Annotated in this window: 53 protein-coding genes and 3 tRNA genes (1 of these 56 running past the window's edge); 18 read left to right on the top strand and 38 right to left on the bottom strand. The window is 67.7% G+C overall.

Features of this window, described 5'->3' with window-relative positions; genetic code table 11:
* A protein-coding gene (locus tag ACLIVD_RS00280) for an SDR family NAD(P)-dependent oxidoreductase (protein WP_491931715.1) crosses the window boundary here: on the top strand, positions 1-97 show its 3' portion. 812 nt of this gene lie to the left of the window's left edge; only the last 97 of its 909 coding nucleotides appear in the window; its start codon lies off the left edge, out of view; its stop codon occupies positions 95-97.
* 9 nt (positions 98-106) lie between these two features.
* Here ACLIVD_RS00280 and ACLIVD_RS00275 read toward each other — a convergent pair whose 3' ends face one another.
* Positions 107-946 (bottom strand): SDR family oxidoreductase, encoded by an 840-nt coding sequence (locus tag ACLIVD_RS00275; RefSeq protein WP_491931714.1) that lies wholly within the window; start codon positions 944-946, stop codon positions 107-109.
* Position 947: 1 nt separating this feature from the next.
* Positions 948-1,391, bottom strand: a complete 444-nt coding sequence (locus ACLIVD_RS00270; protein ID WP_491931713.1) for an SRPBCC family protein — start codon at positions 1,389-1,391, stop codon at positions 948-950.
* Between the two features lie 116 nt (positions 1,392-1,507).
* Between ACLIVD_RS00270 and ACLIVD_RS00265 the strand changes: the two genes are divergently transcribed.
* Positions 1,508-2,173 (top strand): TetR/AcrR family transcriptional regulator, encoded by a 666-nt coding sequence (locus ACLIVD_RS00265; RefSeq protein ID WP_283354727.1) that lies wholly within the window; start codon positions 1,508-1,510, stop codon positions 2,171-2,173.
* Between the two features lie 32 nt (positions 2,174-2,205).
* Here ACLIVD_RS00265 and ACLIVD_RS00260 read toward each other — a convergent pair whose 3' ends face one another.
* The 5 genes from ACLIVD_RS00260 to ACLIVD_RS00240 all read right to left on the bottom strand — a co-directional run bounded on the left by ACLIVD_RS00260 (position 2,206) and on the right by ACLIVD_RS00240 (position 10,670).
* A complete protein-coding gene (locus tag ACLIVD_RS00260; RefSeq protein WP_491931712.1) occupies positions 2,206-2,643 on the bottom strand; it encodes an acyl-CoA thioesterase in 438 nt (145 codons plus the stop codon).
* Between the two features lie 33 nt (positions 2,644-2,676).
* The gene (locus ACLIVD_RS00255; RefSeq protein WP_491932970.1) at positions 2,677-3,591 is read right to left on the bottom strand and encodes a cutinase family protein; all 915 of its coding nucleotides are present in this window, start codon (positions 3,589-3,591) and stop codon (positions 2,677-2,679) included.
* Between the two features lie 181 nt (positions 3,592-3,772).
* Positions 3,773-5,224 carry a glutamate synthase subunit beta gene (locus tag ACLIVD_RS00250; protein WP_491931711.1) on the bottom strand — a complete coding sequence of 484 codons (1,452 nt, stop codon included), beginning with the start codon at positions 5,222-5,224 and terminating at the stop codon, positions 3,773-3,775.
* Positions 5,217-9,815, bottom strand: a complete 4,599-nt coding sequence (gene gltB, locus ACLIVD_RS00245; protein WP_280783112.1) for a glutamate synthase large subunit — start codon at positions 9,813-9,815, stop codon at positions 5,217-5,219. The genes ACLIVD_RS00250 and gltB overlap by 8 nt, the downstream gene beginning before the upstream one ends.
* 306 nt (positions 9,816-10,121) lie before the next feature.
* Positions 10,122-10,670 (bottom strand): TetR/AcrR family transcriptional regulator, encoded by a 549-nt coding sequence (locus tag ACLIVD_RS00240; RefSeq protein ID WP_317570501.1) that lies wholly within the window; start codon positions 10,668-10,670, stop codon positions 10,122-10,124.
* A gap of 54 nt (positions 10,671-10,724) precedes the next feature.
* On the opposite strand from ACLIVD_RS00240, the gene ACLIVD_RS00235 reads away from it, so the two are divergent.
* The 4 genes from ACLIVD_RS00235 to ACLIVD_RS00220 all read left to right on the top strand — a co-directional run bounded on the left by ACLIVD_RS00235 (position 10,725) and on the right by ACLIVD_RS00220 (position 14,397).
* Positions 10,725-11,747, top strand: a complete 1,023-nt coding sequence (locus ACLIVD_RS00235) for an FAD-dependent oxidoreductase (protein WP_317570502.1) — start codon at positions 10,725-10,727, stop codon at positions 11,745-11,747.
* A gap of 300 nt (positions 11,748-12,047) precedes the next feature.
* Positions 12,048-12,893 carry a glycoprotein gene (locus ACLIVD_RS00230; RefSeq protein WP_491931710.1) on the top strand — a complete coding sequence of 282 codons (846 nt, stop codon included), beginning with the start codon at positions 12,048-12,050 and terminating at the stop codon, positions 12,891-12,893.
* 71 nt (positions 12,894-12,964) lie between these two features.
* A complete protein-coding gene (locus tag ACLIVD_RS00225; protein ID WP_317570504.1) occupies positions 12,965-13,633 on the top strand; it encodes a DUF8176 domain-containing protein in 669 nt (222 codons plus the stop codon).
* Positions 13,630-14,397, top strand: coding sequence for a hypothetical protein (locus ACLIVD_RS00220; protein WP_283334712.1), 768 nt, complete (start codon positions 13,630-13,632; stop codon positions 14,395-14,397). Before ACLIVD_RS00225 ends, ACLIVD_RS00220 begins: the two co-directional genes overlap by 4 nt.
* A 100-nt stretch (positions 14,398-14,497) precedes the next feature.
* On the opposite strand, the gene ACLIVD_RS00215 is transcribed toward ACLIVD_RS00220, so the two are convergent.
* Complete coding sequence (locus tag ACLIVD_RS00215; RefSeq protein ID WP_198602106.1) at positions 14,498-14,893, bottom strand: SRPBCC family protein; 396 nt, start codon at positions 14,891-14,893, stop codon at positions 14,498-14,500.
* 111 nt (positions 14,894-15,004) lie between these two features.
* Between ACLIVD_RS00215 and ACLIVD_RS00210 the strand changes: the two genes are divergently transcribed.
* Positions 15,005-15,400, top strand: a complete 396-nt coding sequence (locus ACLIVD_RS00210; RefSeq protein WP_283354760.1) for a VOC family protein — start codon at positions 15,005-15,007, stop codon at positions 15,398-15,400.
* On the opposite strand, the gene ACLIVD_RS00205 is transcribed toward ACLIVD_RS00210, so the two are convergent.
* The 5 genes from ACLIVD_RS00205 to ACLIVD_RS00185 all read right to left on the bottom strand — a co-directional run bounded on the left by ACLIVD_RS00205 (position 15,390) and on the right by ACLIVD_RS00185 (position 18,021).
* Entirely contained in the window at positions 15,390-16,073 is a 684-nt protein-coding gene (locus tag ACLIVD_RS00205; protein WP_491931709.1) for an AraC family transcriptional regulator, read from the bottom strand. The genes ACLIVD_RS00210 and ACLIVD_RS00205 overlap by 11 nt on opposite strands.
* A 20-nt stretch (positions 16,074-16,093) precedes the next feature.
* Positions 16,094-16,555, bottom strand: coding sequence for an RDD family protein (locus ACLIVD_RS00200; protein ID WP_491931708.1), 462 nt, complete (start codon positions 16,553-16,555; stop codon positions 16,094-16,096).
* Entirely contained in the window at positions 16,552-17,205 is a 654-nt protein-coding gene (locus ACLIVD_RS00195; protein ID WP_491931707.1) for a hypothetical protein, read from the bottom strand. The genes ACLIVD_RS00200 and ACLIVD_RS00195 overlap by 4 nt, the downstream gene beginning before the upstream one ends.
* Positions 17,206-17,259: 54 nt before the next feature.
* A complete protein-coding gene (locus ACLIVD_RS00190; RefSeq protein ID WP_280783102.1) occupies positions 17,260-17,655 on the bottom strand; it encodes a DUF6292 family protein in 396 nt (131 codons plus the stop codon).
* Positions 17,656-17,935: 280 nt separating this feature from the next.
* Positions 17,936-18,021 (bottom strand) — tRNA-Leu (locus tag ACLIVD_RS00185).
* Between the two features lie 253 nt (positions 18,022-18,274).
* Between ACLIVD_RS00185 and ACLIVD_RS00180 the strand changes: the two genes are divergently transcribed.
* From ACLIVD_RS00180 to pknB, 7 genes are all read left to right on the top strand, one after another.
* Positions 18,275-19,579: an FHA domain-containing protein gene (locus ACLIVD_RS00180; RefSeq protein WP_283334706.1), complete on the top strand. Its 1,305-nt coding sequence runs from the start codon at positions 18,275-18,277 to the stop codon at positions 19,577-19,579.
* Between the two features lie 256 nt (positions 19,580-19,835).
* The gene (locus ACLIVD_RS00175) at positions 19,836-20,300 is read left to right on the top strand and encodes an FHA domain-containing protein FhaB/FipA (RefSeq protein WP_005249074.1); all 465 of its coding nucleotides are present in this window, start codon (positions 19,836-19,838) and stop codon (positions 20,298-20,300) included.
* Positions 20,297-21,763: a PP2C family protein-serine/threonine phosphatase gene (locus tag ACLIVD_RS00170; RefSeq protein WP_280783100.1), complete on the top strand. Its 1,467-nt coding sequence runs from the start codon at positions 20,297-20,299 to the stop codon at positions 21,761-21,763. The genes ACLIVD_RS00175 and ACLIVD_RS00170 overlap by 4 nt, the downstream gene beginning before the upstream one ends.
* Entirely contained in the window at positions 21,763-23,217 is a 1,455-nt protein-coding gene (locus tag ACLIVD_RS00165) for an FtsW/RodA/SpoVE family cell cycle protein (RefSeq protein WP_009476773.1), read from the top strand. The genes ACLIVD_RS00170 and ACLIVD_RS00165 overlap by 1 nt, the downstream gene beginning before the upstream one ends.
* Positions 23,214-24,701 carry a penicillin-binding transpeptidase domain-containing protein gene (locus ACLIVD_RS00160; RefSeq protein WP_283334705.1) on the top strand — a complete coding sequence of 496 codons (1,488 nt, stop codon included), beginning with the start codon at positions 23,214-23,216 and terminating at the stop codon, positions 24,699-24,701. Before ACLIVD_RS00165 ends, ACLIVD_RS00160 begins: the two co-directional genes overlap by 4 nt.
* 2 nt (positions 24,702-24,703) lie before the next feature.
* Positions 24,704-26,092, top strand: a complete 1,389-nt coding sequence (locus ACLIVD_RS00155; RefSeq protein ID WP_280783098.1) for a protein kinase domain-containing protein — start codon at positions 24,704-24,706, stop codon at positions 26,090-26,092.
* Positions 26,089-28,008: a Stk1 family PASTA domain-containing Ser/Thr kinase gene (pknB, locus tag ACLIVD_RS00150; protein ID WP_280783097.1), complete on the top strand. Its 1,920-nt coding sequence runs from the start codon at positions 26,089-26,091 to the stop codon at positions 28,006-28,008. The genes ACLIVD_RS00155 and pknB overlap by 4 nt, the downstream gene beginning before the upstream one ends.
* A 60-nt stretch (positions 28,009-28,068) precedes the next feature.
* On the opposite strand, the gene ACLIVD_RS00145 is transcribed toward pknB, so the two are convergent.
* The gene (locus ACLIVD_RS00145; protein WP_491931706.1) at positions 28,069-28,722 is read right to left on the bottom strand and encodes an aminodeoxychorismate/anthranilate synthase component II; all 654 of its coding nucleotides are present in this window, start codon (positions 28,720-28,722) and stop codon (positions 28,069-28,071) included.
* 55 nt (positions 28,723-28,777) lie between these two features.
* Positions 28,778-29,479, bottom strand: coding sequence for a DUF881 domain-containing protein (locus ACLIVD_RS00140; protein ID WP_280783095.1), 702 nt, complete (start codon positions 29,477-29,479; stop codon positions 28,778-28,780).
* Between the two features lie 119 nt (positions 29,480-29,598).
* Between ACLIVD_RS00140 and crgA the strand changes: the two genes are divergently transcribed.
* Both crgA and ACLIVD_RS00130 read left to right on the top strand, forming a co-directional pair.
* Entirely contained in the window at positions 29,599-29,862 is a 264-nt protein-coding gene (crgA, locus tag ACLIVD_RS00135) for a cell division protein CrgA (RefSeq protein ID WP_005249082.1), read from the top strand.
* A gap of 67 nt (positions 29,863-29,929) precedes the next feature.
* Positions 29,930-30,388, top strand: a complete 459-nt coding sequence (locus ACLIVD_RS00130; RefSeq protein WP_317570511.1) for a PH domain-containing protein — start codon at positions 29,930-29,932, stop codon at positions 30,386-30,388.
* Here the strand turns inward: ACLIVD_RS00130 and ACLIVD_RS00125 are convergent.
* Both ACLIVD_RS00125 and ACLIVD_RS00120 read right to left on the bottom strand, forming a co-directional pair.
* Entirely contained in the window at positions 30,382-31,299 is a 918-nt protein-coding gene (locus tag ACLIVD_RS00125) for a rhomboid family intramembrane serine protease (protein WP_491931705.1), read from the bottom strand. The two genes, ACLIVD_RS00130 and ACLIVD_RS00125, sit on opposite strands and share 7 nt — an antisense overlap.
* A 13-nt stretch (positions 31,300-31,312) precedes the next feature.
* The gene (locus ACLIVD_RS00120) at positions 31,313-31,840 is read right to left on the bottom strand and encodes a peptidylprolyl isomerase (protein ID WP_025431550.1); all 528 of its coding nucleotides are present in this window, start codon (positions 31,838-31,840) and stop codon (positions 31,313-31,315) included.
* A 100-nt stretch (positions 31,841-31,940) separates the two neighbouring features.
* Here ACLIVD_RS00120 and ACLIVD_RS00115 point away from each other — a divergent pair, with 100 nt between their 5' ends.
* Both ACLIVD_RS00115 and ACLIVD_RS00110 read left to right on the top strand, forming a co-directional pair.
* A complete protein-coding gene (locus tag ACLIVD_RS00115; RefSeq protein ID WP_491931704.1) occupies positions 31,941-32,501 on the top strand; it encodes a hypothetical protein in 561 nt (186 codons plus the stop codon).
* A gap of 157 nt (positions 32,502-32,658) precedes the next feature.
* On the top strand, positions 32,659-33,123 hold the full coding sequence (locus tag ACLIVD_RS00110; RefSeq protein ID WP_283334698.1) for a hypothetical protein: 465 nt from the start codon (positions 32,659-32,661) through the stop codon (positions 33,121-33,123).
* Here the strand turns inward: ACLIVD_RS00110 and ACLIVD_RS00105 are convergent.
* The 21 genes from ACLIVD_RS00105 to dnaA form a co-directional block, all read right to left on the bottom strand.
* A complete protein-coding gene (locus tag ACLIVD_RS00105) occupies positions 33,113-34,084 on the bottom strand; it encodes a helix-turn-helix domain-containing protein (protein WP_491931703.1) in 972 nt (323 codons plus the stop codon). The genes ACLIVD_RS00110 and ACLIVD_RS00105 overlap by 11 nt on opposite strands.
* A gap of 51 nt (positions 34,085-34,135) precedes the next feature.
* The gene (locus ACLIVD_RS00100) at positions 34,136-34,726 is read right to left on the bottom strand and encodes a chorismate mutase (RefSeq protein WP_491931702.1); all 591 of its coding nucleotides are present in this window, start codon (positions 34,724-34,726) and stop codon (positions 34,136-34,138) included.
* Between the two features lie 19 nt (positions 34,727-34,745).
* Complete coding sequence (locus tag ACLIVD_RS00095) at positions 34,746-35,579, bottom strand: siderophore-interacting protein (RefSeq protein WP_283334695.1); 834 nt, start codon at positions 35,577-35,579, stop codon at positions 34,746-34,748.
* 94 nt (positions 35,580-35,673) lie between these two features.
* Positions 35,674-35,746, bottom strand: a tRNA-Ala gene (locus tag ACLIVD_RS00090).
* Positions 35,747-35,866: 120 nt separating this feature from the next.
* Positions 35,867-35,940 (bottom strand) — tRNA-Ile (locus tag ACLIVD_RS00085).
* 131 nt (positions 35,941-36,071) lie between these two features.
* The gene (locus tag ACLIVD_RS00080) at positions 36,072-37,484 is read right to left on the bottom strand and encodes a DUF3566 domain-containing protein (protein ID WP_283334694.1); all 1,413 of its coding nucleotides are present in this window, start codon (positions 37,482-37,484) and stop codon (positions 36,072-36,074) included.
* Positions 37,484-40,006: a DNA gyrase subunit A gene (gene gyrA, locus ACLIVD_RS00075; RefSeq protein WP_280783070.1), complete on the bottom strand. Its 2,523-nt coding sequence runs from the start codon at positions 40,004-40,006 to the stop codon at positions 37,484-37,486. Before gyrA ends, ACLIVD_RS00080 begins: the two co-directional genes overlap by 1 nt.
* A gap of 151 nt (positions 40,007-40,157) precedes the next feature.
* Positions 40,158-41,000 (bottom strand): MHYT domain-containing protein, encoded by an 843-nt coding sequence (locus ACLIVD_RS00070; protein WP_009476756.1) that lies wholly within the window; start codon positions 40,998-41,000, stop codon positions 40,158-40,160.
* Between the two features lie 11 nt (positions 41,001-41,011).
* Positions 41,012-41,596, bottom strand: a complete 585-nt coding sequence (locus tag ACLIVD_RS00065; RefSeq protein ID WP_283334692.1) for a GTP-binding protein — start codon at positions 41,594-41,596, stop codon at positions 41,012-41,014.
* On the bottom strand, positions 41,577-41,951 hold the full coding sequence (locus ACLIVD_RS00060) for a DUF742 domain-containing protein (RefSeq protein WP_005249095.1): 375 nt from the start codon (positions 41,949-41,951) through the stop codon (positions 41,577-41,579). Before ACLIVD_RS00060 ends, ACLIVD_RS00065 begins: the two co-directional genes overlap by 20 nt.
* Before the next feature lie 7 nt (positions 41,952-41,958).
* The gene (locus tag ACLIVD_RS00055; RefSeq protein WP_005249096.1) at positions 41,959-42,375 is read right to left on the bottom strand and encodes a roadblock/LC7 domain-containing protein; all 417 of its coding nucleotides are present in this window, start codon (positions 42,373-42,375) and stop codon (positions 41,959-41,961) included.
* Positions 42,372-45,206: a sensor histidine kinase gene (locus ACLIVD_RS00050; RefSeq protein ID WP_491931701.1), complete on the bottom strand. Its 2,835-nt coding sequence runs from the start codon at positions 45,204-45,206 to the stop codon at positions 42,372-42,374. Before ACLIVD_RS00050 ends, ACLIVD_RS00055 begins: the two co-directional genes overlap by 4 nt.
* A 425-nt stretch (positions 45,207-45,631) precedes the next feature.
* Positions 45,632-47,674 carry a DNA topoisomerase (ATP-hydrolyzing) subunit B gene (gene gyrB, locus ACLIVD_RS00045; RefSeq protein WP_283354575.1) on the bottom strand — a complete coding sequence of 681 codons (2,043 nt, stop codon included), beginning with the start codon at positions 47,672-47,674 and terminating at the stop codon, positions 45,632-45,634.
* A 197-nt stretch (positions 47,675-47,871) separates the two neighbouring features.
* Positions 47,872-48,810, bottom strand: a complete 939-nt coding sequence (locus ACLIVD_RS00040; protein WP_477950465.1) for an alpha/beta fold hydrolase — start codon at positions 48,808-48,810, stop codon at positions 47,872-47,874.
* 50 nt (positions 48,811-48,860) lie between these two features.
* Positions 48,861-49,979 (bottom strand): PDR/VanB family oxidoreductase, encoded by a 1,119-nt coding sequence (locus tag ACLIVD_RS00035; RefSeq protein ID WP_283354577.1) that lies wholly within the window; start codon positions 49,977-49,979, stop codon positions 48,861-48,863.
* The gene (locus ACLIVD_RS00030) at positions 49,976-50,884 is read right to left on the bottom strand and encodes a metal-dependent hydrolase (protein WP_283334689.1); all 909 of its coding nucleotides are present in this window, start codon (positions 50,882-50,884) and stop codon (positions 49,976-49,978) included. Before ACLIVD_RS00030 ends, ACLIVD_RS00035 begins: the two co-directional genes overlap by 4 nt.
* A gap of 125 nt (positions 50,885-51,009) precedes the next feature.
* On the bottom strand, positions 51,010-51,573 hold the full coding sequence (locus tag ACLIVD_RS00025; RefSeq protein ID WP_005249104.1) for a DUF721 family protein: 564 nt from the start codon (positions 51,571-51,573) through the stop codon (positions 51,010-51,012).
* The gene (recF, locus tag ACLIVD_RS00020; RefSeq protein WP_317570521.1) at positions 51,563-52,795 is read right to left on the bottom strand and encodes a DNA replication/repair protein RecF; all 1,233 of its coding nucleotides are present in this window, start codon (positions 52,793-52,795) and stop codon (positions 51,563-51,565) included. Before recF ends, ACLIVD_RS00025 begins: the two co-directional genes overlap by 11 nt.
* Positions 52,796-53,707, bottom strand: a complete 912-nt coding sequence (gene gnd / locus ACLIVD_RS00015; protein WP_317570522.1) for a phosphogluconate dehydrogenase (NAD(+)-dependent, decarboxylating) — start codon at positions 53,705-53,707, stop codon at positions 52,796-52,798.
* A gap of 62 nt (positions 53,708-53,769) precedes the next feature.
* Positions 53,770-54,954: a DNA polymerase III subunit beta gene (gene dnaN / locus ACLIVD_RS00010; protein ID WP_005249107.1), complete on the bottom strand. Its 1,185-nt coding sequence runs from the start codon at positions 54,952-54,954 to the stop codon at positions 53,770-53,772.
* A 649-nt stretch (positions 54,955-55,603) separates the two neighbouring features.
* Positions 55,604-57,190, bottom strand: coding sequence for a chromosomal replication initiator protein DnaA (dnaA, locus tag ACLIVD_RS00005; protein WP_011596259.1), 1,587 nt, complete (start codon positions 57,188-57,190; stop codon positions 55,604-55,606).
* Positions 57,191-57,671 lie beyond the last annotated feature (481 nt).

The following is a 57,671-nucleotide window of genomic DNA, read 5'->3' as shown; positions in this document are numbered from 1 at the left end:
CGTCGTCCCCGTCACGCCCGAGGCCAAGTTCGGGCGGGTGCTGAGCCGCCTGGCCCCGGGCAGCATGCGGCTCGGCGCCCGCTTCGACCTCGGCTGATCCGAACCGTCAGGGGGTGGGGGCCTGCATCCGGCCGGTGTAGGCGTCCATGCTGTGGTAGACACCGAGCCGGTCGGCCAGACGGTCCCAGGCACGTACGGGCAGGACGGCTTTCGCCACTCGCGACAGATACAGCGACCGCGGCAGCATCAGCAGCGGCTTCCCCTGTTTCATCGCCCTCCACGACCGGGCCGTGACGTCCTCCGGGCTGAGGATCGGAGCGAACAGGGGATTCTTCACACCATCGAACATGCCGGTGGAGATGTAGCTCGGACACACGGTGGTGACCTTGACGTGCCCGTGACCCGCCTGGACCAGTTCGAGTCGCAGCGAATCGCTCCAGCCCAGGACAGCCCACTTCGACGCCGCGTAGACGGCCATCCTCGGTGTCGCCACGGTCCCGGCGGCCGAGGCGATGTTCACGATGCGGCAGTCCCGGCCGCGATCCTCGATCATGGCGGGCAGGAACTCGTTGGTGACGTACATCGGTGCAAGCGTGTTGACGTCCATCACGAGTTTCGTGTCCGACTCGTGGTCGTGATCCCAGAAGTACTTGCCGCGCACCACGCCGGCGTTGTTGACGAGCACGTCGGGACGACCGTACGCACCCCGCACCTCGGCGGCCGCCGTGCGGACGGAGTCGAGGTCGGCGACGTCGACGACGTGTGCGCTGACGGTGCACCCCGATTCGCGCAGTTCCTGCGCCGTGCGTTCGAGCGCGTCGGCGTCGATGTCCCACAACACCACCGTGCCCGCGTGGTCGGCGGCGGCGAGGCGGGCGAACAGACGCCCCATCCCCATTGCCGCCCCGGTGATCAGGACCGTCTTGCCCGCTGCCGAGAATTCCACGTCATGCTCTCCTTCGGTCGACACCGGCCGGGTCGGCGGGCTCGTGGTAGAGGGTTTCGATCCGGTCCTTCAACGTCACCTGTGCGCGCCGCAGTGCCTGCCACACCACCGGTGCGGCCACACCGCCGAGCAGTTGTCCGGCCGGTCTGCCGGGTCGGTGGTAGCGGAAGTCGACCGTGAGCCCCGTCTCGTCCGGGCTGAGCGCGTCGAACGTCCAGACCGATCCGTGCACGCCGTGATCGGCCTCGGCGACGAGCCGACGACCCGGATCCGACGCGACGACCCGGGCGCGGGACGGCAGCGCGATCGCAGCGACCACGGTGTCCGGATCACCGAGGTACTCGAAAGCCATCGCGGGCGGAACGACGATCACCGTGGTGCTGCGTAAGCCGATCGGCGAACACCCGGGGCTGCGGGGGCCGGACAGGCTGAGCTGAATGGACAAGACGGGTATCCCAACGTGTCGACGTCCGAGGCGGAGAGTGTGTGGTACATCGATGTACCGCATAATGCCGACGGTATACGGAAACGCAGCAACAGGGAAGACTACGATTCGATTCGATGACGAAACCCCAGCAAGACGCCGGTGACGGGCGCGCTGCCCGGTGGCGCGGCCAACGCGAGAAGCGGCGCTCGGAGTTCGTCGAACGGGCACTCGTCGCCATCGACGAAGAAGGCCCCGACGTGTCGGTCGCGACGATGGCCGTCTACGCCGAGGTCGCGCGAACCCGCATCTACCGGCACTTCGACGACAGCACCGACCTCAAGAACGCCGTCGCCCGGCGGGTCGCGGCGATGATGCTCCTCGAATACGCGCCCGTGATCACCGTCGACGGCGCACCCCACGCCATCCTCACCCGCGCGGCCCGCACCCACCTCGACTGGGTGACCGAACACGCCAACCTGTACCGCTACCTGATGTCGTTCTCCCCCGCCGCCGGAGAGGTGCGGCGGGCCATCAGCACCGCTGTCTCCGACATGCTCCACCCCTACCTGGACGCCCTCGGTGCCCCCACCACCGCGACACCACTGGCCAACGCGCTGATCGGGATGGTCGAGTCGGTGTCCGCCGAGTGGATCGACCGACCGGGCGGCACCGACGTCGGCGCGTTGACCGAACAGCTGGCCGCGTGGGCGTGGGCACTGGTCGACACCACGATGCGCAGCCGCGGCGCGGTCCTCGACCCGGACAGTCCCCTACCGGCGCCCGACGACCTCCGCACGTGAGTGGGAAAGCGTGCCGGAACACACTTTCCCACTCACGTGCGGGACCAGCGGGTCAGGTACTCCCGCTCGGTGGCGGTGATGCGGCGTAGCCGCTGGGCATCCACGTCCGCGACGGCCATCTGAGTGGTGGCGGTGACAGCGGGCCGGTCGGTGATCGGGGTACGGGCGCCCCGGACCTCGTAACCGATGGTGAAATCCACCGCCCGGTGCTTGGCGATCCACATGGTGATCCGCAGGGGACTGTCGGAGTGCCGCAATTGTCCCCGGTACTTCACGTGGATGTCGGCGATGAACGCGCTCGTGATGAGCGACGAATTCTCGCTGCCCTCGCTGAGCAGCCAGTCGATCCGGGCCTCCTCGAGCAACGTCACCATCCGCGCATGGTTGATGTGCTGAAAGGCGTCCATGTCGGACCACCGGACGGTCACGAAGGCGTCGTAGCCGACGAAGGCGGCAGGGGTGTCGGTCACGTGGACATCATCCCCTGCCGCCGTCAGCCGAACTCACGCGATGTCGCGCAACCAGTTCCTCAGCCACGCCGTGGCGGGCGTGCCCGATCCGTCGACCGCGTAGCTGGTGTAGTCCTGGTGAGCCTGCGACTTGTAGAACTGCTCCAACTCGTCGATGCGCTTCTCGTTGGACTGCTCGTCCAGCTGAGCCATCAGCGCGGGAACACCGCCGACCGCGAGGATGTCGTTCCAGATCGCGAGCGCTTCCTGCTGGTAGCGGCCGAACAGCGTCGGCGTCGGATCCGACGTCTGCGCGAGGAATCCGGCGAGCCGCGTCACGAAGTCTTCCTTCGGCGTGGAGCAGTACAGGTCGCCGTACGCGCAGAAAGTGCGCGTGTTCTGGCTGACAAAGCCGAACCCGCCGATGCGCGGACCACCGGCGCCGCTGCCGGCGACGGCAGGGCCGACGAGCGCGTCGGTCGGGGACCGCCGCGGATCGGAGACGAGTCCGACGGCAGCGATCTTGTCCGCGGGCACCACACCGAGACCGGTGCCGATCTCCGCAGCGAGATCACCTGCCGCGTCGGCGCCCTGGCTGTAACCGATGATCGACAACTTCGTGCCGGGGCACTGCTGCGACATCGACGACAGCATGCCCTTGGCATTGCTGACCGCCTGCGCCTTCGAGCGCCCGTACACCTCGGACTCCCACGGGAAGGCCGTGGCGGCGTACGTGACGTAGTCGGTGCGGATCGACGACGGCAGGCCGTTCGTCACCGCCGACAGCAGACCCGGAGTGGGTCTGACATTGTCCTTGGTGGACGTTTCCCACGTCCCCGGAATCGCAACCACATACAGGCTCGGGCAGGGGTCCGCGTTCGCTACTGCGCTCGTACCCACCACTCCCGACGCAACCGGGATGGCCGCCGCAGCAGCCACTGCGGTCAAGAATGCGATAACCCGTCTCATTGCCATGGCCTCAACCTGTTCTCCCCTTCGTCGTCCCGCAGACGGGATGCTGCCAGGGCGACGTGACCTAAAGATGCACGATCGGTAAATGAACGTTACCGACCGAACGTGACCCCCGCACGATAAACCGACACCCCGGTAGGAAAACCTACCGGGGTGCGGATTGTACGAGCAGTTACAGCTACCGCTGCGGGGCGGTGGTGGTCTCGATCGGAGACGGCAGCGCCGACTCGCCCTCGAGGTATGCATCGACCGCGGCGGCCGCCGAGCGGCCCTCGGCGATGGCCCACACGATCAGCGACTGACCCCGTCCCATGTCGCCGGCCACGAAGACGCCGTCGACGTTGGTGGCCCACTTCGCGGAGCGGGCGACGTTGCCGCGCTCGTTGAGGTCGACGCCGAGATCGGTGAGCAGGCCCGGCTTCTCGGGTCCGACGAAGCCCATCGCCAGCAGCACGAGGTCGGCCTCGAGCTCGAAGTCCGAGCCCTCCACCTTCTCGAAGCGGCCCGACTTCATCTCGACCTCGTGGGCCTTCAGTGCGGTCACCTTGCCGTCGGCACCGACGAACCGTTCCGTGTTCACGGAGAAGAGGCGTTCGCCGCCCTCCTCGTGCGCGGACGCGACCCGGTACATCAGTGGGTACGTCGGCCACGGGGTGTGCTCGGCGCGGGTCTCGGGCGGTCTCGGCATGATCTCGAACTGGTGAACGCTCTCGGCACCCTGACGGTGCGAGGTGCCCAGGCAGTCCGCGCCGGTGTCGCCGCCGCCGATGATGACGACCTTCTTGCCCTCCGCGGTGATGGTCGGCTTCTCCAGGTCGCCGAGCTGCACGCGGTTGGCGATCGGCAGGAACTCCATCGCCTGATGGATGCCGTCCAGCTCGCGGCCGGGGATCGGCAGGTCGCGGGCCTCGGTGGCACCGCCGGCCAGCACCACGGCGTCGAACTGCTCGCGCAGTGCATCCGCGGTGATGTCGACACCCACGTTGACACCCGTCTTGAAGACTGTGCCCTCGGAATTCATCTGGTCGAGACGGCGGTCGATGTGCCGCTTCTCCATCTTGAACTCGGGGATGCCGTACCGCAGGAGCCCACCGATGCGGTCGGCCCGCTCGAACACGGTGACTATGTGCCCGGCGCGCGTCAGCTGCTGCGCTGCAGCGAGACCCGCGGGACCGGAACCGACGACGGCGACCTTCTTGCCCGTCGAACGCGTCGGGTGCACCGGCTTGACCCAGCCTTCGTCGAAGGCGCGGTCGATGAGCTCGACCTCGACCTGCTTGATGGTGACGGGGTCCTGGTTGATGCCCAGGACGCACGACGCCTCACAGGGTGCGGGGCACAGCCGCCCGGTGAACTCCGGGAAGTTGTTGGTCGCGTGCAGACGCTCGATGCCGTCGTGCCACCGGTCTTTGTACACCAGGTCGTTCCACTCGGGAATCAGGTTCCCCAGCGGACAGCCGTTGTGGCAGAACGGGATACCGCAGTCCATGCACCGGCTGGCCTGAGTCTTCAGGGTGTCCGGCGAGAACTCCTCGTAGACCTCGTTCCAGTCGAGCAGGCGCAACGGCACCGGCCGGCGAACCGGAAGTTCGCGTGACGTGTGCTTCAGGAAGCCGCTTGGATCACCCACGAGCTGCCTCCATCACTGCCTCGTCCACGTTCTTTCCATCCTTCTTCGCGGCCTCGATGGCCAAGAGCACCTTCTTGTAATCGCGGGGCATCACCTTCGCGAAATGGTTGACCTGCTGCGACCAGTCGGACAGGATGCGCGCGGCAACCTCCGAGCCCGTCTCGTCGCGGTGACGCTCGATGGCGGACTTCAGCCAGGTGAAGTCGTCACCCGTCAGGTCCTCGAGATCCACCAGTTCCGTGTTGAGGTTGTCCTCGAACACCTTGTCCGGGTTGTAGACGTACGCGACGCCACCGGACATGCCGGCACCGAAGTTACGTCCCGTCGCACCGAGGATGACGACCTTTCCGCCGGTCATGTACTCGCAACCGTGGTCGCCGACTCCCTCGACCACCGCGGTGGCGCCGGAGTTACGGACCGCGAATCGCTCGCCCACGACACCGCGGAGCAGAGCCTCACCGCTCGTGGCACCGAACAGGATCACGTTGCCGCCGATGATGTTGTCCTCGGCGACGAAGCCGGGCGCGGTCTCCAGCGGCGGACGCACCACGAGGCGTCCACCGGACAGGCCCTTGCCGACGAAGTCGTTGGCATCGCCGTGCAGGCGCAGGGTCATGCCCTTGGGGACGAACGCACCGAAGCTGTTACCGGCCGAACCGGTGAACGTGATGTCGATCGTGTTGTCCGGCAGGCCCTCGCCGCCGTACGCCTTCGTCACCTCGTGGCCGAGCATGGTGCCGACCGTGCGGTTGACGTTGGTGATCGGCGACTCGAACGTGACCTTCTGGCCCTTGTCGAGAGCGTTGCGGCTCTGGACGATCAGCTGCTGGTCCAGTGCCTTGTCGAGGCCGTGGTCCTGGGTGCCCGTGCAGTACAGGTCCTGGTCCATGAACGCCGACTCGGTCTCGTGCAGGATCGGCGACAGGTCGAGGTTGCCGGCCTTGCTGCCCTTCCAGTGCTCGAGCGCCTTCGTGGTGTCGAGGACGTCGACCTGTCCGACGGCCTCGTCGAGGGTGCGGAAGCCGAGCTCGGCGAGGAGTTCGCGCACCTCTTCGGCGATGAAGAGGAAGAAGTTCTCCACGAACTCCGGCTTGCCGTTGAACCGCTTGCGCAGAACGGGGTTCTGCGTGGCGACACCGACGGGGCAGGTGTCGAGGTGGCAGACCCGCATCATGATGCAGCCCGACACCACCAGCGGGGCGGTCGCGAAACCGAACTCCTCGCCACCGAGCAGCGCGGCGACCATCACGTCGCGGCCGGTCTTGAGCTGGCCGTCGACCTGCACGACGATGCGGTCGCGCAGACCGTTGAGGAGCAGCGTCTGCTGGGTTTCGGCGAGGCCGAGCTCCCACGGGGCGCCCGCGTGCTTCATCGACGTCAGCGGGGTGGCGCCGGTGCCACCGTCGTGACCGGAGATCAGCACGACGTCCGCGTGTGCCTTGGACACACCCGCGGCGACGGTGCCGACACCGACCTCGGACACCAGCTTCACGTGGATCCGGGCCTGCGGGTTGGCGTTCTTCAGGTCGTGGATCAGCTGCGCGAGATCCTCGATCGAGTAGATGTCGTGGTGCGGCGGCGGCGAGATCAGCCCGACGCCGGGCGTGGAGTGCCGGACCTCGGCCACCCACGGGTACACCTTGTGCGCCGGCAGCTGGCCGCCCTCACCGGGCTTCGCTCCCTGCGCCATCTTGATCTGGATGTCGGTGCAGTTGGTCAGGTAGTGCGACGTGACACCGAAGCGTCCCGACGCGACCTGCTTGATCGCGGACCGCCGCCAGTCGCCGTTCTCGTCCGGGGTGAAGCGGGCCGGGCTCTCGCCGCCCTCACCGGAGTTGGACCGGCCGCCGAGGCGGTTCATGGCGATGGCGAGGGTCTCGTGCGCCTCGGCGGAGATGGAGCCGTAGCTCATCGCACCCGTCGAGAAGCGCTTGACGATCTCGGTGGCGGGCTCGACCTCGTCCAGCGGGACGGGCTCGCGCACGCCCTTCTTGAACTCGAAAAGGCCGCGCAACGCTGCGAGGCGCTCGGACTGGTCGTCGACCAGCTTCGTGTACTCCTTGAACACCTCGTACTGCCCGGTGCGCGTGGAGTGCTGCAGCTTGAACACCGTGTCCGGGTTGAACAGGTGGTACTCGCCCTCACGACGCCACTGGTACTCGCCGCCCACCTCGAGCTCGCGGTGCGCGCGCTCCTCGGGACGGTCCAGGTACGCGTTGGAGTGGCGGACCGCGACGTCGGCGGCGATCTGGTCGAGACCGATGCCGCCGAGGCTGGACTGCAAACCGGTGAAGTACTCGTCGACCAGTTCCTGCGACAGGCCGATGACCTGGAACAGCTGGGCGCCGGTGTAGGACGCCAGGGTGGAGATGCCCATCTTGGACATCACCTTGAGCACACCCTTGCCCGCGGCCTTGATGTAGTTCTGGATGGCCTTGTCGAGGCTGATGCCCTGCAGTTCGTTGTTCTGCACCGCCTCGTCGACGGTCTCGAACGCCATGTACGGGTTGACCGCTGCCGCACCGAAGCCGATGAGGAGCGCCATGTGGTGCACCTCGCGGGCGTCGCCGGCCTCGACGATGAGGCCGACCTTGGTGCGGGTCTTCTCACGCACCAGGTGGTGGTGCACGGCCGACGTCAGCAGCAGCGACGGGATGGGCGCGTACGTCTCGTTCGACTCACGGTCGGACAGGACGACGAGGCGCGCACCGCCGGCGATGGCCTCCGACACCTGGTAGCGGACGTCGTCGAGGGCCTTGCGCAGACCCGCGCCGCCCTCGGCAACCGGGTACAGACCGCGGACGATGACGCTGCGGAAGTTCGGGAATTCGCCGTCGTCGTTGACGTGAATGAGCTTCGACAGGTCGTCGTTGTGCAGGATCGGCTGCGGCAGGAAGATCTGCCGGCAGGACTCCGCGGTGGGGTGCAGCAGGTCGTGCTCGGGGCCGATGGTGCCGCCGAGGCTGGTGACGACCTCCTCGCGGATGGCGTCGAGCGGCGGGTTCGTGACCTGCGCGAACAGCTGCGAGAAGTAGTCGAACAGCATCCGCGACCGCGAGGACAGCACGGCGATCGGGGTGTCGGTACCCATGGAGCCGAGCGCCTCGGCACCGGACAGTGCCATCGGCTTGACGAGGAGGTTGACCTCTTCGTTGGTGTACCCGAACATCAGCTGACGCAGCACGACGCGTTCGTGCGACATGTACGTGTACGGGCGGTCCGGCAGGTCGTCCATGTGGGTCAGACCCTGGTCGAGCCACTCCTGGTAGGGGTGCTCGGCGGCCAGTTCCGACTTGATCTCGTCGTCGCTGATGATGCGACCCTCGGCGGTGTCGACGAGGAACATGCGGCCGGGCTGCAGCCGGATCTTCTTCACGACGGTGGCGGGGTCGATCGGCAGGACGCCGACCTCGGAGGCCATGACGACGAGGTCGTCGTCGGTCACCCAGAGGCGCGAGGGGCGCAGGCCGTTGCGGTCCAGGACGGCGCCGATGACGGTGCCGTCGGTGAAGCACACCGACGCCGGTCCGTCCCACGGCTCCATGAGCGACGAGTGGTACTGGTAGAACGCCCGGCGTGCGGGGTCCATGCTCTCGTGCCGTTCCCAGGCTTCCGGGATCATCATCAGCACGGCGTGCGGCAGGCTGCGGCCACCGAGGTGCAGCATCTCGAGCACCTCGTCGAACCGCGCGGTGTCGCTGGCGCCGTTCGTGCAGACCGGGAAGATCTTCTCCAACTGCTCCCGGCCACCGAAGATGTCGCTGTCGATGAGCGCCTCACGGGCACGCATCCAGTTCTCGTTGCCGGTGACGGTGTTGATCTCACCGTTGTGGGCCACGCGCCGGAACGGGTGGGCCAGCGGCCACGACGGGAACGTGTTGGTGGAGAAGCGCGAGTGCACGAGGCCGAGGGCCGACTCGAGTCGCTCGTCCTGCAGGTCCAGGTAGAAACCCTTGAGCTGCGGGGTGGTCAGCATGCCCTTGTAGACGAACGTCTGGCTCGACAGGCTGGGGAAGTACACGGTCTCGCGACCGGGGCCGTCCTTGCCTGCGCCTTCGCTGCCCAGCTCGTGCTCGGTGCGCTTACGGACCACGTAGGCGCGACGCTCGAGGTCGAGTCCGGTGAGGGCGTCGTTCTCGCTGCCGATGAAGATCTGCCGGAACGTCGGCATGGCGTCGCGGGCCAGGGCGCCGAGCGACGAGTCGTCGGTCGCGACCTCACGCCAGCCGAGGACCTTCAGGCCCTCGCTCTCGACGATCTTCTCGACGGCGTCGGCTGCGCGCTGCGCGTCGGCCTTGCTCTGCGGCAGGAACGCGATGCCGGTGGCGTACGTGCCTTCCGCGGGCAGCGGGAAGTCGACCACGGCGCGGAAGAACTTGTCCGGGACCTGGAGGAGGATGCCGGCGCCGTCACCCGTGTTGGGTTCGGAGCCCGCGGCACCACGGTGCTCGAGGTTCACCAGCGCGGTGATCGCCTTCTCGACGATGTCCCTGCTGCGGCGGCCCTTCATGTCCACGACGAACGCGACACCACAGGAATCGTGCTCGTTCGACGGGTGATACAGCCCCTGGGGGCCTGGAAGTTGCTTCATACCTAGCCTTCGTATGCCAAAAGATGCACCGACGACCAGCAGCGCTGATGGCCATCAACTTGCAAAGCAGGTGCCGTCACGACGTGATCGGCACCACCGATCGGCTATCGCCCTTTTGCAGCACGCTGGGTGTGGTCCTCGCACCGGGCGACGTGGCTTTTCGGTCGGGTCGGACTTTCGTGGGTCCAACGTGTAACGAAAACGATAATTCAGAACCCCCGACGAAACACAACTTAGGTTGGCCTATTTACCCTCTGAACTGGGCATTGTCGAGGGCGGACCTCGTCCGACTGCACTGAGTACATGTTAAGTGAGCGCGCTGAGCACCGCTGTAATTCCCGCAGTCGGATCGAAATCGGGATCCGGGACGGTGAGTTGATGAAGGATTACACCGTCCAGGTAGTCGGTGATCACCACTGCGTCGGAAGCCGGGTTCCGCGATCCCACGAGTTCCAGCATGTCCGCGCCCCATTCTACGAGCGCTCGGCGCGCCGACCCGATCTTCGCGTCCAAGCCCGGTGTCACGGACGCCTCGACGAAGAGTGCGTAGCGGGCACTCGTGCGCACGCGGTCCGGACCAGTGGAGAAACTCACAAAGGCGACCAGCGCCGCGACCAGTGCGTCTCTGCTATCGGGCCGGAGGTGCGCGAACTTCTGCCAGTCCTCCCGGTCACGTTCGACGAGCCGTGTGACGATCCCCTCGAGCAGCGCGCCCCGGCTACGGAAGTAGTTGGACGTGGACCCCTGCGGCATTCCGACCAGCTCGTCGACGCCCCGGTGCGTGAGAGCCCGGACGCCTCTCGTGCCGAGTAGCGCGATGGCGGCGTCGAGCACCTGCTCCCGTTTGTCTGCCATACCCCGACACTACAACGGTAGTAAATTCACTACATCCGTAGTAGCGTGGCGGTCATGACGCACTCCGCAGCAGTCCTCGGCGGCGGCATCGGCGGACTCGCCGTCGCCCGCTACCTGTCCCGCGCCGGCTGGCACGTCGATGTCTTCGAGCGTGCCGACACCCTGCCCACGTCGGGCACCGCACTCGGCATGTGGCCGCAGGCCCTCGACGCGCTGGACGCGATCGGCGCAGGTGATCGAGTTCGCACGCTGGGATCACCCCAGCACCGCGGTTCGCTCCTGCGCCCCGACGGATCCGTGATCGGCACCATCGACAACCGCAACCGCACCGCCTACCTGCTGTCGCGGCCCGCCCTGCTGGCCACACTGGCCGAGGCCCTGCCCGACGGCATGATCTCGTTCGGCACACCGGCACCCGCCCTCGACGCGCTGACGGACCACGACGTCGTGATCGGTGCGGACGGTCTGCGCAGCCCGACCCGCCGACAACTGTTCGGCGAGAAGTTCGAGCCACGGTACGTAGGCGCGACCGCCTGGCGCGGGTGGGTGCCCGGACATCGCGACACCGTCAGCGAAACCTGGGACACGGACGCACTTTTCGGCATCACCCCGCGCGACGGCGATCTCGTCAACTGGTTCGCGTGCGTCCGCACCGACGCCGGCCACCCCGGCGGCCTCGACTACCTCCGGTCACGGTTCGGGAACTGGCACGCCGATGTCCGGGCAGTACTGGATGCCGCCACCCCCGACGCGATGCTCCACCACGACCTGTACGAGTCGCCCGCGCTGCCGTCGTACGTGTCGGGCAACGCGGCCCTGCTCGGCGACGCGGCCCACGCGATGGCGCCGAACCTCGGCCGGGGCGCCTGCGAGGCCCTCGTCGACGCCGTCGCGCTCGGCCGATTCCTCACCGCCGACACCGACATTCACACCGCACTGCGCCGGTACGACCGCGCACGGCGGCCAGCGACGCGGCGGCTGGTGCGTGGATCGCGCGCCATGTCCTCCGTCGCGATGACCGGCCGTCTTCGTCCGCTGCGCGATCTGTCGGTGAAACTGGCCGCGGGCCTGGCCTGACCGGAATGTGGGGGCGCGGGAACGGTTGCCCGTCTGGTACTTTGCCGCGGTAGGGGGACGAGAAAGAACCGGGGGCGGTCATGGGGGCGGTGGACGACGGCTGCGGCAGTGTGCCGGCAGCACGGACGTATCTCATCGGGGAAACAACACATCCACCTGGTCGGTGGACGCATTCTGCTGTGCTCGCTTCCCTCTTTCGGTGCCTCTGAACTGCACCACTCTTGCGTTTGCTTCGTCAGCACCAGTCCGTTCGATCACCATGTCCGTTCGACTTCAGGAGTCAAAGACTTGAGAATCCGCATGCACGCTCTGGCAGCCGCTGTTTCGGTGTCCGCCGCAGCACTGCTCGGTGCCGCGACGGCGCACGCCGCTCCGACCACCCCGCCGTCCACGTCGCAGCCGGGCGTCACCGACCCCTCGGCCGCGCCCACCACGTCGCAGCCCGGCGTGACGGTCCCGACGACGCCGCCCACCACGTCCCAGCCGGGCGTCACCGACCCGGCGGCTCCGGCCGCGACGACGCCCGCTCCCCCGCAGGCTCCGCTGGCGGTGCCGGGTGCCGAGACGGACGTGCCTGCTGCTCCCGACCTGGCAGCGCCCGCCGCCGAGGGTGTCGTGGACGAGGCACCGGCCGCCCAGCCGGCGACCGTGTGGATCGACCCCGACGACATGCCGAAGGCACATCAGGCACCCGTCGCCCCCGTAGTTCCGGTGCCGAAGCCGGTCGTCGAGGTGAACGCGGCCGTCGACACACTGGTCGGCGCGGTGCCGGTGGCCGTCAACGGACGCCAGTACGGCAACCCTGAGGGATACGTCGGCACCGTCGGCTGGCGCGTCGGCGACGCCACCGGCACCGCGGGCGTCGCCGTCGACCCGTCCTCGCCGACGGCAGCCACCGTCTCCGCGTTCTCGGCCGATTCCCACGCGGAGCACCCCACCAATTGGTCTGCGCCCGTCGACGTCACCCCCGTCGCCGCCGCGATCACGGATGCGGCCCACCGGTACCCGGCATTCGGGGAGCTGGTTCGGACGATCGCGTCCCTCCCCGCACCGCAACTGCCGCAGCTGCAGTCGACCGACAGCGGTCCGGCCACCACCACGATCGGCGGCGTGAACGTGCGCAGCCAGGCGACGCTGCACGTGTGATCCGATTCCCTCGCGCGGAGCCCGCCCGGGGTCGGCTCCGCGCGAGGGAATGAGGTGTGGAGGATTCAACTGTGACAGAACCGCCGAACAGGGCACCCCTCGACCGCTTCTCGCATTGGTTCCCGCCGTTCGCGTCGGCCCCGGCACCGGGGTCGACGGCTCCCGCCGCGGAACCCGAGCAGCAACCCCCGGCTCCGACGTGGCTGACCGCGGGCGACGAGCCCGATCCCGCACCACCTGTTCGCGGTAATCAGAGGCTCGTGGTCGCCGGCGCCGCCACCGCGGTGATCGCCGTCGCCGCCGGTGTGGTCGCCGTGTTCGCCTCGACGTCCGGTGATGCGAGCGGAACTCCCGTCGCCGCTATCGATTCCGGCTGGTGCGTCGAATCCCGCGACGGCGCGACGGTTGTCGGTAACGGTCCCGGCGGGACGTCCGACGGCGTCGCCGCGATCCTGGCCTTCGACCACGCGTACTACGTCGCACGCAGTGGCACGAAGGCCCGCGAGGTGGTCGCCCCCGACGCGCCGCTGGGGTCCGCCGAGTCCATCCAGGGCGGCATCGACTCGGTGCCCGAGGGCACCGATCACTGCCTCGCCATCACCGAAACCGAACCCGGCCGCTACGCGGTGACGCTGTCGGAACTACGTCCGGACGGGTCGACGAAGAAGTACGAGCAGGTCGTGACCACCGCCGGCCGCGACGGTCGCACGTACATCACATCCATTGGAGACGCGAAGTGACCGACCAACTGCTGCACCCACTTCCGGTGTCGACCCTCGTCCTCGGGGCCTGCGGAGGAGCCGGCGCAACCACGACGACGCTGGGGCTCGCCAACACCGCGGCAGCTCGCGGCGGCGCGGTCGTGGCCGTCGACGCGACACCCGCGGGCGGCGACGTCGCCGAACGTGGCGCCGACGCTGCGCTCTCCGTGAGCGGCCTCGAGCAACTGGTGGCCGCCGGCCCCGTCGCGGACGACGTGTTCGACGGGTACTGCTCCCGCACGAGTGCCGGGACCCGCATCCTGAACCGCCTGGGGGACCAGACCGCGTCGGACGGCGAATTCCACACTCTCACAGGGTTACTGCGCGCTCGCGGAGTGAGTGCCGTCCACGACCTGGGTCACCGGTTGCGCGCCGCATACCTCGCGCCGCTGCTGGCCACCCCGTCACCGATCGTTCTCGTCGTGCCGTGCCGGGCGGACGCGTTCAACCGCCTGCGCTCCGCGTTGCAGTCGATCGGTGACACGCTCGGCGAACCCGGGCTCGCCCGCACCGTCGTCACCGTGTCGAATCAGGACGCCACCGGCTGGCAGGTGGACGTCGACCTTCTCCGCGAGTACTTGGGCGGACAGGTGTGGGGCGTCGAGACCATCCCCTACGACGAACATCTGGGCATGGGAATCGTCATCGATCACAGCCGGCTGGCATCGGACACCCGGGCCGCGTACGAGCGGGTGTCCGCGGCGGCGTCGGCCGTGGCCGAAGGTCGTCCGGAACGGGTCTGAGCGAGGCACTTACCCACATCCGCCCACGGTTTAGTCAGCTGCACCCGCAATTGCAGCGCGTTTGACCAATCGGTGTGCAAACGCGAAGGCCCGCGCCCCCTCACGCCTCCAGCAACCCCTTCAACCTCTGCAGGTCGGCGGTGACGGCTGCTGCGTCCTGCGCGAATTCTTCGGCGGTGACGCCGTCGCGTCGCCGGATGGTGAAGACGACTTCGCTGTGGTCGCCGTCGGGGATGACGCGCACGGGGTTGTAGACGGTGTCGCCGCTGGGGAGGGTGACGTCGTGGTCGAGGACTCCGTAGTCGTTGGCGGGTGCGAAGGTCACGGCGACCTGTCCCATCGGGGAGTCCGCGAGCCAACGGTCGCCGTCCCGGGTGATGTTGGTGCTCAGGCCGGCCGCCCAGGCGGGGAGGTTGGCGGGGTCGCTCGCGTAGGCGTACACGTCGGCGGCGGTCCGAGCGATGAACACACTCACATGAGTTGATTCGGTGGTCATGACTCCCAGCATCCCCGCTCCACGGCACAGGTGATTGAAGAAATCGGACTCCGGTGCTCGATGTCCGAAACCTTCAATGCGGGTCAGTCTGAGGTCGTTAGCGTTCTCGGTATGACCGCAACATTCAGTGCCATCGAACTGGTCGTCCACGACCTGCCCACGTCGCTCGCGTTCTACCGGCGGCTCGGACTCGACATTCCCGCCGACGCCGATCAGGCACCGCACGTCGAATTCGAGTTTCCCGGTGGGATCCGCGTGCTGTGGGACACGGTCGAGACCATCCGCTCGTTCACGCCCGACTGGACCGAACCCACCGGCGGGCATCGCCTCGCCCTCGCTTTCGACTGCGGCACCGCCGCAGACGTCGACACGCTGTTCGACGAGTTCACGGGATGCGGCTACAACGGTCGGAAGAAGCCGTGGGACGCACCGTGGGGGCAGCGTTACGCCACCGTCGACGATCCCGACGGCAACCCCGTCGACCTCTTTGCCGCGCTCACACCGTGACCAGCTGACCGAACGTGCGGCCGGTCAACTCGTGTGCCTCACGGATCAGGTGGGCCTGATCGGCGAAACCCGCCGTGCCGGCCGCCTGAGCTGCGGGGATGGACGAACCCGCCAACCCCAGCGCCGACTGCAATCGAAGGATCCGGGCCAGCATCTTCGGCCCGTAACCGAACTGCCGTCGGCACAGGCGGTGCAGTTGGCGCTCGCCGACACCGATCCGGTCCGCCACCTCGCTAACGGATGTCTGCTGCTCCAGAAGCCGCACGATCGCGGGGATCCTGCCATCCGGCGGCGGCCCGAGGAGCCGGCGAGACCTCGCGAACTCCTCGAGCGCCCGGCCGGGGTCGGCGGCGTCGGCGATCCTGCCGAGGAATTCCGTGGTCGCGCGGTCCGTCAGCACCTCGGCGAGCGGCACCCGAAGGTTGGCCAGCTCCTCCGCCGGCGTCGCCAGAAGATCCGGGAGAGTGCCTGGGGAACAACGTAATCCGACGTAGCGGTCGCCCTCGCGGCTGCGGTTCAGATACGGCCGGGAGTCGGGGCCGGCCACGACGACGTCACCGTTCATCCAGATGAGGTCCATGCAGCCGTCGGGCAGGATGGCCGCCTCACCGCCGGCTGCGGTCTTCTGCCACACCACAGCGCCGGGGAACACCGACCGCCGCTCCGCGTACATGACCCTATGCTAGGCAGACGTCAGGTGCCCGGCTCGACGGCGTGCAGATCCGGATCCCAGTCGTAGACGACTGCGGTCCGCAGCAGGATGTCCTGCAGGGACCGGCGCCGGCCGTCGACTGCCGCCCAGAACAATCCGAACCCGAACATCACGCACAGCACCGCCCGGAGAAGGGCCCGCAGCCAGCCGATCAGTTCACCGTTGCGGCTGACCACCCGCAGCCCCATCGTCACGGCACCGACGGTGCGGCCGCTCACGGCCCAGCACGCCGTCAGGTACAGCACCGACACGCCGATGAACAAGGTCACGGAGAGCACGGCATTGGCATCGGGGAACGAGAATTCCTGCGGCGAGAACAGCAACCGGAGGAACAACACTCCGACATAGATGCCGCCCATCACGGCCAGCACGACTGCCAGGTCGATGCCGGCTGTCAGACCGCGGGTGACGATCCCGGCCGCGCGATGCGCCGGGGTGCTCATGCATCGTCCGGTTCGTGCCCGCGCCCGAACAGCTTGCCCACGAACCCGGCGACGGCGTCGTCGGCCTGCATGCCCTGGGTCCGCACCCCGCGGACCGCCTCGTTGGACATCGAGTCCGTCGACTCGCGGATGATGCGCGGCAGGTCCACGCCCTCGATCACGGTATCGGCGAGCACCACCAGATCGACCCGCCCGATGACGGAGTCCACGTCTACGCGGTCGACGATCGCATCCACGTTTATCCGCGCGGCGACGGCGTCGATGTCGACGCGATCGAGAATCTGCGGGATGTCCACCCGGGCGGCGATGGCATCCACGTCGACGCGGTCGATGATGCGCTGGATGTCGATGCCTTCGGCGACCACGTCCAGGTCGACGTGATCACGCACGATCGTGGTGAGGTCCACCTCCTGAAGAGCGACTTGCACGACTCTTCGCAGCACTGCGTGCAGCACCCGATCCGCGAGTTCGTCGGCACTGCGGAGCGTCTGGGTGCCGCGTTCCTCGAGGGTGACCAGCAGCGGGTCGACTCCCGGCAGGAGTCGCGCCGTGTCGACGCCGAGTCCGATCACACGCTGCAACGCACCGCCGGCGGTCGCGGCGACGCCGACCGCGAGGCGCAGCGGATCAGGGGCTCTCCTGCCGTCCATACTCGATATCCAAGCCGGTCGGCGCCCGCGACGCACGGGTTCCAGATTTATAGCTCAGGCGTGGGGAGCGCCAGGGCCGTGCACGATTCGCGGGGCGGGCTGTCCGGACGCCGGACGGGGCGCCCAGTCGGCGAGTTCGGTGAGCAACTCGGCGACCCGATCCGAGCAGTGCGCGGGATCCGGTGCCGGTCCCAACCCGAGTCCCTCGACGACCAGCACGTTCCCCTGGGAGAGTCCGTGGACCCCGAGCGACCACCCGAAGTGGCGGTTCCAGGCCAGTACGGCCTTCCGGCCACGGTAGTAGGGGATCTCGCAGGAAAGGGTCACGACCGCGTCGAAAGCGGGGGTGCACCACCAGTCGACCGACTGGGCGCCCACCGTTGTCGCGACGGAACCGACGTACTCACCGACATTCGCCGAGCTGGTGGCCCGGACCTGGCTGATGCTCATACACAACCCACTCTCGACGTTCGCAGAAACCCAGCGGAAGAAGCCGGACGGCAGGTTCACACTCGAGTCATTCGTCACGGACCGCCGGGAGGACGGGTTCGGGTCCGAAGGGCCGGTGGTTCGCGACGAGGCTTCTACTCCATCGTCGGGCTGCGACGGGGCGCCCGGTAGCCACCCTGGGGTGGGGATACACCACCCCACGCACCTTTGTGGGGAAAACACGAAGGCCACGAACTCATGAGTTCGTGGCCTCGATGTCGCGATTCCGAAGAACCGCTTGTGGTGGGCGAAGGGGGACTTGAACCCCCACGTCCCGAAGGACACTGGCACCTGAAGCCAGCGCGTCTGCCATTCCGCCACTCGCCCGAGCGACCCGGAAACATTAACACGAGGTCGCCAGAAATCACGATTCGTACAGGTCAGGACCCGAAAAGGCCACAAAAACACCCGTCCAGGCAAAGACCGATATCATGCAATGGCGTAGACCCGTGTCGTGGCCCGAGGCAATGACAGTACCGTGGGATACGCGCACGGCAGTGGCGCGACACGGACATGTCTCGTCACAGCCACCGCACCGAGGACAGTAGGCCCGACAGCCAGGCACCGTGAGGAGGTTCCGATGGGGATAGTTCAACGTTTCGAGCGGAAGCTCCAGGGAGCCGTGGGTGACGCGTTCGCCCGGGTCTTCGGCGGCGGCGTGGTGCCACAGGAGGTGGAGGCCGCTCTTCAGCAGGAAGCCTCCGACCGAATCCAGCAGTTGGACGGTGGGCACCTGCTCGCGCCGAACAGCTATGTCATCGCCATCAACAACTCGGACCACGAAGAACTTGCCGCCGACAGAGACTTGACGGTCAAGGCCTTCGCCCGACACCTCGAAGACTTCATTCGCGACCAGGGCTGGCAGACGTATGGTCCCATTCATGTCGCGTTCGAACCGTCGCCTTCACTGCACACCGGGCAGTTCCGCACCCGGGGTTCGGTGGATCCGGATGCCGGCCGCCCAGGGGCGGCCACGCCGGGGCGACCCGAACCGCCAGGCGGTCCCGCACCGCGACCACAGGCACCGTTTGTACCCGTCACGTCGAATCCAGGAGCTGGCCCCATGACGCAGAACTCAGGCTACGACCCCAGCCGCGAACCAGCGGGCAACCGCAATCCCGACCCGCAGTACGCGCGCAACGGTCATGCCCATGCGGGTCAGGACCAGCGGTACCCGCAGGGCTACCAGAACGGTTACGACCGCGGCGGCTACCAGCAGGGCGGCTACGACCAGCAGCAGTACCCCGACGACCAGCGCGGCGGGTACCCCCAGGATGCCGCGTACGGCCAGGCATACGACCAGGGTGCGCAGGCTCCCGGCTACGAGCAGCCCGCGGACGCCGGCTACGACTACCAGCAGGGCGGCTACCAGCAGGGTTACGACCCGCAGGCGTACGACCAGCAGGCGGCTCCCGCCCGTTACCCGGACGGTTCCTACGCGGAGGCCGGGTACCAGCAGCCGCAGGGCTACGACCAGGGTTACGACCGCGGCGGCTACCAGCAGGGCGGTTACGACCAGCAGGCGTACGACCAGCAGGGCTACGCCGACTACGACCAGGGCGGCTACGGGCAGCAGGCCTACGCGCCCGACGGCCACACGTTCACGGCGACGCTGCAGCTCGAGGACGGCAGTGGACGCCACTTCCAGCTCCGTGAGGGCAACAACATCATCGGCCGCGGCCAGGAGGCACAGTTCCGCCTGCCCGACACCGGTGTGTCGCGCCGCCACATCGACATTCGCTGGGACGGCCAGGTCGCGATGCTGTCCGACCTCGGCTCCACCAACGGCACCACCGTCAACGGTGCCCCCGTGCAGGATTGGCAGCTGGCCGACGGAGACATCATCCGGGCGGGTCATTCGGAGATTCTGGTCCGAATCCTCTGAGGCACCACCGAGTTGGGACTCCGAGTAGGTTCTGCCGATACCCGACCCCGAACTGCCTCACCGAGACCCAACCGAGACGGCTTCGATACTCGACCGACATCGCGTCGGAGCCCGTGTCGGACGTAACACGGTGGGGACTCCGTATCGTTGTGGGCTGTCCGTATCCTGATCCCAGGGTGCGGGTTGCCCATATGATGCTGCGAGAAAAAGACGCTGGAACCTCGAACGTTCCCGCCACAGAAGGAGGTGGACTGCCGTGCAAGGTTTGATTCTGCAACTCACACGAGCAGGTTTCCTGCTTCTGCTGTGGCTTTTCGTGTGGACCGTTCTGCGGGCGTTGCGCGGCGACATCTACGCGGGATCCGGCGTCCGTGTGCCGCCCCGATATTCGCGCAGCGGCAACGTGCTGCCGTCGCTGGGTAAGACCAAGACGGCCAAGTATCTGGTGGTGACGCAGGGCGGCCTCGCCGGCACGCGCATCACTCTCGGCACCCAGCCCGTCCTCATCGGCCGGGCCGACGACTCCACCCTCGTCCTCACCGACGACTACGCCTCCACCCGCCACGCTCGGCTCTCCCCGCGAGGCGCCGACTGGTACGTCGAAGACCTCGGCTCGACCAACGGCACGTACCTGGATCGCGCCAAGGTCACCACATCTGTCCGCGTGCCGCTCGGTACCCCCGTACGGGTCGGCAAAACGGTAATCGAGTTGCGCCCGTGACCCTCGTACTCCGCTATGCCGCCCGCAGTGACCGTGGCCTCGTCCGTTCCAACAACGAAGATTCCGTCTACGCCGGTGCCCGCCTGCTGGCGCTCGCGGACGGCATGGGCGGTCACGCGGCCGGTGAGGTCGCGTCGCAGTTGATGATCGCGGCCCTCGCACATCTCGACGACGACGAGCCCGGCGAAGACCTTCTCGGCAAGCTCGAGGCCGCCACCCGGGAGGGCAACGACTCCATCGCCGACCACGTCGAGGAGGATCCCGAACTCGACGGCATGGGCACCACGCTCACCGCAATCCTGTTCTCCGGCAACAAGCTCGGGCTGGTCCACATCGGCGACTCCCGCGCCTACCTGCTCCGCGACGACTCCCTCGCGCAGATCACCCGGGACGACACGTTCGTGCAGTCCCTCGTCGACGAGGGACGGATCACCGCCGAGCAGGCGCATACCCACCCGCAGCGGTCGCTCATCATGCGCGCCCTCACCGGCAACGAGATCGAGCCGACGCTGACGGTCCGCGAGGCGCGCGCAGGCGACCGTTACCTGCTGTGCTCCGACGGACTGTCGGACGTGGTCAGCGACGAGACCATCGAGAACACGATGCGTGAGGGCTCGCAGGACGAGTGCGCCGACCGGCTCATCGAACTCGCCCTGCGCAGCGGCGGCCCGGACAACGTGACGGTCGTCGTCGCCGACGTCATCGACCTCGATTACGGGCAGAGCCACCCCATCGTCGCCGGTGCCGCCTCCGCCGACGACGAAGAGGACACACCGCCGCCCAACACGGCCGCGGGCCGCGCCGCCGCGATGCGGCCGCCGCGGGCCACCCCGAAGCGGGTGGTCCCGCAGGTCGAGGAACCGCCGACGAAGAAGAAGCGTCACCGCATGTGGTGGGCTGCGCTCGCGCTCGGTCTGATCGTCGTGGTCGCCGTCGCTGCCTTCGTGGGGCGGGCTCTGGTCCGCAACAACTACTACGTCGGCGCCGACGGCGAACGCGTCACCGTGCTGCGCGGAGTTCCCGGCTCGGTGCTGGGTTACTCGCTGCAGGAAGCGAATCTCGTCGGCTGTGTCAGCGATGCCGGCGACCTGACATTGATGTCGCCGACCGAATCACCGAACGGGTGCACCATCCTCGAGGTCGACGACCTCCAGCCGTCCGCCCGCGAGCAGGTGCGTGCCGGGCTGCCCTCGGGCAAGCTCGACGACGTCCGCAACCAGATGACGCGGCTCGCTCAGAACGATCTGCTTCCGGTCTGCGAGTCGGCGTCGTCCACCACCACCACGACGACCACTCCGGCACCGACTCCGGCTCCCGTCCCGGAGACCACGCCGCCGCCCGCGCCTGTCCCCCCGGCCGAGGTGCCGCCCGCACCGGCGCCGAGCACACCCCCGACTCCGACCGCCACCCCGGCGCCGACCGTGACCCAGGTTCCCGGTCAGAACTGCAGGACGGCTAGCTGATGTCGGTCGCAAGTGCATCACCGGGGGCGCAGTTTCCCAGTCCCCCCGGCGGGTTCGCGCCAGCCCCCGTCCAGTCGACGCGCCGGGGCACCGAGCTGATCCTGATCGGTTTCGCGATCCTGATCACGACGATCTCGCTGGTGCTGGTCGAGGCCAGCCAGGAACAGAGCATCACCTGGGACCTCGCCAAGTACGCCGCCGCCTACTCGGCGCTGTTCCTGATCGCGCACCTCGCGGTGCGCCGGTTCGCGCCGTACGCCGACCCGCTGATCCTGCCGATCGTCGCGCTGCTCAACGGCCTCGGGCTGGTGCTGATCCACCGACTCGACCTCGCCGACGCACAGTCCGCCGCCTACTTCGGGCTGCCCGTCCCGTCGCCGGACGCCAACCAGCAGGTGCTGTGGACGACGCTGGCCATCGCCGGTTTCGTGGCCGTGCTGGTGCTGCTCAAGGACTACCGCCTCCTGGCCCGCTACAGCTACACGCTGGGCCTGGCCGGACTGGTGTTCCTCGCCATCCCGGCGATCCTGCCGTCCAGCTTCTCCGAGGTGAACGGCGCGAAGATCTGGATCCGCCTCCCCGGCTTCAGCATTCAGCCCGGCGAGTTCGCGAAGATCCTCCTGATCATCTTCTTCGCGTCGGTGCTGGTCGCGAAGCGCGACCTGTTCACCACCGCAGGCAAGCACGTGTTCGGCATCGACCTCCCCCGCGCCCGCGACCTCGGCCCCATCCTCGTCGCGTGGATGGTGTCGGTGGGTGTGCTCGTGCTGGAGAAGGACCTCGGCACGTCGCTGCTGCTGTTCAGCACCGTGCTGGTGATGCTCTACATCGCCACCGAGCGCGTCGGCTGGCTGCTGATCGGCGTCGGACTGCTCGGAATCGGCTTCTTCTTCGCCTACCAGCTGTTCGGCCACGTCCGGGTCCGGGTCAGCACCTGGCTCGACCCGCTGGCCGACTACAACAACACCGGCTACCAGATCTCGCAGTCGCTGTTCGGACTCGCGACCGGCGGTGTGGCCGGAACGGGACTCGGCAGCGGACGACCCGCCCAGGTGCCGTTCGCGAAGACCGACTTCATCGTCGCCACGATCGGTGAGGAGCTCGGTCTGATCGGGCTCGCCGCCGTCCTGATGCTGTTCCTGATCCTCGTCATCCGCGGTCTGCGCACCGCGCTGGCCGTCCGCGACAGCTTCGGCAAGCTCCTCGCGGCCGGGCTGTCTTTCACGATCGCGGTGCAGGTGTTCGTGGTGGTCGGCGGCGTCACCAAGCTGATCCCGCTCACCGGTCTGACCACGCCATTCATGTCCTACGGTGGGTCGTCGCTGCTCGCCAACTATCTCCTTCTCGCGATCCTGATCAAGATCTCCGACGCCGCCCGTGAGCCGGCCGTCCCGAAGAAGAAGGGCCCCGCACCCATCGCCGACGCCCCGACCGAGATGGTGCCGCGCTCATGAACACACCTCTGCGTCGCGTCGCGATCGCCGTCATGGTGATGGTGGTCGCCCTCCTCGCCAACGCCACCTACGTTCAGGTCATCAAGGCGGACAACCTGCGGGCCGATCCGCGGAACTCGCGCGTGCTGCTCGACGAGTACTCGCGTCAGCGCGGCCAGATCTCGGCGGCCGGCCAGGTGCTCGCGGCGTCCGTCCCGACCGACGACCGCTACAAGTACCTGCGCACCTACCCGCCGAACCCGGCGGCACCGTCCAGCCCGCTGGCCAACGCACCGGTCACCGGTTTCTACTCGATGCAGTACGGCAGCACCGGTCTCGAGCGGGCCGAGGACCCGGTCCTCAACGGCTCCGACAACCGGCTGTTCGGGCGTCGCTTCTTCGACCTGGTGTCCGGGCGCGACCCGCGCGGCGGCAACGTGGTGACCACGATCAACCCGGTCATGCAGCAGGTGGCGTACGACGAGCTGACGGCGAAGGGCTACACCGGTTCGGTCGTCGCGATCGAACCGAGCACCGGACGCATCCTCACGATGGTCAGCACCCCGAGCTACGACCCCAACTCGCTCGCCAGCCACGACGGCACCGAGACCACCCAGGCGTGGGAGGCCCTCAACGCCGACCCGGAGAAGCCGCTGATCAACCGTGCGGTGTCGCAGACGTACCCGCCGGGCTCCACGTTCAAGGTGGTGGTGACCGCGGCGGCGCTCGCCGCCGGAACCACCCCCGACACCCAGCTGACCGCGGCCCCGCAGATCACCCTTCCCGGCACGTCGACGACGCTCGAGAACTACAACGGCTCCACGTGTGGCGGCGCCCCCACCGCGTCGCTGCGTGAGGCGTTCGCGCGGTCCTGCAACACGGCGTTCGTCGAACTCGGTGTGAAGACCGGCGCCGACGCCGTCAGCGACCAGTCCAGCGCGCTCGGCATCGGTGGGCAGATGCCCGGCGTCCCGTTCCCCGTCGCGGACAGCACGATCGGGTCGATCCCCGACGACGCCGCACTCGGTCAGAGCAGCATCGGCCAGCGTGACGTCGCGCTCACTCCCCTGCAGAACGCGATGATCGCGGCTACCGTCGCCAACGGTGGGGTGCGGATGCAACCGCAACTGGTGTCCGAACTGCAGGGGCCGGACCTGTCCAACCTCGCGACCACCAACCCGGTGTCCGAAGGCCAGGCGATGTCGTCCCAGGTGGCGGCCACCCTGACCGACCTGATGATCGGTTCCGAGAACAACACCAGCGGCGAAGGCAAGATCCCGGGCGTCCAGATCGCGTCCAAGACGGGCACCGCCGAGCACGGGACCGACCCTCGGAACACCCCGCCCCACGCCTGGTACATCGGATTCGCACCCGCCCAGAACCCGACCGTGGCCATTGCGGTCATCGTCGAGGACGGCGGAGATCGTGCACTGGCCGCAACCGGCGGCTCGGTGGCTGCACCTATCGGCCGTGCCGTCATCGCAGCCGGACTACAAGGGGGCTGATTGTGGCACTGAACAACGGCGCGTTGATCGCCAATCGATACCGCCTGATCCGGCTCATCGCCACGGGCGGAATGGGACAGGTCTGGGAAGCGACGGACAACAGGCTCAACCGTCGTGTCGCGGTGAAGGTGCTGAAGTCCGAGTTCTCGTCCGACCCGGAGTTCGTCGAACGGTTCCGTTTCGAGGCGCGTACCACCGCGCAGCTGAACCATTCCGGCATCGCCGGAATCTACGACTACGGCGAGGTCCGCGACGCCACCGGCGATTCCACCGCCTACCTGGTGATGGAACTCGTCAACGGTGAGCCGCTCAACGCCGTCCTCTCGCGGGTGGGCCGCCTCGCGGTGCCGCACGCCCTGGACATGCTCGAGCAGACCGGCCGGGCGCTGCAGGTGGCGCACGACGCCGGAGTCGTGCACCGCGACGTGAAGCCCGGCAATATCCTGATCACCCCCACCGGCCAGGTGAAGATCACCGACTTCGGCATCGCGAAGGCCGTGGAGAACTCGCCGATCACGCGGACCGGCATGGTGATGGGCACCGCGCAGTACATCGCCCCCGAGCAGGCGCTCGGCCAGGACGCGACCGCGGCGAGCGACGTGTACTCCCTCGGCATCGTCGGCTACGAGGCGCTGTCCGGACGTCGCCCGTTCGTCGGCGACGGCGCGATCACCGTCGCGATGAAGCACGTCCAGGAGGCGCCGGCACCGTTGCCGAGCGACCTGCCGCCGAACATCCGCGAACTCATCGACATCACGATCGCGAAGGATCCGAGCACTCGCTACGCCAGTGGCGGAGAGTTCGCCGACGCCGTCGCGGCGGTCCGGGCGGGCAGGCGTCCCCCGCCGCCCGGCGTGTCGGGTACCGGGGCGGCGCGGGTTCTGCCGCCGCCGATGACCGGTGCAACCCAGATGATGCCGCCCTCGCAGACCGCGTACGCGGGACCGGTCACCGGGCAGGTGCCGCCGGACGACTCGAACGGTGACGGCAAGAAGGGCGGGCTGACCAGCGGCCAGAAGGCCGTGGCCTGGGGTGCGGGTGGTCTGCTCCTGCTGGCGGCGATCATCGGGCTCGCGCTCGTCCTGTTCGACGGTGGTGACACGAAGGAACCGACGTCGCCGGCGATTACGTCGTCGCTGCGGACGATCACGACGACACCGCGGCCGACGACCACCACCACGACCGAGGAACAGACGACCACCACCGAGCCGCCGTACACGACGACCACCACCCAGCCGTACACGACGACCACCACCCCGCCGCCGACCACGACGACGACAGAGCCGACGACGACTACCACCACCACCACGACCACCACCGCCCCCACGACGACGACCACGACGACCACGTCGGAGGAGTCAACTACTCCGACCCCACAAGGACTGCCATGACGACACCGCGCAACCTCTCCTCACGCTACGAGCTGGGTGAGATTCTCGGCTTCGGTGGCATGTCCGAGGTCCACCTCGCCCGCGACGTCCGACTCAGCCGTGACGTCGCGATCAAGGTCCTGCGCGCCGACCTGGCCCGCGACCCCACGTTCTACCTGCGATTCCGTCGCGAGGCGCAGAACGCGGCGGCGCTGAACCATCCGGCGATCGTGGCCGTCTACGACACCGGCGAGGCGGAAACCGAAGCGGGACCCCTGCCGTACATCGTGATGGAGTACGTCGACGGCGACACGTTGCGGGACATCGTGCGCAGCGAGGGCCCGATGGCGCCGCGCCGCGCGATGGAAGTCATCTCGGACGTGTGCGCGGCGCTCGACTTCAGCCACCGCAACGGCATCGTGCACCGCGACGTGAAACCCGCCAACGTGATGATCAACCGTGCGGGTGCGGTGAAGGTGATGGACTTCGGCATCGCGCGAGCGATCTCCGACGCGTCCAGCCCCATGACGCAGACGGCCGCCGTCATCGGCACCGCCCAGTACCTGTCGCCCGAGCAGGCCCGCGGCGAGCAGGTCGACGCCCGCTCCGACGTGTACTCCCTCGGTTGCGTGCTGTTCGAGATCCTCACCGGCGAACCCCCGTTCAAGGGTGACTCCCCGGTCGCGGTCGCGTACCAGCACGTGCGGGAGGACCCGCAGACACCGTCCGCGGTCAATCCGGACATTCCGCGTGAGCTCGACTCGGTGATCCTCAAGGCGATGAGCAAGAACCCCGCCAACCGCTACCAGACCGCCGCGGACATGCGCAGCGACCTGGTCCGGGTGCTCGGCGGGCAGCGCCCCAGCGCGCCGATGGTCATGAGCGACGAGGACCGCACCACGATCCTCGGTGCCGTCGATACCGGCGCGGGAAACTACCGGCGCCAGCAGTCACCGGCCCCGGCCACCGCGTCGAAGACGGACGGCGGCGAGCCCGACAAGAAGAAGAACCCGATGCGGGTGGCGCTGATGGCGCTGGGCGCCCTCATCGTCGTCGGCATCGTCGGCGCGTTCCTGTGGTCCGTGGGACCGGGTTCGAAGGCCGATCAGGTGACCATGCCGGACGTCACGAACCAGGCCGCGGACGACGCCGAGACGACACTGCAGAACCTCGGTTTCCGCGTCGCCCGGCAACAGAAACCGGACGCCGTCGTGGCGACCGGCAACGTCATCACCACCCGCCCCGTCGGCGGCGTGCAGGTGGACGAGGGCAGCACGATCACCCTCGAGGTGTCGTCGGGCCCCGAACAGGTGAAGGTCCCGCGGCTCGCCGGTCTCACCCAGCAGGAAGCGCAGCAGGAGCTGAACGCGGTGGGACTGCGGCTCGACACCGCTGTCGCCCGTGCACCGTCCGACGTGTCCGACGTCGACAAGGTGATCGAACAGAACCCGTCCTCCGGCGCGAGCATCTCCCTCGACTCCGAGGTCGCCGTCACGCTGGGCACCGGGCCGGAGCAGATCCGCATCCCCGACGTGACCGGCCAGAAGGTCGAGGTCGCGCAGGCGAACATCGAGGGCGCCGGTTTCAAGGTGCAGATCCAGAACATCGATTCCGGTGTGCCGAAGGGCCAGGTCGTCTCCACCGACCCCGTCGGCGGCTCCACCGCAGCCAAGGGTGACACCATCCAGATCCGGGTGTCGAACGGCAACAACATCGAGATGCCGGACCTGACGGGCAAGACGGTGTCGCAGGCGCTCGCCGAGCTGCGCAGCGCCGGCTGGAGCGGGTCGTCGAGCTCGCTGAATCAGACGCAGACGTCCACCCTGGACCCGGAGATGGTCGGCAAGATCATCAGCCAGGAACAGCCGCCGGGATCGGAGATCACCAAGAACGGGGTCGTCTCCGTCGGTGTCGGCGCGCTGGGCATCCCGCGGTAGGCGGCTCCGCCACCCGTGCGCCTTTCTGGTTGCTGTAGCTACCAAAAAGGCGCACGGGCGCTACGCGCCCAACGCTTGCGCGACCTCGGTCTCGAGGTTGGCGACGAGGGATTCCTTCGGGGCTTCGCCGCAGACGGCGAGCCAGTTGGCGAGCATGCGGTGCCCGCCCTCGGTGAGCACGGACTCCGGGTGGAACTGGACGCCGTGGATCGGCAGTTCCCGGTGCCGCATCGCCATGACGATGCCGCTGTCGGTGTGGGCGGTGACCTCGAGTTCGTCCGGGATAGTGTCTTCCAGGACGGTCAGTGAGTGGTAGCGCGTGGCGGTGAACGGGTCGGGAAGACCCGCGAGAACGCCCTCGCCGGTGTGGTGGACGATGCTGGTCTTGCCGTGCAGGAGTTCGGGTGCCCGGTCGACGGTGGCGCCGAATGCGGCCCCGATCGCCTGGTGTCCGAGGCACACCCCGAGAAGCGGCGTCTTGGCCGCGGCACACGCCGTGACCAGGTCCATCGTCGCGCCTGCCCGCTGCGGTGTGCCGGGACCGGGGCTCAGCAGAATGCCGTCGAACTCGGCCGCTGCCGCCGCGACGGCGTCGGGCCCGGTGAGGTTCGGATCGTCGTTGCGCCAGACCACGGCCCGTGTTCCCAGCTGTCCGAGGTACTGGACCAGGTTGAACACGAAGCTGTCGTAGTTGTCGACGACGAGAATCCTCATGGAAGCAGGGTATTCTGCCCGCTTCCCGCTCTGCACGGCCGGGGACCGTTCGGGCTCAGTGCCCCGCGTAACCGGGCACGGACAGTTGACCGGACGCCGCCTCCGAGTAGCCGAGGCCGAACCGTGAGGCGTACTGCTTGAACACCCGGATTCCGGGTTCGTTGGCGAGCGCCGCCTCCAGTCGCGCGGGATCCCCGATCGCCGACATGACGTAGGGCGGGCTGTAGGTGCGACCGTGCAGCAGCAGGGTGTTGCCGATGCAGCGCGGTGCCGACGTGTTCACGATCCGCTGGTCCTGCATGCTGATCGCCTCGGCACCGCCCACCCACAGTGCGTTCAGCACACTCTGGACGTCCTGCTGGTGGACGACGAGATCGTCCGGCGACGCGTCGACGGGATATTTGCCGTCCGCGTCGCGGGGGGCGTCGGTGAGTGTGACGGTGACGCCGGGACCGGTCATCGGTGTGAGTCCGGCATCGGTGGCGAGCGCCTTGCTGTCGGCGAGCGCCTGCGCGACACCGCTGTCGGACGCGGCGGCGTCCTGCTGCAGCGATTCGACCTGCGCCGCCAGCCGGTCGCGGGTCTCGGCCACCTGGTCGGTCTCGGACTGGGCGTTGCGCACGAGGTCGGACAGTCGGGTGGAATCGCCGGCGCGAATCTCGTTGCCGTGCGACACCTGACGGGTGGTGGCCACCAGCAGACCGGCCACGAGACACACCACCAGCACCGCGATCCGCCAGAAGATCGACCTGGTCACCGGTGTTTCCGTCCCCTCGTCCTCGCCGCGCGAATCGCGGCTACGTTAGCGTGTACACACGCAGGTATTTCCGAATCTACCTGCCCACATTCCTGTTGAGCCGTACGAACGAGGACGTCATGCCGAAGTCGAAGGTCCGAAAGAAGACCGATTACACGATCAACCCTGCGAGCCGCACCCCGGTGAAGGTGAAGGCCGGCCCCTCGAGCACCCTGTACGTCTCGGTGATGCTCGGGTTCATGCTGGTCGGCCTGGTGTGGTTGCTCGTCTATTACCTGGCCGCCGACCAGCTCGAGTGGATGAACAACCTCGGTGCCTACAACTTCCTCATCGGATTCGGCTTCATGGTGGTCGGTCTGATCATGACGATGCGCTGGCGTTGACCATCACAATTACACCCATGTCATTCATCCCCAATGTGGACAACCCCTGTGGATAACCGCAGGTCGAGTGCTGATGTCTGCTGACGAGGCACCGTTGGAGTGGTCGACGCCCCTCGGCGCGGTGATCGCTCTCGCCGCGGGCGGAGTCGCGTTGGGGGTCGCCGGACTTTCCGTGTCGACCGAGCCGGCGGGCCGTGTCCTCGTGTGCGTCGCCGCCCTCGGGCTGCTGCTGACCGCCGCGTCCGCGCTCCGGCAACGCCCGCGCCTCGCCGTCGACAAGGAGGGCGGCGGGATCGTGGTGAACCGGCTGAGCGGCCGCCACGGGTATGCCCGCTCGGAGATCGAACGCGCGCGGCTCGTGCGCTATCCCCGGCTGGGCCGCCGGGTGCCGATGCTCGAGATCGACGTCCGCACCGAGGACGGCACCGAACGCCTCCTGATCTTCGGCCGGTGGGATCTCGGCACCAATCCGGAGGACGTGTTCGATGCCCTCGCGGTGCACCGTCTGGTGGGCCGGGGTCAGTAGCCGAAGCTCGCGCGCAGCTGCAGGGTGCGGATCGCGATGACGGCGAGCGGCACCAGCATCACGACGCCGAGGCAGACCCAGCCGACGGTGACGGCCTTCTCCCGGTTGTTCCCGACGCCCAGCAGTTGGGGCCCGTAGAGAATTCCCGCGGTGGCCGCGGCTCCGGCGACCAGGCCGCCGAGATGCCCCCACAGTGAGATGCCGGGGATCGTGATGCTGATGATCACGTTGATGGCGATCACCGAGATTACTGGTGCGGGGCTGCGCCGCAGACGCAGGAGGATGACGGCCTGAGCGCCCATCAGTCCGAAGACGGCACCCGACGCACCCGCGGTGACCGCGCCGAGTTGGAACAGCATCACCGCGGCGGAACCGCCGAGCAGCGACGCGAAGTACACGCAGGCGTAGCGGGCACGCCCGAGGACCAGTTCGGTGTCGCGGCCGATCACCCACAGCGCGAACATGTTGACGGCCAGGTGGATGATGCCGAAGTGGAGGAATCCGCTGCCGAGCACGCGGACGATCTGCCCGTCCACGACAGCGGGTGGGAACAGCGCCCAGTCCGCGAAGAGCTTCGACCCGGCCTGGTTCTGCATGATGCTGCGGGCCTGCGCCGCGGTGATCAGGAAGATGCCGACGTTCGCGGCCATCAGGATGTACGTCACAAGCGGTGTCGGACGCTGTGTGGTCACGGCGCCGGCGACGTTACGGACCGGGCGGACATCGCGCCGTCCGGCGGCGACGCAGTCGACACACTGGTAGCCGACGGCCGCTTCGCGCAGGCATTCGGGGCACGCGGGACGACCGCACCGGTTGCACGACAGCGCAGTGGGGCGATCGGGGTGGCGGACGCACCGCGGCTGGGGCGGAGTGCCCTCGTTCGCGGCACCGCCCCAGTCGGGGTTGGTCATGTGCTGCGGTTCCCTACGCGATGGTGACGCTGTTGATCACGACCGGCTCGAGCGGACGGTCCGCGCGATCGGTGGCGGTGGTCGAGATGGCGTCGACGACCTTCTTCGACTCCTCGTCGACGACCTCACCGAAGATGGTGTGGCGACGGTTGAGGTGCGGCGTCGGGCCGGTGGTGATGAAGAACTGCGAACCGTTGGTTCCCGGGCCGGCGTTCGCCATGGCCAGGATGTACGCGCGGTCGAACTGCAGTTCCGGGTGGAACTCGTCGCCGAACTTGTAGCCCGGGCCGCCGGCGCCGGTGCCCGTGGGGTCGCCGCCCTGGATCATGAATCCGTCGATGACGCGGTGGAAGACGGCGCCGTCGTAGAACGGTCCGGAGTCGGTGCCACCGGCGTTGGCGGTGCTGTAGTCCTTCGAACCGTCGGCCAGGCCGACGAAGTTCTCGACGGTCTTGGGCGCGTGGTTGCCGAACAGCGCGATCTTGATGTCGCCGCGGTTGGTGTGCAGCGTTGCGGTTGCGGTCTGATGAGGTGAAGTCACACCACCATGTTGCCATTGTGGGGTTCCGTGTGGTTCCGCCGCGGTGACTCGAGTACTTCGGATCGGTTCGTGCTCCCGGTTCTTGTGACAAAGTGGGGACATGACACGAGCGACGGAGTCCCTCACGAATCTGCTTCCGACCGAACGCGCCGAGACCCTGCAGGAGCAGGTGTCCGAACGAGTCGAGACCGCTCTTGCCCACGTCGAGGATTCGGCTTCCCGCGTCAAGGAATCCGAGGCTGTCGATCAGGCGCGGCGCTACGCACGCTCGGCGGCACTCGCCACGGCTCGCGGCGCCGGCCGGCTCAGTGTGTTCCTCGGCCGTCAGGGCGCCTCGCTGGCCAAGAAGGGCTACGAACGCGCCCGGACCGTGCCGGTGAAGAAGGTCGCCCAGGATGTCGTTCGTCCCCTGACCTCGGCCGTGGCACCGGTCGAGGAGAAGAAGTCGCGGAAGGGCCGTCGCATCGCGATCGTCGTCCTGCTCGGTGCCGCCGTGGCCGGGGGCGCGGTGTTCGTCAAGAGCCGCCGCCGCGAGCAGCCGCGCGTCGCGTCCGCTCCCCCGAACCTGCGCGACCTCGATAACGCGGACACGCAGCAGCCCACGCCGCCTACGGCGACGAAGCCCCTCACCGCAACCGACCCGTCACTCCCCGGCCAGTAGCGCGCGCCCCCTGGGTGTCGCCCGGCGCAGCCGGGCGGCTGCAGGATCGGTGGGCACGGTCTCCGGCATCTGCGAATCCTTTCGTTTCACGGCTTGTACCAGGGGTATCCCGCAGGCAGATGCGCACCAGCGCGAGGATCCGTTCCGAGGAGCAGACATGACCGCCAGACGTATCGTCCACCGCATCGCCGTCGTCACGTTTCCGATCGCCGCCACGGCGGCTCTGCTGACGGCCGGCCCCGCCGGCGCCGACCCGCCGCACCCGTTCGGCGGACCGGCCCTGACCATCGGATGTCCGAACCAGGGCAGCCTGATGTCGTTGACGGCGCTCACCGGACAGTCCGGGCCGGAGGCGTCACCGCCCATCGCCGACGGCGACATCCGGTTCGAGTCGCGCCCCGCCGCGCCACCGATCCCGGCGGCCGCGCAGGTCACCGTGGCCTGGGTCAACACCGACAGCGGACGTTCGGGGATCGTGAACCTCGGCGGCGTCTACCCCTTCCTGTCCGCGACGGTGAACACCGGCGTCGGGAACGTGGTGGCGACGGCGTTCGGATCGATCAACTTCGGCAGCAGCCCGATCTGCCAGGCGAACCCGGCCATCGGCACGTTCATTGCGTGAGTTCGGCCGTGTTGCAACCGAACCGGCGCCGATAGTCGGCGGGCGCGACGCCGACCACCCGGTTGAAGTGGTGGCGCAGAAGCGCGCCGGACCCGAATCCGCTGCGTCTCGAGATCGCCTCGAGACCGAGGTCGGTGCCCTCGAGTAGCTGCCGCGCGTAGAGGACCCGCTGCGTCGTCAGCCACTTCACCGGGGTGGTGCCCGTCTCGGCCGCGAACTTGCGGGCGAACGTGCGCGTCGACATGGACGAGCGGGCCGCGAGCTCGTCGATCGTGTGCGGCAACTCGAGGTTTTCGCTCATCCACGCCATCGTCTCGCTCAGGCTGTCCGACGTGCACGCGACCACCGGCTGCTCGATGAACTGGCGCTGTCCCCCGTCGCGCTGCGGCGGCACGACCATCCTGCGGGCGATTGTGTTGGCGACGGTGGAACCGAGCTCCCGGCGCACCACGTGAAGGCACGCGTCGATGCCTGCTGCGGTGCCCGCACTGGTGACGAGGTTGCCCTCGTCGACGAACAGGACGTCGGGGTCGACGGTCGCGGTCGGGAACCGGGTGGCCAGTTCCTCGACGTACTCCCAGTGGGTGGTGCACTTGCGCCCGTCCAGCAGCCCCGCCTCCCCGAGCAGGAAGACACCCGAGCACAGACTGAGGACGATGGCACCGGCATCGGCGGCGCCGCGCACCGCTTCGAGCACCTCCACCGGGAAGTCGGACTGCGCCCCCGGCGGTGGCACCACGACGAGATCGGCGTCGCGCAGGGAATCCAGTCCGTAGTCGGCGGACAGCGTGAGTCCCGGCGTGATCGACGCGAGCGGTTCGCCGGGACGGATCCCGCAGATCCGGAAGTCGAACGGCGGAACCCCGTGTGCGGTGCGGTCGATTCCGAACACTTCACAGACCACCCCGAACTCGAACATCGAGACACGGTCGAGGAGGAGCGTTGCGACCTTGGAGATCATGAACCCCAGTCTAAGTGGCGATATCTTGCCGGACCATGTCGAAACGGCCAATCATTCGCGGACCGGCCCGCAGATCGACACGAGCGCGCGCGCCAGCGTGGCCTGGTGCAGTGGGTCGAGGCGCTGTTCGGCAGTCACCGCGACCGCGGCGTCCACCAGAGCGGGCACGCAGCCCGGACCGGCGAGCACGGCCTCCTGTTCACGCAGCTGCAGCAGAATATCCGTGTTCTGGCGGTCGATCACCGGACGGACCTGCGTCAGGTCGGGCCGGACGGTCGGCGCCGCGCCGGGTGCGACGCTCCACCAGCCGAAGAGGGCGCGCTGCACCTCCTTGTTGGCCTCGATCTGGTCGCGGAAGATCTGCTGCACCCGCCCCGCACTCAGACCCTCGTCGGCCGCCTGCGAAGCCACCGCACCCAGGACCTGGGCCTCGCGCGCGGGATCGTCGATCGGTGAGGGCGTGCCCCACTTGGCGGCCGCCACCGCGTCTGCCGTGGCGAGGCGCAGCGAGACCGCCAGGGCGATCGGTTCCAGGGGACGGGTCTGCGCACCCGCGGGCACGGCACCGCCTACCGCCAACATCGCGAGCATCACCGCGGCGGCGACCGCGCGGCGGGCGACTGCGGGCCGGACCGGGGTCATGGTGCGAGTGTAGGGCCGGTCAGTCGTCCAGCCCGGCGACTCCGCGTTTCCAGTACCCGGTGAACAGCGAATCCATCCGGTCCCGGCTCCACGCGCGTAGAGGCTTGATGTCATTCGCCTCGCCTGCCGCGAACAGGAAGCAGCGGCAGTCGGGCAGCGCGAGCGACTGCACCGTCGACGCCAGAGCGGACTCACCGCCGTGGCGCACGAGCCACGTCACGTCCACGTTCTCGCGCACGGCCAGCGGGTAGCCGTGCTCGACGTCGTCGTCGGTCTCGATCACAACGTGCGCCGAGACGTCGGCCGGGGACTCGTCGAGCCACCGCGCGACCGCCGGCAGCGCGGTGGAATCGACCGCGAACACGTAGTGGTCGAAGTTGTGGGCGAAGGCCTTGGCGCCGGGCGGTCCGGCGATGGTCACCTCGTCGCCGACCGCGACCGTCGTCGCCCAGGAGGACGCGAGCCCGCCGTCGTGCAGCACGAAGTCCAGGTCGAGTTCGCGGGCCTCGGCGTCGTAGCGGCGGATGGTGTATTTCCGCGTGGTCGGGAGCGGTCGCGGCCAGTCGAGCATCATCGCGTCGTTCACCACGGGCACGCGGCGGGTGCCGTCCGGATCGGGGAACACGATCTTGACGTGATCGTCGGCCTGATAGGTGTGGAACCCGTCGAGTCCGGGGCCGCCGATAGTCAGACGCACCATGCGGGGTGTGACGTACTCGCGTGCCCGGACCGTGACCGTGCGGACTCCGATCGGGTAACCGATTCGTGCGGTTCCCTCACCGTTCCGGTGGTGGGATGCGACGCGGCTGCGCGGCTCGAGGCGTTCACGGGCTCCGGGATCGAGTGCGGTCATGAAGTAAGGGTAACCTCACCCCACTCTGGTCCGCACAGCAGTGTGCCCCGGACTCTTCCGAATCCGGGGCACACCGTTTCTGTATTCGTACTTGTGGAGCCTAGGAGATTCGAACTCCTGACATCTGCCTTGCAAAGGCAGCGCTCTACCAACTGAGCTAAGGCCCCGTTACCTCGTGCCACACCTCGTTGCCGCGGAGCAACTTGGACAGTCCGATCGCCACCAGCACTCCGGCTCCCACAAACAGGAGGACCTTCATGCGAATGACCTTTCACCGGCACCAGGAGTGGGCCTAGGAGGACTTGAACCTCCGACCTCTTCGTTATCAGCGAAGCGCTCTAACCGCCTGAGCTATAGGCCCCTGAAGTCTGGAAACTCATCTCGCGCAGTTCCCTGAACCGAGTCGGAAGATTACCCCACCGGACCGGCAACTACCAAAACCGGTCCGGCGAGACGCTCTTTTCCCAGCTCAGCCCCCGTCGTTTTCCGCGTTCAGTCCCGGTCGGCGAGCGTCACTTCGACGCCCCCGACGAGGTCGGAACACAGGTTGTAGATGAAGGCGCCGATCGTCGCCAGCGCGGTGAACAGCACCATGTTCGCGAGACCGATGACGGCGGCGTATCCGAAGACCTGACCGGCCGTCACGAGCCCGTCAGAGCTCGACTCCGCGACGATATCGGTGAACGCGTTGTTCAGCCGGTCCCACACGCCCATCCCGTCCAGGACGATGTACAGCAGACCGACGGCCACCATCCACACGAAGAACAGCGACACCGAGATGACGGACGAGATCTTCAGCGTCGACCACGGATCGATCTTGCGGACCTGCACCGTCGCCCGGAGCGCCTCGCCCTCCTCGACCCGCTGCGGGGCCACGGCGATCTTCGGCTGCTGACCCGTGGCCGCCGCCCCCGGTAAGGGGTGCTTGGCCTCGGACAGGTCCGGCATGTCCTTGGGGAGCACGTCCCGGTTGATGTGCCGGGTGGGTCCGTCGATCGCGGACGCCTTCGCCTTCGCGGCCTCCCGCTGCGTCACGGCACCGGCCGCGGCTGCGCCGGATACCGCACCGACCGCTGCGGTGGCCGCGGTCGAGGACGGTGTGCGATCGGAACCCTGCTTGGGCGCGGGCTGGCCCTTCGCCGGCGCCGACGGGTTCTGTGCGGGCGCCTTCTGGGTGGGCACGGCCTGGGTGGGCGCACCCGCGTTCTGCGCGCCCTGGGGTCGCTGACCCTGCGCCTGGGGCTGCTGCGTCTTCTGCGTCGGAGCGGTCTGCGGCTTCTGGACGTCCTGGCCGCCGGGAGCCTTCGCTGCCGCGGCACCCGCCGCAGCCGCTGTGCCCGCGCCGTTGGACGCGTTCGGCTGACCCTCTGGGCGCGGAGCCTGCTTGGCACCGGCCCCGCCCTGCACGGGCCGCTTCAGGTTGGTCTGCGGCTCCCGCTGCATTCCGCGCTGCCACGGCGGAGCCTGATTTCCCCGAATGGACTGCGCACCCTCGGTGGGAGCACCACCCGCGGGAGCCCGGTTGCCGGGTGCCTGCTGCGGCGGGCCCTGATGCCCGGGAGCCTGCTGATTCGGAGCGTGACCCTGCTGCGGCGGCACGGACCGTCCCTGCGGGGTCTGCGTCCGCGGACCCTGATGCTGGGGCGTCGACGGAGACCGGGCCGGATCGGCCGGAGCCTGCCGATCCGGTCTCGCGTCGGGAGCGCCGCCCGGCCGGGCAGCCGGCCCCGCCTGAGCGGGACCACGACCGGCGGACGCCTGCGGCCCCTGCGGCGCGGAACCCTGCTGCGGGTTCGGTCGCGCCGACCCGTTCTCGGGAGTGCGGGAGGCCTGCTGCTCGGTTTTCGCCTGATTGGCGGAACCCGGGTTCTGCCGGTCACTGCCTGGCTGGTTGGGAGTGCTCACTAGGACTCCTTAGCTCCTTTGCCGCTGCTCTCGGCGTTGTCGTCGGGTTCGTCGGGTTCGTCGGCATTGCGCGCGATCGCGAGCAGGGTGTCGCCTTCCCCGAGGTTCATCAAACGAACGCCCTTGGTCTGCCGACCGGCCTTGCGGACCTGCTTGGCGGCGGTGCGGATGACGCCACCGCCCGACGTGATCGCGTAGAGCTCGTCGTCGTCGTTCACGATGAGCGCTCCGACCAGGGTGCCACGTTTCTTGTCGTATTGAATCGTGAGTACACCCTTTCCGCCGCGACCCTGGACCGGGTAATCCTCCATACCGGTGCGCTTCGAGTAGCCACCCGACGTCGCCACCAGCAGATAGGTGCCTTCGCGCACGACATTCAGCGACAGCAGTTCGTCGTCGCCGTTGAATCGCATGCCCTGGACACCGGACGTGGCGCGGCCCATCGGACGCAGCGCCTCGTCGGTGGCGGAGAAGCGGATCGACTGTCCCTGCGCGGAGACGAGCAGCAGGTCGTCGTCGGAGGAGCAGAGCACCGCGCCGACCAATTCGTCCTCGCCGCGCAGGTTGATGGCGACGATGCCGCCGCTGCGGTTCGAGTCGAAATCGGTGAGCTTGGACTTCTTCACCAGACCGTTGCGGGTGGCGAGAACCAGGTAGGGGGCGTCCTCGTACGTCTTGATCTGGATGACGCTCTGGATGCGCTCGTCGGGCTGGAACGCGAGCAGGTTGGCCACGTGCTGTCCGCGGGCCGTGCGGCTCGCCTCCGGCAGCTCGTACGCCTTGGCCCGGTACACGCGGCCCTTCGTGGTGAAGAACAGCAGCCAGTCGTGGGTGGAGCTGACGAAGAAGTGCGAGACGATGTCGTCCTGCTTCAGCCCGGCGCCCTGCACGCCCTTGCCGCCGCGCTTCTGCGAGCGGTACAGGTCGGTCTTGGTGCGCTTGGCGTAGCCGGTCTCGGTGATCGTGACGACGACGTCCTCGCGGGCGATCAGATCCTCGTCGGCCACGTCGCCGTCGGCGGCGATGATGCGGGTGCGGCGGTCGTCGCCGTGCTTGTCGACGATCTCCTTGAGCTCGTCGCGGACGATCCGGCGCTGACGCTCGGGCTTCTCGAGGATGTCCTTGAGGTCGGCGATCTCCAGCTCGATCTCGGCGAGTTCGTCGATGATCTTCTGACGCTCGAGGGCGGCGAGGCGACGCAGCTGCATCGCGAGGATCGCGTCGGCCTGGATCTCGTCGACGGTGAGGAGCTCGATCAGCCCGGCCCGCGCGATGTCGACGGTCTGCGACGCCCGGATCAGCGCGATGACCTCGTCGAGGGCGTCGAGGGCCTTCACCAGTCCGCGCAGGATGTGAGCGCGTTCCTCGGCCTTGCGGAGCAGGTACTCGGTGCGCCTGCGGATGACCTCGACCTGGTGGGCGACGTACAGCCGGATCATCTGGTCGAGGCGCAGGGTGCGCGGCACGCCGTCGACGATGGACAGCATGTTGCAGCCGAAGCTGGTCTGCAGCTGGGTGTGCTTGTACAGGTTGTTGAGCACGACCTTCGCGACCGCGTCACGCTTGACGGTCACGACGATGCGCATACCCGCGCGGTCCGAGGACTCGTCGTGGATGTCGGAGATGCCGGCGATCTTCGCGTCGCGCACCTGCTCGGCGATCGACGTGATCAGGTTGTCCGGGTTCACCTGGTACGGCAGCTCGGTGATGACGATCGTGGTGCGCCCCTTGGCGTCCTCCTCGATCTCCACCACACCGCGCATGCGGACCGAACCGCGTCCGGTGGTGTAGGCGTCGTGGATGCCCTGGCCGCCGACGATCAGGCCGTGCGTCGGGAAGTCGGGTCCCTTGACGCGTTCCATGACCGCGGTGAGGGTGGACTCCTCGTCGGCTTCCCAGTTCTCGAGCGCCCAGTAGATGGCCTCGGCGACCTCCCGCAGGTTGTGCGGCGGGATGTTGGTGGCCATACCGACGGCGATGCCGCCGGAACCATTGATCAACAGGTTGGGGATACGGCTGGGGAGAACTGACGGTTCCTGTGTACGACCGTCGTAGTTCGGGGTGAAATCGACCGTCTCGTGGTCGATCTCACGCAGCATTTCCATGGCCAGCGGAGTGAGCCGGCACTCGGTGTATCGCATCGCGGCGGCGCCGTCGTTGCCGCGGGAACCGAAGTTGCCCTGGCCGTCGACGAGCGGGTATCGCAGCGACCACGGCTGCGCCATGCGGACGAGCGTGTCGTAGATCGAGGCGTCACCGTGGGGGTGGTAGTTACCCATCGTCTCGGCGACCGGTCGCGCAGACTTCACATAACCGCGATCGGGCCGGTAACCGTTGTCGTACATCGCGTACAGAACGCGGCGGTGCACCGGCTTGAGGCCGTCGCGCACGTCGGGCAGCGCCCGGCCCACGATCACGCTCATCGCGTAATCGATGTAGCTGCTCTGCATCTCCTGCTGAATGTCGACGGGCTCGATGCGGTCGTGCCCCGGTCCCTCCGGCGGCAACGTTGTGTCAGTCATGAGCTCCTTCTTCTACTCGGCTTGACGTCTCCTCGCGGACTCGCGGTCCTGCACGACGTCGCGCAACCACCCGAGTCTATAGGTGCAGGTCAGCTGTGAGGGTGAAGGACTCGGGTGCGCTCATGAATCGGTGCCGCAGGAGTCGTCCGTTCTACTGGAGTTCGAGCTCCCTGCCCTGGGTTTCGGCGGCGAGGGATTCGGCGGCGAGCATGTCGGCCTCGAGTTCGAGCTCGGCGGCGACGCGGTCGGGCGCCATCAGCAGGGCGGTGATCGGGATCGTGACGACGAGCATGCCCAGCACGAAGACGGGGAACAGGATCGAGAACACTTCGAGCCCGTCCGGGCGCGCCACGGACGGGTCGACGGTGACGCTCAGCCCGAACACCCCGGTGTAGTGCATGGCCACCAGTCCGGCCGCCACGATCACCGACGCCACGAGTCGCAGCGTGCGGGACTCGAGGGCCGAGATCGACCACATGATTCCGGCGCCGACGACCAGGCCGATCACGGCCGACGCCGCCGTCAGCACGATGTCGGAGTCCACCGAACCCTGGATCTCGAGGGAGGCGACGATCGCGAGGTCCATTCCGGTGAAGCCGACGCCGAGGAGTACCGCACCGCCTGCGAGGCGGCCGATCTCCACCGATGCGCTCGGCAGCCGGTGTTTCGTGGGCGGCGGGCTGATGATCAGCAACGCCACCGCGGCGGCCGCGACGGGCACCACGAACGAGACCGCGATCCACAGGACGTCGTAGCGCACCACACTGCCGTAGACCTCGAACCCGACCATCGCGATGTAGTGCGGCAGCCAGGCGCCGATGCCGCCGATGGACAGCGCACCCCACGCCAGCCAGAGGTACCGCTGCCTCGGATTCGGCGCGGTCACCGCCTTGCGGGCGCTGGCGATACCGACGAAGACGCCGATGAACGCCGTGACCGCGGCGAGGGCGACGATCCACGTGCCCATGGAGAAGTGCTGCAAGTCGTCCGACATGTTTCGAATCCTCAGTACGCGGCCGTGTGGAGCTTGGTCAGTGCGTATTCGGTGATCGCGACCAGTGCGCGTTTCGCCGATTCCCGGTCACGCGCGTCGATCGGGATGATCGGCACCTCCTCGGAGATCGCGAGGGCCGCACGGATGTCCTCGATGGGGTAGCGCGGGGCGTCGTCGAATTCGTTGATCGCGACGAGGAACGGCAGCTGCCGGGCCTCGAAGAAGTCGACGGCCGCGAAACTCTCGTCCAGCCGGCGGGTGTCGATCAGGACGATCGCCCCGATCGCACCGCGGATCAGGTCGTCCCACATGAACCAGAACCGGTGCTGACCGGGGGTTCCGAACAGGTACAGCACCAGGTCGTCGGCCAGGCTGATGCGACCGAAGTCCATGGCGACGGTGGTCGTGCCCTTCTGCGGTGTCGCAGCCAGGTTGTCGACGCCGTCGCTGGCGTTGGTCACGAGCGCCTCGGTGCGCAGCGGGACGATCTCGGAGACCGCCCCGACCAGCGTGGTCTTGCCGACGCCGAACCCGCCGGCGATCACGATCTTGGTCGAGGTCACCCGATTGCGGGGATCAGATTTCGCGAAGTCCACTGAGGACCCTTTCGATGAGTTCACGACGTTCGGAGTCGGTCGAGTCTTCCTTCAGGGTGGCCAGGATCTGCAGATGACCGGCCTCGACCAGGTCGGCGACCAGGACGCGTGCCACCCCGAGGGGGACGCCCACCCGGGCGGCGATCTCGGCCACCGAAGGCGACTGCTGACACAACGCGACGATCGCCGCGTTGACGTCGTCGAGTTCCCACTGCCGGTCCACCGACTGCGGCAGTGCCTGAATCAACGCTTCGAGCGCGAGCTCGACCGCAGGCCGGGTCCGGCCCGACGTCAGCGAGTACGGGCGCACGATGTTCGGGCCCGGCTGCTCCGAGTGGTGGTCGTTCATGGGCATGGGCTGGTCAGAGACCCTGCGGGGTGCGGGCCGTGGCCTGCACCGATGCGCCGACGCGGTCGACCAGGATCGCCATCTCGTAGCCGACCTGCCCGATGTCGCACTCGGCGTCCGTGAGGGTCGCGAGGTGCGAGCCGTCGCCGACGCTCATGAGCAGTAGGTACCCGTGCTGCATCTCGACCACCGACTGCAACACTCCGCCGCCTTCGAACAACCGGGACACACCGGCCGACAGGCTGGCCAGCCCCGAGGTGACCGCGGCCAACTGCTCGGCCCGGTCGATGGGGAGATGGGCGCTGGCTGCCATCAGGAGACCGTCCGCGGATACGAGCACGGCGTGGGAGACACCGGGCACGTCACTGGCGAAGTTCGACACCAACCAGTCGAGCGGTCGCGTGACGTCGGATCCATGAGCGGTGTTCATCGGTCTCCTTCAATGCTGTTACGTTCCGCGAGCCTCGTGGCCCTGCCGTTTCGGACGCCCTGCTGGTGACGACTGAGATTCGCGCGAATTGTCTCAGGGTCACGCACCCGGCGCAGTGTCCCCGTATTGTGCGCGCCTTCGACCGTGCCGGGCACCAGCCGGTCGCCGGGACGCCGCTTCGGCAGTCCGATCTCCGGGTCGACCTCGACGGGAGTCTCGCTGATCCGTTCCGCGGCCGACCATCCGGCGTCGCCGGCGGAATGCCAGACGCCGGGTGCGCCTTCGGCGCCGGTCGGATCGGTCAGCCAGTCGGACACCATGTCGGAGAAGATCGGGGTGCCGCCGCCGGGGCGCGGTGTGGCCTCGGACGGTGGCGGATCGATCCGCGACTGGAAGAACGACGCGGTCTTCGCCGAGTTGGTGCGGTAGCGGTGTCGCACCGGTGCCTGGTCGTCGCCGTTCGACGACGGGGGCGCCGGCTGCTCCGCGGTCCGCGCCTCGATGCGGTTCTCGCTGCGGGGTGCGTGCGGTGCGTGCTGCGGCTGCGATTGCGCCGGTGCCGTCTCCGGGGTCGTCGCCTGCGGCCGCCGCACGGGCAGCTTCGGCATCGCCCCGGATCCACGGACGTTGACGGTGTCCTGAGACTGCGCGGCCGGTGCCCCGGCCGACGATCCCGCGCCGGCCGCGATGCCACTGGCACCGGGCTGACGTCGGGGCAGGCTCGTGCCCGACGCCGTCGTCACCGCACCCGCAGGTGCCGGGCTCGGCGCGGGCGGAGGAGCGGACGGGGTGCGGGTCGGCAGTCCGTTGCGGGTTGCCGGCTGCTGTCCGTTGTCCTTGCGCGGTGCCGGGGCCGCGGGTGCCGGAATGGCGGTCCGGACCGGTGCCGCGGGGATCTTCCGTTGCGGTCCCGTGTCCTGCCGGGCGGCCTGCGACACGATCAGCGCATTCGGGATGTGAATGCTCACGGTCACGCCCGGGTTGCGGGCGGTGTCGAACGTCGACCGCAGGCGCACGGTCAGGCCGTGACGCTTCGCGAGCCGGCTCACGACGAACAGACCCATGTGGCGGGCGGTCTCGGGACCGACCTCACCACCCGATGCCAGCCGCTCGTTGACGGCGCGCATGTCGTCGGCCGGGATACCGATACCGCGGTCCGCGATCTCGAGCAGCACCCCGCCGTCCACGGCGCGAGCAAAACTGAACGTTACGACCGTGTCGGGCGGCGAAGCGCGCAGCGAGTTGTCGACGAGTTCGGCGAGCAGGTGCACGACGTCCGTGACGACGGTGCCGCTGAGCGCGCCCTCGGGGGTCGCACCCATCTGCACACGCTGGTAGTCCTCGACCTCGGAGATCGCGGCACGCAGCACGTCGCCGAGCGGGATCGGCGCCGCCTGCGAACGACGCACGCGGGTGCCGGCCAGAATCAGCAGGTTCTCACCGTTCCGACGCATACGCGCGGCCAGGTGGTCGAGCCGGAACAGGCTCTCGAGTCGCTTCGGATCCTTCTCCTCGAACTCGAGATTCTCGATCAGGCCGAGCTGCTGGTCGACGAGCGACTTGCTTCGGCGCGCGAGCGTTTCGAACATGTCGTTGATCTGCAGGCGCAGTTGTGCCTGCTCACCGGCGAGCTTGAGTGCCTGCCCGTGGATGTCGTCCACGGCGCGGGCGAGCTGGCCGATCTCCTCGGAGGAGTGCACGGCCACCGGCTCGAACGACAGTGCCCGCGGATCGTCACTGGCCTTGATCTGCTCGATCGCCTCCGGAAGGTCGCGGCGGGCGGCCTTCAGCGCGCCGTACCGCAGGCGGCGGATCGGACCGATCAGCGACCGCGACACGAGGAGCGCGAGGACGAGCGCGGCGAGCAGGGTTCCGAGGACGATCGCCGTGTCACGCAGCGCGGCGGACCGGGTCTCGGCCGCGCGGACCTGCACGGTGGACGCGATGTCCTTCGCCGCTTCGCTGGTCAGCTCCTGGTAGACGTCACGGCTCGCGATGAGCGAGGAGCGCAGCTGCAGGATGGGCAGCATCCCGCCGCGCGCCGCGTCCGCCAAACCCTGGTCGATGAGGGCGTTGCGGTCGTTGATGTTGTTTCGCAGCGTCTCGAGACGGGCATCACCCTTGGGGTAGTACCGGTCGAGGACGTCGAGGAGGCTCGATTCGGCGCCGGCGGCCGCGACGACGGCCGAGGTGGGGATGTCGCCCGTGCGGGCCTTCTCCCGTCCGTCGGGACCGGCGTAGACGTCCTTCACGATCACGAGGCCCATGGCCTGTTCGAACAGACGACGCTGCGCCTGCCACGCGTTGGTCAGCTGGTAGCCCTTGTCGACGACTTCGCTGTCTTCGATGGGACGCACGATGTCGTCCACTTCGCGGATGAAGTCCGCGGCGAACGCGCGCTGGCGTTCCGCGAGGAGGTCGGTGGCGACGCCCGGGGAATCCATCAGATTCAGGAGGGCGCGGCCGTCCGAGACGGTCTGGTTGATGGAACTCGCGACGGCGGGATCCAGTTCGGGGTTCCGGGCCTGTTCGGACACATCGTTCATCAGGGCTTCCGCGTCCTCGCGGTCCTGCTTGGTGAGGGTGCCCGAGGCGTAACCACTGGTCACGGTACCCATCGAGGCCTCGAGGGCCACGATGTCCGGGACGACGACGATCTGGTCGGCCGCCTCGGTGAAGTGGACGGCGTTACTCAGCTCGCCCTGCACACGGAGCCCGCCGAGCACCATGGCGACGGTGACGGGAACTGCGAGAACCGCGGTGACCTTCCACCGCAGGCCCCAGCCCTCGATATCCCAGAACTTTGCCCGGGGCGGCGAATCGTCGCTCATCCCACGCTTCCTTTCCAACCACTCATAGCTTGTCGCTCTGTGCTCGTGACCGCGTCTGCGGCGGGACAGTCGTACCGGTCCGGACGACACGCGTCGACAGAGGAAAGTGATCGATCAGTTGCGCTGTGCGCAGCGCTGCCCGACGCACCGATTTCCGAATGTAACGAGTTCATCACATCCCCATGGGGAACGTTCTTACCACAGAAATTCCCCGATCCTTACTTCTAAGTAACATGCGCACCACCGATCCCAGACGTTGCCGTCGCGGGGTGGATCAGCGGACCAGGCTACACAGAATCGCGGTTCACAGTCGAGGACGGATTTCTGCGCGACCCGGTCCCGCAACCGGCCCAGACGGGTGCAGCCACCGGGGTCTTCCGACCGCCGGTGGCTGCATGACATCCGTAATCTCTTGTGCCGGATACCTAGACGTCGAGGAAGCGGACGTCCTTGGCGTTACGGGTGATGAAGCTTCGCCGGGCCTCGACGTCCTCACCCATGAGAACGCTGAACAGCTCGTCGGCTGCGGCTGCGTCGTCGAGCGTCACCAGACGCAGGACGCGCACCGTCGGATCCATCGTGGTCTCCCACAGTTCCTTGGCGTTCATCTCGCCGAGACCTTTGTAACGCTGGATGCCGTCGTCCTTGTTGATCTTCTTGCCGGACTCGAGGCCGGCCTTGACCAGGACGTCGCGCTCGCGGTCGGAATACGCGAACTCCGGCTCGCTGCGCTGCCACTTCAACTTGTACAGCGGGGGCTGCGCCAGATACACGTGGCCGTGCTCGACGAGGGGCCGCATGAAGCGGAACAGCAGCGTGAGCAGCAGCGTTGCGATGTGCTGGCCGTCGACGTCGGCGTCGGCCATCAGCACGATCTTGTGGTACCGCAGCTTCGCGATGTCGAATTCGTCGTGGATGCCCGTGCCGAACGCGGTGATGATCGACTGGACTTCCGTGTTCTTCAGCACACGGTCGATGCGTGCCTTCTCGACGTTGATGATCTTTCCGCGCAGCGGCAGGATCGCCTGGTACATCGAGTCGCGGCCGGACTTGGCCGAGCCGCCTGCGGAGTCGCCCTCCACGATGTAGATCTCGGACTTGCTCGGATCGTTGGACCGGCAGTCGGCGAGCTTGCCCGGCAGGCCGCCGAGGTCGGTGGCGCTCTTGCGGCGCACCAGTTCGCGGGCCTTGCGGGCGGCGACGCGGGCCTGCGCCGACGACACCGCCTTGTTCACGATGGTCTTCGCGTCGGCCGGGTTCGCTTCGAACCAGTGCGACAGGTGCTCGTTGCTCGCCTTCTGGACGAACGACCGGACCTCGGTGTTACCGAGCTTCGTCTTCGTCTGACCCTCGAACTGCGGTTCACCAACCTTCACGGAGATGATCGCCGCGAGACCCTCACGAATGTCGTCACCCGTGAGCTTCGGGTCCTTCTCCTTGAGGAGCTTCTTGTCGAGCGCGTACTTGTTGACCGTCGCCGTCAGAGCGGAACGGAAGCCCTCTTCGTGGGTGCCGCCCTCGTGCGTGTTGATGGTGTTCGCGAACGTGTGGACCGACTCCGAGTAGCCGGAGTTCCACTGCATCGCGATCTCGAGTTCGTGGCCGGTGCCCTTCGCGGTGAATCCGACGACGGAGTTGTGGATCGGCTGCTTCGTGCGGTTGATGTGCCGCACGTAGTCCTCGAGGCCGCCCGGGTAGTGGTAGACGCGGGTCTTCACCTTGTGCACGGCAGGCGCATGCGCCTCGGCGGACTCGTCCTCGGCGGTCTTCGGCGCGTCGGCGACCTGGCTGACGACCTCTTCGGTGACCTCGGCGTCGCTGACGCGCTCGTCGGTGAGGGTGATCGTCAGGCCCTTGTTGAGGAAGGCCATCTCCTGGAGGCGGCGCGCGACCGTCTCGAAGCTGTAGACCGTGGTCTCGAAGATGTTCGGGTCGGCCCAGAACGTGACCGTGGTGCCCGTCTCCTTGGTGGCTTCGCCCTTGACGAGTTCGCCCGGCTTCGAGTCGGTGTACGTCTGGTTCCACTGGAAGCCGTCACGCTTGATGTCGACGTCGAGCCGGGTGGACAGCGCGTTGACGACGGAGATACCGACACCGTGCAGACCGCCGGACACGGCGTAGGAGTCGGAGTCGAACTTGCCGCCGGCGTGGAGCTGGGTGAGGACGACCTCGACGGTGGGGACACCGGAGGCGTGCATCCCGACGGGGATGCCTCGACCGTCGTCGACGACCTGGACGCCACCGTCTTCGAGCAGGGTGATCTCGACCTTGGTGGCATGGCCGGCCATGGCCTCGTCGACGGAGTTGTCGACGACTTCCCAGATCAAGTGGTGGAGACCGCGTTCACCGGTGGAACCGATGTACATACCCGGTCGCTTACGAACAGCTTCGAGTCCCTCGAGGACGGTGATGGAAGAAGCGCCGTAGTCCTTGCTGGAGGTGCTTTTGTCTGACTTCTGGGCAGCCACGGGTGGGTAGCTCTCCTTCTCCGTCCAATGCCCGACGCAGGCGCCCACCGCCCTGGTCGGGCACGCGGGAGACGAGAATCGGGAATCTTGCCGCTAGTTACCTCGGCCATCTTACTGGTACGTCAGCGCCAGGAGCGGGCTATGACACCCCTGAGCGCCCCGTAGACGAATTTTCAGGGCGTCTCGGGAGTGAAAACCTAGGCAGAAGCGCTCTCGGACGGGCCGTCGGGGAGATCCGCCCACCGCCGGTCCTCGATGTCCAGCACGAACTCCGCGGCGAGTTGCGCGATGTCCTCGGCGTGCGAGATCGGCGACCAGTGCCCGGCGTCGACCTCTCGACGCCGCAGGTCGGGCGCCCATTTCTCGGTGTCCTCGTAGCCGACGGGCCGCACCGCCTTGTCGTTCTTGTTCAGGATGAGCTGGACGGGGACGTCGGTGTGCCGCTCGCGCGGCCTCAGCAGACTCGTCCGGATGTTCGCGCGGTACAACTTGAGACCGTTCACCATGTCGTCCGCCAGCGTCGGCGCCGGACGCACCAGCGCGGGGTCGAGGCGGTCGAAGAACTTCAGGAACGCCGGCCAGTGCCGGGAGAACCACAGCCGCAGCGGCAGCGTCGCCAGGCCCGGGATCTGGAACAGCACGGTGTAGCCGGACGCGACGGCCTGCGCGAGCGGCCCGCCGAAGCTCCGGTCCGAGATGCGACGGCGCATCCACTTGCCGAGGTGATCGAGGTTGGGCCCGGAGACCGAGGTGAACGACGCGATCCGTGCGCGGGCTCCCGGTTCGCAGACCGCCTCCCACGCCTCCACCGATCCCCAGTCGTGGGCCAGCACGTGCACCGGCCGGCCCGGGCTGACGGCGTCGATCACCGCGAACAGGTCGCCGGCCAGGGCGGGCAGTCGGTAGTCCTCGACCCGGGTGGGCACGGTGCTCCGGCCTGCGCCGCGGCTGTCGTAGCTGACCACCCGGAACCGTTCCGTCAGGAACGGCACCACCCGGTTCCACAGGTCGTGGGTGTCGGGCCAGCCGTGCACCAGCACGATCGTCTCGCCGTCGGGGTTGCCCTCCTCGAACACGGCGAGTTCGACGGAACCGTTGGTGATCCGCCGGGCGGTACCGGATGTGGATGGAGTCATGGTGGGGTCCTCTGGTCGTGCGGGTTCGGGTACGGGATCGACGGTGGGAACTACAGATCGAGGACGAGACGGCCGCTGTCGGCGCGGGACACGCAGATCAGCATCTCGTTCTCCTGCTCGGCGTCGGTGAGCCGCGTCTCGCGGTGATCCGGGGTTCCGGACAGCACCTTCACCCGGCAGGTGCCGCAGAATCCCTGCTGGCACGAGTACCCCACTCCGGGCATCGTCTTCTTGATCACCGTCAGTGCGGATTCGTCGGCGGGGACGGTGAGCACCTCACCGGTGCTGAGAAGCTGCACTTCGAATTCGGTGCCGTCGAGCACCGGCGGTGCCCCGAAGCGTTCGAAATGCAATGCGGTGGCGGGGCTTCCGGGGAACGCGCGGCGTACCGACTCCAGCATCGGTGTCGGTCCGCAGCAGTAGACGGCGCCGCCCGGCGCGGCACGCTCCAGCAACTCCCCGGCGGTCGGCAGACCGAACTCGTCGTCGGGTCGGATGAAAACCCGTGACCGATCGAATGTTTCGATCTCGTCGAGGAACGGCATCGACTCCCGCGACCGGCCGGAGTACACGAACTGCCAGTCCATTCCGAGGTCGCGCGCCGCCCGGACCATCGCCAGGATCGGCGTGATACCGATTCCGCCGGCGACGAAGAGCGCACTCCCCTCGCCGACGAAGGGAAACCCGTTGCGGGGCCCGCGCACCGTCACCGGGGTGCCGGGTTCGAGCGCGTGCATCTCGAGGGATCCCCCACCGCCCTCGGGGATCCGGCGGACGGCAACACTGTAGCCCGTGCGGTCGGACGGGTCCCCGCACAGCGAGTACTGACGTCGCAGCCCGGACGGCAGGTGGAAGTCGAGGTGCGAACCCGGCTGCCACGCAGGCAGTTCCGCACCGTCCTCGGCTTCGAACCGCAACTGGACGACGTTCTCGTCCCGTGCGACGACGTCGCGTTGGGAGACAAGCAGTTTCATCGCCACGTCCGGGTTGTGACCGGCGACGCCCGGGTTGTATTCGTATGCGGTGAGAACGCGGAGGTACTTGGCGGCCACGGCCTCGGTGATCCGCATGGCGCGGTCGGGGCGCGGTCGCCCCTTGATGTCCAGGGGAGCGTCGTAGCGGGGCAGGCCCTGCCCGGTGAGCACCTCCCGCACCTGCGACAGCTTCATCGTTCGGCCGCCTGAGCCGCGGGCGAGGAGGCCAGGTACTTCACGGCCTGCGCCGTCGAACCCTCGTTGCTCGGGTGGTACGAACGCGTGAAGTACGTCGACATCCGCTTGCCGAGTTCCCGGGCCGTCGGGAGGGTGCCGCGCTTGCCTGCCGCGAAGAAATCGGTCAGGTGCGGCTTACGCCGGTGCGCCGACCACTGGGCGAGCTCCGGATCGTTGCGCATGAGGAAACGGGTGCCGCGCACCCACAGCCACACGATCACCGGGGTGACGATCACCTGGGTGCGGATCCGCCGGGACTCACGCTTGTCGAAGTACCGCATGACGTCGTATGCGACGGAGCGGTGCTCCACCTCCTCGGCGCCGTGCCAGCGCAGCAGATCGAGCATCGTCGGATGCATGCCGGAGCGGTCGAGTCCCTCGGCGTTGAGCACCCAGTCGCCGAGGAACGCGGTGATGTGCTCGATCGCGGCGATGACCGCCAGCCGCTCGATCAGGTAGTTCTTCTCGCGCAGACCGGTGAGCGGTCGCGGGCCGAGGATCTTGGAGAACGTCCATTCCATCTGCTCGGTGAAGGGTGTCGGGTCGAGACCCTTCTCCTTCAGGTGCACCAGAACGCCGGTGTGGGCGTTGGCGTGCATCGCCTCCTGGCCGATGAACCCGACGACGTCGTCGCGGAGCTGCTCGTCCTCGATCAGCGGCAGTGCCTCTTTGAACGTCTCGACGAACCACTCCTCGCCCGCGGGCAGGAGGAGGTGCAGGACGTTGAGGACGTGCGTGCTGAACGGGTCGCCCGGGATCCAGTGCATGGGGAGGTTCGACCAGTCGAACTCCACGTTCCTGGCCTGCAACAGGATGTGGTCCGGTTCGGGGATCGCGTTCCGGGGTGCAGTCGGGGCGGACATCTCGTTACTCCTTCGTGCCGGCGGCTGCGCCACGACGGAGGCCTGTGGCACAGTTCACTCGAAAACCTGGAGTAACTGTAACACCGGGTAATAGACAAAACCAGGAACCGAACGTCCGCTCCGGCCTATCCGTACGTGTCCCGGGGGCCGCGCCCCCGGATGTGCCGTTCCCCTTTTCGCCAGCTCGGAGCGGTCGGACCGGTGATCCGCAACGACTTCACGACGCCGTCGCCGACGGCCGCGGCGATCTTCGCGAGAATCTGCGACTGCATCATCCGAAGCTGCGTCGCCCAGGCCGTCGACTCCGCGGAGACGCTCAGGATCCCGTCCCGCAGCCCCGTCGGTTCGGCGTGCGCGGCGATGTCCTCACCGACCACCTGCACCCACCGACCGAGGACCGTCCCCTCGGACACCTTGGGCGACCAGCCGCGCTGTTTCGCGATCGCGTTGGTCAGTGCACCGAACGGCTGCGGATCGCGGTCGTCCGGTCCCGGACCCGACCATCCGCGTCGACGCCGGGCGCGCAGGGCCCGGACACCGGTTCCGGATCGGCGGCCCTGACCGACGGATTTTCCGCTCGCCTTCGCCGCGGCACGCGCCTCTTCGAGGGCGCGGCGGGCGAGGTCGATTCCCTTCACCTCCGGTTCGGGGGCCGCAGCCGGTGCGGTGGGTTCGAGATCATCCGTCACTGCGGTCCTCCGGCTCTTCCACGATGTGCGATATCCGTCCTCGGTCGGTGTCGCGGGCCTCCACACCGAATCGGACGGCGTCGAGTTCCTCCGGAACATCTTCCGGCACGGCGGCTGTGATCAGCACCTGTTCCGCGTCCAACGCGACCTTGGCGAGTGCGCGCCGTCGACGACGGTCGAGTTCGGCAAACACGTCGTCGAGCATGAGGACGGGATCGCTGCCGTCCGAGCGCAGCAGGACAAATCCCGCCAGCCGCAACGAGAGCGCGAACGACCACGACTCACCGTGACTCGCGAATCCCTTCGCCGGGGTGTCGCCGAGGTGCAGTTCGAGATCGTCACGATGCGGTCCGACGAGACACACACCGCGCTCGATTTCCTTGGAGCGCATCACGGACAGCTCCTGGAGGAATCGCTCCTCGAGAAACGCGATGTCACCCGCCTCGGGCACTCGAGCCGGTTCGGTGAACTCCGGTGGCAGCGAGGAGCCCAGACTCGAGCGGTAGCGGATGCTCGCGGGCCTCGATTCCGGCGCCAGCGATTGGTACGACTCGGCCAGGTGGGGAGCGAGATCGTGGACGAGGTGGAGCCGCCCGGCGAGCAGCTCTGCGCCGTGTGCGGCGAGATGACCGTCCCAGACCTCCAGCGTGGCAAGGGCACTCGCGCCGTCTTCGCTCGGCCGGCCGCTGCCGCGGGACACCCGTCGCAACGCGCCGCCCGCGGTCTTGAGCAGCGCCGACCGCTGCCGCAGCACCCGGTCGTAATCGGCGCGTACCGCCGCCATCCGCGGAATACGGGCCGTGAGGAGTTCGTCGAGGTAGCGTCGCCGATCCCCCGGGTCACCGCGGACCAGCGACAGATCCTCCGGCGCGAACAGCACCGTCTGCAGAATCCCGAGAATCTCTCGCGGCCGCCGGGTGGGTGACTGGTTGATTCGTGCCCGGTTGGACTTGCCCTCGTTCAACTCGAGATCGACGGTCAGTTCCCGGCCGGCGTTGACGACGGTCGCCCCGGCGAACGCCTGACCGGTACCCGTCCGGATCAGCGGGGCGTCCGAGCTGACCCGATGAGACGACAGGGTCGACAGGTAGCCGAGCGCCTCGAGCACGTTCGTCTTGCCGTGACCGTTGGGTCCGACGAAGACGGTGCAGCCCGGACGCAGGGTGAGACCGAGAGCGTCCCAGGAACGGAAGTCTCTGAGCGAGAGTGCGCGAACGAACACCTACGTTCCAGAACCGGCTTCTGCCTCGCCTGCCGCCGTCTTCACGGCGTGACCACCGAACTGGTTGCGCAGCGCCGAGACGGCCTTCATCGCGGGGGAATCGTCCTGACGGGACGCGAACCGCGCGAACAACGCGGCCGAGATCACCGGTGCGGGCACGGCATGGTCGATCGCCTCGAGTACGGTCCAACGACCCTCACCGGAATCTTCTGTGTAACCGGAGATCTCGGCGAAATCGGGATCCTCACCCAATGCCTTGACGAGCAGCTCCAGCAGCCACGACCGGACCACTGTGCCCTTGGTCCACGCGCGCAGCACACCGTGGACGTCCGTGACGAGGTCTTCCGCCTCGAGCAGCTCGTAGCCCTCGGCGTACGCCTGCATCAGTCCGTATTCGATGCCGTTGTGGATCATCTTCGCGTAGTGGCCTGCACCGACCGGGCCGGCGTGGACGAAGCCGTCCGCGCGCTCACCCTCGGGGCGCAGAGCGTCGAAGATGGGCAGCGCCCGCTCGACGTCCGCCTCCGATCCGCCGACCATCAGGCCGTAGCCGTTCTCGAGTCCCCAGACTCCGCCGGACACACCGCAGTCGAGGTAGCCGATGCCGCGGGAACCCAGCAGCTCACCGTGGACTTTGTCGTCGGTGTATCTCGAGTTGCCGCCGTCGATCACCAGGTCGCCGGTCTCGAGCACCGACGACAGCTCGGTCACCGTGTCCTGGGTGATCTTTCCCGCCGGAACCATCACCCACACGACTCGGGGAGACTCGAGTCGTGTCGCGAGTTCCGCGAGCGACGCCACATCCGTGACCTCGGGGCGGGGGTCGTAACCGACCACCTCGTGCCCGTGCGCGCGCAACCGCTCGCGCATGTTGAATCCCATCTTTCCGAGCCCGACCAACCCGATCTGCATCGTGATCTCCGTCCACTCGTGAGATTTCGTTCGGCAGTGCTGGTTTCGCTTTCGCGAAACCGTCAGCCCGGGAGACGCACCGGCATCAGCAGGTACGTGTACGCGCTCTCCGGCGCCGCGAAGTTGCCGGAATCGTCGGGCTCGATCTCGTCCTCGGTGGCCGGGCGCAGCACGGCGGGGCGGCTGGGGGTCGTGAAACCGAACAGCACCTGCTCGCTGTGCAGCGAGGACAGTCCGTCGATCAGGTAGCCGGGGTTGAAGGCGATCGTGAGCGGCTCACCCTGGAAGACCGCGTTCAAGCCTTCTTCTGCGCGACCCGCATCGTCGCCACCCGCGGAGAGGAGAAGTCCCTCGGTGGAGAACTGCAGGCGGACCTGCGCGCCGCGCTCGGCGACGAGGGCAACACGCTTGATCGCCTCGACGAGCGGAGCGATTTCGACGGTGGCCAGTGCCGTGTGCTCGGACGGCAGCAGCTGCCGGAACTTCGGGAACTCGGCGTCCAGCAACCGGGTGGTGGTGCGGCGGCCGTCGTTGACGATGCCGAGGAGCCCGTCGTTGCCGACCGCGGAACCCGAACCGAGCGCCAGCTCGACCGGCGAAGTGGCATCTCCTGCAAGCGTTTTCGCCGATTCGGAGAGCGTCTTTGCGGGGATGAGGACGGCCGCGGTGGTGTCGGGGTTCGCCGGCGACCACTCGAGTTCACGGACTGCGAGACGGAACCGGTCGGTGGCGGCGAGCACGATCGCGTTGCGTTCGATCTCGACGCGGATGCCGGTGAGCATCGGCAGGGTGTCGTCCTTGCCCGCCGCGACAGCCACCTGACTGATCGCTTCGGAGAACACGTCGGCGGGAATCGAGCCGGTCTGCTGCGGCAGCTGCGGAAGCTGGGGATAGTCCTCGACCGGCATCGTGGGCAGGGAGAACTTGGCGCTTCCGCACGTGATCAGCACGCGGGTGCCTTCGAGGGTCACGTCTACCGGCTTGTTGGGAAGCGACTTCGTGATGTCGGCGAGAAGCTTGCCGGAGACGAGGACCTGACCGGCGCTTCCGACCTCGGCTGCGACCCTGACCTGGGCCGACACCTCGTAGTCGAATCCGGAAACCGTCAACCCTTGCTCGGTCGCGTCCAGGAGAACACCGCCGAGAACGGGGACAGGAGGCCGCGACGGCAGACTGCGAGCGACCCATGCCACTGAATCAGCGAATTCTTCCCGGGAGACACGAAACTTCAGGCTTCCAAGCTCCATCGCCGGGTTGTTCCTCTCGGTAGGCACGGTTGTTCGCCACGGTCGGGCCGTGACCACAGCACTGCAGTCTTTCACAGAGCGGCGATGCATAACCGTATGCCCTCGAGGACGAAGTTGAAAGCGGAACCGTCGCGTCCTCGAGTCGCCGACCGAGGCCTGTGAACCGACGCTGTCCCCAACCCTGTTTTCAAAGAGGTTTTTATAAGAATTAATGAGAAGTACTATTAGGTCCTGTGGAATCTGTGGACGAAGGCGTGTAGCCGCTGGTCCGTCCGCGTCGTCGTGTGGGGAATTCTCGAGGACAAACTCGAGGACCAATCCGGCACCCATGTGGACTACTCGAGGTTGTTCAAAGTTCTGCACGTTCTGTCCACAGAGATTCCACCTCATCCCCACACTTATCCACAGGTGTGCATGCTTTATCCCAGGTCCCGGCGTCGGCGTGTTGCATCGGCGTGTCGTGTCGGCGGGGGTTCGCGCAAGCCTCGAGTAGACCCTCGAGCGGTACCTCGAGGACCCGCTCGAGCCAACCCTCGAGGACCGGCTCGAGGAGCCCCTCGAGTTGCCCGCGAGACTGCGGTTCCCCCGAAACGACCTGTGCCCCCGGTAGGCGAGCTACCAGGGGCACAGGGGAGGCAGGTGTCGGTGACTACCTCTTGGAGCGCTGCTTGATCCGGGCGGTCAGCTCCTGGACCTGGTCGTAGACCTTGCGCCGCTCCGTCATCTCCTTGCGAATCTTCTTGTCCGCGTACATGACGGTGGTGTGGTCGCGGCCGAAAGTCTGCCCGATCTTCGGCAGGGACAGATCGGTGAGCTCGCGGCACAGGTACATGGAGATCTGGCGGGCGGACGCCAGCGGACGTGCCTTACCGGGGCCACAGAGGTCGTCGATGGACATGTTGAAGTACTCCGCGGTGACCGCCATGATCGTCGCCGCATTGATCTCGAGACTCGACGAGTCCGGCATCAGGTCGCGCAGCACCACCTCGGCGAGCGTGAGGTCCAGGGGTTGCCTGTTCAGGGACGCAAACGCCGTCACACGAATGAGGGCACCCTCGAGTTCCCGGATGTTGCGTTCGATCCGGGAGGCGATCAACTCGAGGACGTCGTCGGGCACCTCGAGCCGGTCCATCCGGGCCTTCTTGCTGAGGATCGCGATGCGGGTCTCGAGTTCAGGTGGCTGAACGTCGGTGATCAGGCCCCATTCGAACCTGGTACGCAGTCGTTCCTCGAGTGTCGCCAGCTGCTTCGGCGGCCGGTCGGACGAGACGACGATCTGCTTGTTCGCGTTGTGCAGGGTGTTGAAGGTGTGGAAGAACTCCTCCTGGATACCTTCCTTGCCCTCGATGAACTGGATGTCGTCGACCAGCAGCACGTCGGTCTCGCGGTAGCGGCGCTTGAACGCCACCTTGCGGTCGTCGCGGAGGCTGTTGATGAAGTCGTTGGTGAATTCCTCGGTGGAGACGTACTTCACCCGCATCCCCGGGAACAGCCGCTGGGCGTAGTGGCCGGCGGCGTGCAGGAGGTGCGTCTTGCCGAGGCCGGACGCACCCCACACGAACAACGGGTTGTACGCGCGTGCCGGCGCCTCGGCGATGGCGACCGCCGCGGCGTGGGCGAACCGGTTGGACGAGCCGATCACGAACGTGTCGAATGTGTACTTCGCGTTGAGGCTGTTCCCCCCGGTCGCCGACGGTGCCGGGCCGGACGGGGGCTTCGTGAAGTACGACGGCCAGGATTCGTGGACGCTGGCGAGGGCCTCGCGGTCGTCGTCGACTTCCTCGAAGTCCGTCGTGTCGGAGTAGGGCTGATCCTCTCCGGAACCGAACCGGCGCCTGCGGAACGACCCGGAACTGGTGACGGAGGGCTCGAGGTGGCGAGGTGTGTGGAGAGGTTCCGGTTCGGGCCGGTGGTCCCGGCTCGGCGGATCGGATTCGGGCTCGTCGTCGACCGGGGCCGCGATACGCACACCGAGGCCTTCGACCTGCTCACCGAGATGCCGGCCGAGGGCGTGGAGGATCGGTTCACGGAGATCCCGTTCGATCGCCTCCTGCGCGAAGGGCGACGGAACGGACAGGAGCGCGAAGCCCTGTGCGAGCGTCAGCGGTTTGACGAGCGCCAACCACGCCTTCTGTCCCCTCGTCAGCGGCGGCAGATCGCCGCCGGGCGAATCGGATGTGAGGTCTGCGACGACGTCGATCCAGATCCGTGCGAGCGCATTCGGATCGTCGTTCACGTGGTTCCTCCCCAGTGTGTTCGCGGACTCGGCGCCAGCGGTGCCGAGTCGAGTGTCGGTGCCGTCGTCGAGGTGGAATCGGTAGCTTCCCCGACCTGAGGATGGACCCCGTACGGACCTACGAATATGCCATCTGAACTGTGTTTCCACACAATTATCCACAGATGTGGACAAAGTGCAGACGCCCCCTGTCGAGACGCCGTTGCATGGAGAGGAGTCCAGATCCAGCGCGCTGACCTGCGCTTATGCATGCGAAACCTGGATGAGCGGGTTCACGGACCCGGGAAGTGAAGGGTGTCAACAACCCTCGTGGCGATCCGAAGCGGCACACCATCTGTGCCCTGTGGATGAATTGTGGTGAATATGCAGATGAGAACGGTGAAGTCGAGAGCCGGGCACTCGATCAGGGTTCATCGGCGAGACCATGCATAGACGCTAGCAACAGTGTCGGCAACCTCACAGCGGTTTGGCACATTGGAAG

This window comes from Rhodococcus sp. G6(2025) (assembly GCF_058628105.1).
The sequence above is the reverse complement of the archived record's forward strand: the minus strand, read 5'-3'. Positions and strand labels throughout refer to the sequence as shown.

Bases quoted from the DNA above. Each gene is read 5' to 3' on its own strand.
- ACLIVD_RS00200 (WP_491931708.1), bottom strand. From the start codon at position 16,555: ATGAGCACCCCGGCGCATCGCGCGGCCGGGATCGTCACCCGCGGTCTG.
- ACLIVD_RS00165 (WP_009476773.1), top strand. From the start codon at position 21,763: ATGTCGGTCGCAAGTGCATCACCGGGGGCGCAGTTTCCCAGTCCCCCC.
- ACLIVD_RS00095 (WP_283334695.1), bottom strand. From the start codon at position 35,579: ATGACCGCACTCGATCCCGGAGCCCGTGAACGCCTCGAGCCGCGCAGC.
- ACLIVD_RS00145 (WP_491931706.1), bottom strand. From the start codon at position 28,722: ATGAGGATTCTCGTCGTCGACAACTACGACAGCTTCGTGTTCAACCTG.
- ACLIVD_RS00230 (WP_491931710.1), top strand. From the start codon at position 12,048: ATGCACGCTCTGGCAGCCGCTGTTTCGGTGTCCGCCGCAGCACTGCTC.
- ACLIVD_RS00100 (WP_491931702.1), bottom strand. From the start codon at position 34,726: ATGACCCCGGTCCGGCCCGCAGTCGCCCGCCGCGCGGTCGCCGCCGCG.
- ACLIVD_RS00070 (WP_009476756.1), bottom strand. From the start codon at position 41,000: ATGTCGGACGACTTGCAGCACTTCTCCATGGGCACGTGGATCGTCGCC.
- ACLIVD_RS00180 (WP_283334706.1), top strand. From the start codon at position 18,275: ATGGGGATAGTTCAACGTTTCGAGCGGAAGCTCCAGGGAGCCGTGGGT.
- ACLIVD_RS00050 (WP_491931701.1), bottom strand. From the start codon at position 45,206: ATGAGCGACGATTCGCCGCCCCGGGCAAAGTTCTGGGATATCGAGGGC.
- gltB (WP_280783112.1), bottom strand. From the start codon at position 9,815: ATGAAGCAACTTCCAGGCCCCCAGGGGCTGTATCACCCGTCGAACGAG.
- ACLIVD_RS00115 (WP_491931704.1), top strand. From the start codon at position 31,941: ATGACACGAGCGACGGAGTCCCTCACGAATCTGCTTCCGACCGAACGC.
- ACLIVD_RS00160 (WP_283334705.1), top strand. From the start codon at position 23,214: ATGAACACACCTCTGCGTCGCGTCGCGATCGCCGTCATGGTGATGGTG.
- gyrA (WP_280783070.1), bottom strand. From the start codon at position 40,006: ATGACTGACACAACGTTGCCGCCGGAGGGACCGGGGCACGACCGCATC.
- ACLIVD_RS00205 (WP_491931709.1), bottom strand. From the start codon at position 16,073: ATGTACGCGGAGCGGCGGTCGGTGTTCCCCGGCGCTGTGGTGTGGCAG.
- ACLIVD_RS00215 (WP_198602106.1), bottom strand. From the start codon at position 14,893: ATGACCACCGAATCAACTCATGTGAGTGTGTTCATCGCTCGGACCGCC.
- pknB (WP_280783097.1), top strand. From the start codon at position 26,089: ATGACGACACCGCGCAACCTCTCCTCACGCTACGAGCTGGGTGAGATT.
- crgA (WP_005249082.1), top strand. From the start codon at position 29,599: ATGCCGAAGTCGAAGGTCCGAAAGAAGACCGATTACACGATCAACCCT.
- ACLIVD_RS00255 (WP_491932970.1), bottom strand. From the start codon at position 3,591: ATGAGACGGGTTATCGCATTCTTGACCGCAGTGGCTGCTGCGGCGGCC.
- ACLIVD_RS00110 (WP_283334698.1), top strand. From the start codon at position 32,659: ATGACCGCCAGACGTATCGTCCACCGCATCGCCGTCGTCACGTTTCCG.
- ACLIVD_RS00210 (WP_283354760.1), top strand. From the start codon at position 15,005: ATGACCGCAACATTCAGTGCCATCGAACTGGTCGTCCACGACCTGCCC.
- ACLIVD_RS00040 (WP_477950465.1), bottom strand. From the start codon at position 48,810: ATGACTCCATCCACATCCGGTACCGCCCGGCGGATCACCAACGGTTCC.
- ACLIVD_RS00035 (WP_283354577.1), bottom strand. From the start codon at position 49,979: ATGAAGCTGTCGCAGGTGCGGGAGGTGCTCACCGGGCAGGGCCTGCCC.
- ACLIVD_RS00265 (WP_283354727.1), top strand. From the start codon at position 1,508: ATGACGAAACCCCAGCAAGACGCCGGTGACGGGCGCGCTGCCCGGTGG.
- ACLIVD_RS00055 (WP_005249096.1), bottom strand. From the start codon at position 42,375: ATGAACACCGCTCATGGATCCGACGTCACGCGACCGCTCGACTGGTTG.
- gnd (WP_317570522.1), bottom strand. From the start codon at position 53,707: ATGCAGATCGGGTTGGTCGGGCTCGGAAAGATGGGATTCAACATGCGC.
- dnaN (WP_005249107.1), bottom strand. From the start codon at position 54,954: ATGGAGCTTGGAAGCCTGAAGTTTCGTGTCTCCCGGGAAGAATTCGCT.
- ACLIVD_RS00105 (WP_491931703.1), bottom strand. From the start codon at position 34,084: ATGATCTCCAAGGTCGCAACGCTCCTCCTCGACCGTGTCTCGATGTTC.
- ACLIVD_RS00030 (WP_283334689.1), bottom strand. From the start codon at position 50,884: ATGTCCGCCCCGACTGCACCCCGGAACGCGATCCCCGAACCGGACCAC.
- ACLIVD_RS00125 (WP_491931705.1), bottom strand. From the start codon at position 31,299: ATGACCAACCCCGACTGGGGCGGTGCCGCGAACGAGGGCACTCCGCCC.
- ACLIVD_RS00240 (WP_317570501.1), bottom strand. From the start codon at position 10,670: ATGGCAGACAAACGGGAGCAGGTGCTCGACGCCGCCATCGCGCTACTC.
- ACLIVD_RS00190 (WP_280783102.1), bottom strand. From the start codon at position 17,655: ATGAGCATCAGCCAGGTCCGGGCCACCAGCTCGGCGAATGTCGGTGAG.
- ACLIVD_RS00235 (WP_317570502.1), top strand. From the start codon at position 10,725: ATGACGCACTCCGCAGCAGTCCTCGGCGGCGGCATCGGCGGACTCGCC.
- ACLIVD_RS00195 (WP_491931707.1), bottom strand. From the start codon at position 17,205: ATGGACGGCAGGAGAGCCCCTGATCCGCTGCGCCTCGCGGTCGGCGTC.
- ACLIVD_RS00060 (WP_005249095.1), bottom strand. From the start codon at position 41,951: ATGCCCATGAACGACCACCACTCGGAGCAGCCGGGCCCGAACATCGTG.